The sequence below is a fragment of the Cupriavidus sp. P-10 genome, from assembly GCF_003402535.2.
Lineage (GTDB): Bacteria > Pseudomonadota > Gammaproteobacteria > Burkholderiales > Burkholderiaceae > Cupriavidus.
Genome location: NZ_AP025170.1, coordinates 1,808,318 through 1,863,882 on the forward strand (window position 1 = coordinate 1,808,318; position 55,565 = coordinate 1,863,882).

Below are 55,565 nucleotides of genomic sequence, written 5' to 3' on the forward strand. Positions count from 1 at the left end.
CGAGTGGCGCAAGGTGTCGGCCAGCCTCACGCTGCAGTATGACAAGGTGCTGTACCTGCTCGAGGACCGGCCCGAGCACCGGCGCCTGGTCCACCGCTACCTCGAGGTCGCCGAGTATCCGGACGGGCGGATCGAGCTGTGGGCCGACGGCGCGTCCCTGCCCTACACCACCTTTGACAAGCTCGCCGAGGTCGACCAGGGCGCGATCGTCGAGAACAAGCGGCTCGGGCACGTGCTGGCCATTGCCGCGCAGGTGCAGGCGCGGCGCGACAGCCGGCAAACCATCGGGCCGTCGCGCACGCTGGCCGGCGAGCCGCCGCGCCCACACCGGCCGGCGCCCAACACCAAGCGGCAGCGGCTGATCAACCGGCTCGATCTGGAGCGCGCGATGGCGGCGCCGCCGCGCAATGAGAAGGCGGACATTTTAACTTTGCCCACCGTGAATCCATTGCCCCACCCTGGGCTAAATTCTGTCACGTCAGGCCAGCACCACCGCCCCACCACCACCCCGCAAAAGACGCCAACCCCGCACAAAAAGCACGCTCGCTCCGACATTTGAATTCAGCGGAAGGGACGACCTTTCAAAACCGGCTGGACAAAAAAAATCGAATTTTGGGCGGCCCAGAATTATTCCAGCGGCGAAATCGTCGTGCTGCCCGCCGCGCCCGCGTCCGACGAATCGGCGTCGATCCAGACCCGCGTAGCCCCGCCCACGCGCGACAGGCGCATCTGGTAGGTGTAGCGCTCCGGGTGATACAAGCCCACCAGGTATTGCACACGCCGGCCTTGCCGATCCGTGGCGATGCGCGAAACGCGCAACAGCGGCACGCCGGGACTAAGGCGCAGGATGCGGGCAACCTGAAGGTCCGCCACGGCAGCCCCAAGGGTCTGGTCGGCGGAAACGACATGCACGCCGTGCTGTTCCAGCGCCACCAGCATCGGCGTGTCCTGCAACGTATGCCGGTCGAGCGCGGTGGCCAGGTCGTCGGGCACGAAGACCTCGGTATAGGCGATCGGCTGCGCCTTGAACTTGCGCACGCGCACCACCTTGAGCACCGCGGCGCCGGGCGGCAGGTCCAGCGCCGTGCTGACCGCTGGCGGAGCCGGCATGCGCTTCCATTCCAGGACCGTGACGCGCGTTCGCTTGCTGACGCTGACGATGTTGTCCAGCAACCCGCCGCGCACCGCCGTGGCGGTGACTGCCGCATGCCGGAAGGTCGGCACGGTGCCCTTTCCGCGCAGACGCGCGACCATCCCCTCCTCTTCCAGCCGCGCCAGTGCCGAGCGCACGGTGACGCGTGCCACGCCGAATTCTTCGGCGAGCTGGCGCTCGCCGGGCAGCGGCATCCCGGTCTCGTAGTAGCCGCCGCGGATACGGTCGCGCAGGATCAGCCGGACTTGCTGGAAGCGGGGAAGATCGGGATTGGCATCCAAAGACATGGGCAACAGGCTGACGGGCGTACCGTGGCATTGCCGCCACGGTACGCCCGTCGCGCCGCCTGGACAAGCGCTGCTGCCCTATTCGTAGCGCTTGCCCAGCGCCAGCATTTCAGGCGTGCCGATCGTCTCGTTGAGCGCCTGGAACGAGAGCATCCGGTCCAGGTACGGCGTGGTGGTCTGGTGCGCGCCCAGGCTCTGCAGGTAGTCGCGCAGCGCAAAGGCCAGCGCCCGCACGGTACCGCCGGGGAAAATCACGACGCGAAAGCCGATCTGTTCCAGTTCCGGCGCGGGCAGCACTGGCGTCTTGCCGCCTTCGACCATATTGGCCAGCAGCGGCGCGCGTGCCCCGAGCCTGGCGATGGCTGCCGACATGTCTTCGCGGCTGCGCAGCGCTTCCACGAACAGCAGGTCGGCACCGGCCTCGGCATAGCGCTCGGCGCGTTCCAGTGCCGCTTCCATGCCCTCCACCGCCACCGCATCGGTGCGGGCAATGATCAGCGTGCCCGCATCGCGGCGCGCATCGCAGGCGGCGCGGATCTTGCCCGCCATCTCGGCGGCCGGGATCACCGACTTGCCGTCGAGATGCCCGCAGCGCTTGGGCATTGCCTGGTCTTCCAGCTGGATCGCCGATGCGCCGGCACGCTCGAGCACGCGGACGGTCTGCACTACGTTAAGTGCATTGCCGAAGCCGGTGTCGGCATCGACGATCAGCGGCAGCGCCACGCGCTCGCGGATATTGCGGGTGACCGAGGCCACGTCGTCGAGCGACAGGAAGCCGATATCCGGCCGGCCGAATCGCGTATAGGCGATGCTGGCGCCGGACAGGTAGGCGGCCTGGAAGCCGGCCTGTTCGACCAGCAGCGCGGAAAATGCATCGTAGACACCCGGTGCGGTGACGATGCCGGGTTGTTGCAGGCGTTGCTTCAGTGTCATGCTGGAATCCCGGTCACGGAGAGTTGGCCCGCCGCAATCTTGCGTGCGAGGTGTGGCACGAGGCCGCCGTCGTGGATCATGTCCACCAGGTGCGGCGGAATCGGTTCGCATTGTAGCGGCGTGACGCCTTCGACAAAGACCTGCGCACGCGCAAGATCGCAACCGGCGCGCTGGCCCGCCGCGATCCGGGGCAGCGCCGGGCAGGTGAACAGCGGCAGGCCCAGGTTGAAGCCGTTGCGATAGAACAGGCCGGCGAACGACGGCGCGACCACGGCTGCTATGCCAAGGTGGCGCAGCACTTCCACCGCCTGTTCGCGGGACGATCCCGCGCCGAAATTGCGCCCGCCGAACACGATGTCTCCGGGCCGCACCGCGCCGGCAAACTCGGGATCGACATGCTCCATGCAATGGCGCGCGAGTTCTTCGATGCCGTACTTCATGTAGGCGCCGGGCGCGAGCAAGTCCGTATTGATATCGTCGCCGAACACCCAGGCGCGACCGGTGAAAGGACCAATGTCTGGCGTCATCGTTTTGTTCACGACAGCATCTCCCGTGGATCGGCGATTCGGCCCGCGATCGCCGACGCGGCTACCGTGTACGGCGAACCGAGATATACCTGCGACGATGCGGCGCCCATGCGCCCCTTGAAATTGCGTGCGGTGGCGCTGATCACCACGGTGTCCTCGCCAAAGCGGTGCTCGCCGTAGCCGGCGCACGCGCCGCACGCGTTCGGCAGCAGTTCGGCACCGGCAGCCACCAGCGCGCCCAGCGTACCCTCCCGCTCGGCCTGCGCCTGGTCGGCGGCGCTGGCCGGTGCCACCAGCAGCCGGATATTGCGCGCCACGCGCTGCCCGCGCAGCACCTGCGCCGCCATGCGCAGGTCGTCGAGCTTGGCGCCGGTGCAGGCGCCGATATACGCGATGTCGATTGCCACATTGCCAAGGCTGTCGACATCGCCCGCATCCGCCGGGGTATGCGGCCGCGAAACCTGCGGCGCCAGCGACGCGGCGTCGAAGTCGTGGGTAGCCAGGCAGGCGGCGCCGGCATCCGACTGCCAGCGGTCGACGTCGATGTCCGAAGCCTCCACGCCGGCGCCGAGCAGCCAGTCACGCGTGACCGCGTCGGGCGCCACCAGGCCGGCTTGGGCGCCGAGCTCGGCGGTCATGTTCGACAGCGTCATCCGCTCCTGCATCGACAACGCCGACACGGCCGCGCCGGCATATTCGACCGCCTGGTACTGGCCGCCGTCCATCCCGAACTGCGTGCACATGCGCAGCATCATGTCCTTAGCGGACACGCCGGCGCGCAGTTGGCCATGCCATTGCATGCGGATGGTCTGCGGCACGCGTACCCAGATCTCCCCGGTCACCAGCACGCCAAGCATCTCCGTCGCGCCGATGCCGAACATGTAGGCGCCGAAAGCACCGCCGGTCGACGAGTGGCTGTCGCCGCCGACCGCCATCATGCCGGGACGCAGGTAGCCCTTCTGCGGCACCACCACATGGCAGATGCCCTCCATGTCGTGGAAACGCGCCACGCCCTCCTCCCTGACCCAGTCGCGTGCGATCTGCACGATCCTGCGGCTGTCGGCGTCATGGGCGGGCACGTAGTGGTCGGTGACCACCACCACCCTGGACGGGTCCCAGACCCGGGCGCCGATTTTCTCCAGCAGCGGCTTCACGCGGCGCGGGCCGCCCGAGTCATGCATCATGGCCAGGTCGACGCGGCAGGTGACGATTTCTCCTGGCGTGACATGCGCGCGGCCGGCCGCGCGGGCCAGCAGTTTCTGGGCGAGCGTCTGGGGCATGGCCTGCGGCGCTGCCTGTGCGGACACCTGCGCCATCATTCCACCCGCGTGCCGGATGCCTGGATCACCTTGGCCCAGTGCTGGATATCACCGCGGACAAACTGCGCGAACGCCTGCGGCGTCATGCTGACCGCGCTGGCGGCCTCGGTTTCCATCCGCTGCTGGTACGCGGGATCCTCCACCGCGAGCTTCACCGCCCGATACAGCTGGTCGGTGGTTGCCTGCGGCAGCTTTGCCGGCCCGAACAACCCGAACCACGCCGATGACTCGAAGCCCTTCACGGTACTGCCGATGGTGGGCACGCCCTGGAACTGCGCCAGCGGCTGCTTGCTGCTGACGCCCAGGATCTTGAGCGCGCCGGACTTCGCATGCGGCAGCACGTTGACGGTACTGGCGAACATCAGGTCCACGGTGCCGGCCAGCAAGTCGGTCAGTGCGGGATTGGTGCCCTTGTAGGGAATGTTCAGGATATCGGTGCCGGTCTGCAGCTTGAACTGCTCGCTCGCCAGGTGCAGCGACGATCCTTGCGCGCCGATGGCAAAGCTCAGCTTGCCAGGATTGCGCTTCGCATAATCGATCAGGCCGGCGGTATTGTTGAACGGCGCGTTCTTGCGCGCCACCAGCACGCTCGGCACGCGCGCGACCATCGATATCGGCGTGAAGTCCTTGACCGCGTCGAACGGCAGGTTCTTGTAGAGCGAGGCGTTGATGGTATGGCCGGTAAAGCTCATCAGCAGCGTGGTGCCGTCCGGCGTGCTGCGCGCAACGTATTGCGCGGCGATATTGCCGCCGGCGCCGGGCTTGTTGTCCACCACTACGCTGCGCCGCAGCGTCTCGCCCATCGAACGGGCGATCAGGCGCGCCAGTGCGTCGGTGGTGCCGCCGGCCGGGCTGCCCACCACGATCGTGATCGGCTTGTCGGTTGCGGCCTGCACTGCCGGGGCCATCGAGGCCAGGGCGGCCAGCGCGGCACTGGCCAGGAACTGTCTTCTGCTGAAAGGCATGTCGGTCTCCACCACTGTTCTGGCTACTTCGGGTGAAGTGGACTCTATGCCCGGGGCCAAGCGCGTTCAATGGAACCGGGTGGTCCTATCTACGGGACCACCTGTGGACCTCGGTCAGATTACAGGTGTTGGCCTGTTTTCTTGCTGTACAGGTTTTATCCTGTATTCTTCAGATACAGGCCATAGCTTGTAAAACACTAAAACAGGTTATATCCTGTACATTGTCAGCAACCCATGGCCAGCCATCCCGGGCCGGCACGCGGCACCATGCAATATCCCATCCATACCCTCAGCCAGTTGCGCCCGATCCTGCAGGGCTTCAGGAAGTCCAGGGGCCTGACGCAGGCAAATATGGCGGCTTACCTGGGCGTCAGGCAACAGACCTACGCCGAACTGGAAGCCAATCCCGCCGCGGCCAGCGTCGAGCGGCTGTTCAAGGCGCTGCGCGTGCTCGGCGTGGATATGGTGCTCTTCCCTGCCCCTGATACCCATGCGCAGCCGGAGCCTGCGCAAGAGACAAGTCCCGCCGCCCTGCCGACAGGCAAGGTTGCTCGCAAGGCAGCGCCGGCAGACAAGCCGAAAAAGCCCGCCGGGGCCAAGGCAAGCCGTCCCGTCCGCACGACCACCGAACCACAGCGGGAGGACTGGTAGCCATGGCACGCGGCACGCAGGGGAAGCGGCTTGATCTGTGGATGAACGGGTTGCCGGTGGGCCACTGGGAAACCACGCCCGCCGGCGACCGGCTGGCCTATCGCGAAGACTGGATTGCCGACCCGCAAGGCCGGCCGTTGTCGTTGTCATTGCCCTTCACGCCGGGCAACCAGCCACACCGTGGACCGGTGGTCGCCAATTATTTCGACAACCTGCTGCCTGACAGCGATGCCATCAGGCGGCGCATCGCTGCCCGGTACCAGACCGGCGGGATCGACGCCTTCGCGCTGCTGGCCACGGTCGGCCGCGACTGCGCCGGCGCCATCCAGATGTTGCCACCGGGAGAAACGCCGACGGCGTTGAACCGCATCCAGGGGCGGCCGCTGTCGGATCCCGAGATTGCCACCCTGCTGCACGAGGCCACGACCGAGCCCGTGCTCGGGCTGCGCGAGCCCATCGACGACCTGCGCCTGTCCATCGCCGGCGCGCAGGAAAAGACCGCGTTGCTGTCCTGGGGCGGGCAATGGCTGTTGCCGCAAGGCAGTACGCCTACCACGCATATCTTCAAGCTGCCAATGGGGCTGGTCGGCAATATGCGCGCCGACATGCGGACCTCGGTGGAAAACGAATGGCTCTGCGCCAGGATCGTCGCCGCCTTTGGCCTGCCGGTCGCCGCCTGCGAGATTGCACGCTTCGGGGAAATCAAGGCCCTGGTAGTCGAACGCTTCGACCGCAGGCCTTCTGCAGACGGTTCCTGGCTGCTGCGCCTGCCGCAGGAGGACATGTGCCAGGCCACCGGGACCTCGGCATTCCAGAAGTACGAATCGGACGGCGGGCCTGGCATCCAGCAGATCGCCGACATCCTGTCGGGCTCACGCTCGGCGCTGTCCGATCGCCGCAACTTCTTCCTCACGCAGATCGTCTTCTGGCTGCTCGCGGCCACGGATGGCCATGGCAAGAACTTCAGCCTCAGCCATCTGCCGGGCAGCCGGTATGAAGCCACGCCGCTGTACGACATCCTGTCGGCGCATCCGATCATCGGCAAAGGCAAGAACCAGCTGGCGCCGCAACGGGCACGGCTGGCGATGGCGCTGCACGGCAAGAATTCGCACTACGCCATCCAGGAGATCCAGCGGCGGCACTGGTTTGCCCAGGGACAGCGCATCGGGTTCTCGCCCGATGACGTCGGATCGATGCTCGACCAGGTCGTCTCGCAGACCAGCCTGGCCATCGATACCGCCGGCTCGGCACTGCCGCCGGAATTTCCCATGGACCTGGCCAACGCCATCTTCGATGGCATGCGCCGGCAGCAGCGGCGCCTCGCCGCCTGAGGCTAGCGCCGGCCCTTGGACTGGTTCAGCGCCACGGCGGCGCGGATCAGTGTCTTCAACGCCTTTTCGTCGATCTTGTCGCCTTCATGGAAGTCGATGGCGCGGCGGGTGTTGCCCTCCAGGCTGGCGTTGAACAGGCCGGCAGGATCGTCCAGCGCCGCGCCCTTGGCGAAGGTCATCTTCACAGCGTTCTTGTAGGTCTCGCCGGTGCAGAGGATGCCGTCGTGCGACCAGACCGGGACGCCGCGCCATTTCCATTCCTCGACGACTTCCGGATCGGCTTCCCTGACCAGCGTGCGCAGCCGGCCGAGCATCTGGCCGCGCCAGTCGTCCAGCTCCCGGATCCTGGCATCGATCAGCTCCGGAGCCGGAATGCTGTCTTGCTCGCTGTTCTGCTTGCTGTCTTGCGTGTCGCTCTTTTTCATGGCGGTTGCTCCTCAAGCGGATGCCGTGCCGGAGGCACTTGGCTGGCCCTGCATTGTGCCCAAGCCGGCGCTGCATTGCCACCACCGCGCCACCACGGCGTCAACGACGCCCTCACCTTGCCACGCCGCCCAAATCTGCCTCTAATAGTCTGAACAGGCGGGTCGGCATGACCCGGTCCGGTCAGGAGGCGAAATGCGCTGCACGCATTGCGGCTTCGCGAACCTTGCGGGCGCCAACTTCTGCGAGGAGTGCGGGGCGAGGCTTGCCCGCGTTTGTCCGCAATGTGGCGCAGAGGCCACGCCTGCCGCCAAGTTCTGCCGGGCCTGCGGCGTTTCCCTGACTGACACACCCGCGCCGGCACCCGCGCCTCAACTGGCGCCGCAACCAGCCAGGCCACCGGCGACCGCCCCCGTCCACTACACCCCGCCCCATCTCGCCGAACGCATCCTGGCCGAACAGGCAGCCATGGAAGCCCGCGGCGAGGCCGCCGGCGAGCGCAAGACCATCACCGCCCTGTTCGCCGACATGGCCGGCTCGACCGCGCTGACGCAGGACCTGGACCCGGAAGACGCGCGCCGGCTGATCGACCCGGTGGTGACGCTGATGATGGAGGCGGTCCACCACTACGAAGGCTATGTCGCCAAGTTCCTCGGCGACGGCATCCTGGCGCTGTTCGGCGCGCCGATCGCGCACGAGGACCATGCCCTGCGCGCGTTGTACGCGGCGCTGCGGATGCAGGGCGCGATGCATCGCCACAGCGACCGGGTGCGGCTGGAGCAAGGCATCCCGCTGCAGATCCGCATCGGCATCCATACCGGCGAGGTGGTGGTGCGATCGATCCGCAAGGACGACCTGCATACCGACTATGACCCGGTCGGGCACACCATCCACATTGCCTCGCGCATGGAAGGGATTGCCACGCCGGCATCGATCCTGGTCAGCGAATCCACGCACAAGCTCGCCGAAGGCTATTTCGAGTTCACGGCGCTGGGCACCACGCATGTCAAGGGCGTGCGCGAACCGCTGGCGGTATATGAGGTGGTCGGCCTGGGTGCGTTGCGCACGCGCCTGCAGGTGGCGGCGCATCGCGGGCTGGCCCGTTTCGTCGGACGCCAGCAGGAACTGGAAGACTTGCATGAGGCGCTGGAGCATGCCAAGGCGGGCGACGGCCGCATCGTCGCCGTGGTAGGCGAGGCCGGCGTCGGCAAGTCACGGCTGTTCCATGAATTCAAGACCCGCTCGCAACAGGGATGCCTGGCACTGGAGACGTTCTCGGTCTCGCACGGCAAGGCCTTCGCCTACCTGCCGCTGATCGAATTGCTGAAGAACTACTTCCAGATCACCGCGCAGGACGGCGACCGCGCTTGCCGCGAGAAGGTGACGGGCCGGCTGCTGACGCTCGACCGTTCGCTGGAAGACCACCTGCCCTACCTGCTCTACCTGCTGGGCACCACCGAACCGGGTTCGCCGCTGCCGACCATGGATCCGTCGATCCGGCGCCAGCGCACCTTTGACGCGATCGCCCGGCTGCTGGTGCGCGAGAGCGCCAACCAGCCGCTGATGCTGATCTTCGAAGACCTGCAATGGCTTGACGGAGAAACCGAGGCCTTCCTCAACATGATGGTCGACCATGTGCCCGGCGCGCGCATGGTACTGCTGGTCAACTACCGGCCCGAATACACCCATCGCTGGGAAGCCGGCGCACATTACTCGCAGCTGCGGCTGCAGCCGCTGGGCCCGGCCGAGGCGCAGGGCCTGCTGACCGCGCTGCTTGGCGACGACCAGAGCCTGGTGCCGCTGAAGCGGCTGATCCTCGGCAAGACCGAAGGCAACCCGTTCTTCATGGAGGAAGTGGTCCAGACCCTTTCCGAGGAAGGCGCGCTGCTGGGCCAGCCCGGCTGCTACCGCATCGAGCAGGCGCCGGCGCTGCTCCACATCCCGACCACGGTCCAGGGCGTGCTGGCCGCGCGTATCGACCGGCTGCCGCTGGCGCAGAAAGAGCTGCTGCAGACGCTGGCGGTGATCGGCAAGGAATTCCCGCAAAGCCTGGTGCTGCGCGTGGCCGGGCTCGACGACGACAAGCTGCATCCGTTGCTGGCCGACCTGCAGGCCGCCGACTTCATCCACGAACGCCCGGCGTTCCCGGAAGTCGAGTACGCGTTCAAGCACGCGCTGACCCAGGAGGTCGCCGGCAATTCGCTGCTGACCGAACGCCGCAGCGCATTGCATGAATGCACGGCACGGGCAATCGAAGACTTGTTCCAAGGCCGGCTCAAGGACTATTGCAGCGAGCTGGCCCACCATTACAGCCTCAGTGGCAACGTGCCCAAGGCGGTCGAATACCTGCACTGCGCCGGCCAGCAGGCGCTGCAGCGCTCGGCGCAGGCCGAGGCGATCCGGCACCTGAGCACCGCCATCGAGCTGCTCAAGCGCCAGCCCGACACGGCCGAGCGCGCGCGCCAGGAACTGACGCTGCTGCTGACGCTGGGACCGGCGCTGATGGCCGCGCGTGGGCAGGCGTCGCAGGAAGTCGAGGCCAATTACCAGCGCGCGCTGGCGCTGTGCGAGCAGGGACGGCAGACGCCTTATGTCTTTTCCGCGCAGCTCGGCCTGTGGGCCTTCTACCAGTTGCGCGCGCAATACCAGGTGTCGCTGCCGCTGGGCAAGCGGCTGCTCGGCCTGGCGCTGCAGTCGCAGCGGCCCAAGCAGCTGGCCGAAGGCCACCGCGTGCTGGGCGCCACGCTGTTCCGGCTGGGCAAGCTCGACGCCGCGCGCACGCATATGGAGACGGTGCTCGCCCTGCCCCACCCCGATTCGCAGGCCTATGACTTCCTGATGGGCTACGGGCGCGATCCGGTGGTGCACGCGACCAGCACGCTGGGCTGGATCATGTGGTACCTCGGCTTCCCCGACCATTCCCGCGCACTATGCCAGGAAGCGCTGGTGATGGCGCGCACGCGCCCCGACGCCTACAACCTGGCGCTGTGCCTGGTATTTGCCGCGGAAGTGCACCAGTGCCGGCGCGAGGCGCAGCTGGCACGCGAGTATGCCGAGGCCGCGATCGCCATCTCCGGCGAGCAGGGCTTCCCGATCTACCTGGCGTGGGGCACGGTGGTGCAAGGCTGGGCGATGGCCGAACTGGGCGAGGCCGAGGAAGGGATCGCCCGGATCCGCCATGGCCTGGCCGCCTACGAGGGCACCGGCGCAGTGCTTGGCATCCCCAACCTGCTGTCGCTGCTGGCCGATGCCTGCGGCAAGGCCGGGCGGGCGGACGCCGCGCAGGAAGCGCTGGCGCGTGGGCTGGCACTGGCTGAGGAGACCGGCGAGCGGCTCGACGAAGCCACGCTGTGGCGGCTGCGCGGCGACATGCTGTGCCGGCTGCAGCCGTCCGGACACGAGGAAGCAGAAGCCTGCTTCCGGCAGGCGCTCGACATCGCCACCGGGCAAGGTGCGAGGCTGCTGGCGCTGCGCGCCGCGCAAAGCCTGGCCAGGCTGTTGCGCACCCAGCGCAAGGCCGATGTGGCGCGCGAGATGCTGGCCCGGCACCTTGCGCCGCTGACCGAAGGCGGCGACACCGCCGACCAGCAGGAGGCCGCCGCGCTGCTGGCCGCGCTGGGAGGCGAGGTATCCGCCACGCATCCGGCACCATAACCCTTCGCGCCCATGACCCCGCTACAGGCCAGCCAGCTCCAGGACCGCTTCGCAGCCGTGTGGGCGCGCGCTGGGGGCACGCATGCGCGCGACGCCTTTGCCGACCTTGCCGGCCGCTATGGCGAGCCGGGCCGCCATTACCACACGCTCGACCACATCCGCCGCTGCCTGCGCGACCTGGACTGGGCGCGCGACGCCATCGCCCCGGACGATACCGACGCGGTGGAACTGGCGCTTTGGTGCCATGACGTGATCTACGTGCCCGGCGCGACCGACAACGAAGCGCGCAGCGCCGGCTGGATCCTGCAGTGGGGGACCGGCATTGCCGCCGCCAACCGGATCGCCGCACTGGTGCTGGAAACGGTCCACGACGGGATGCCGGCAAGCCCCGCGGGCCGCTTCACCGCCGATATCGACCTGGCGGCGCTCGGCTGCAGCCGGATGCGCTTCCGCCACAATGGCGCCTGCCTGCGCGCCGAGCGCACCGACCTGGACGACCAGGCCTACGATGCCGCCGAGCGCGCCTTCCTGCGTGCCTTGCTGGACAGCCCGCGCATCTACTACACCGAGCTGTTCCACGCGCGCTACGAGGCCCGCGCTCGCAGCAACCTGGCGTGGCGGCTGGCGCAGCCGGGCCCCGCCGGCGTCACAGGAATTCGCCGCTGATGTCGATGCTGGAGCGCTGGCCGATGCTGTCGTAGTGCTGCGCCAGCCAGGCCGTGGCCTGCTCCCTGCCCCGGTCGCGCAGCGCGCACAGGAAGCCCCAGTCGGCGTTGTACTTGGTCGACACGCCGAGCGCCGCCATGGTCTCGTCGGAGCGGATCGAGTGGATCCACATCTCCTTCATCTCGCGACCGTCGACCTTGCCCTGCTGGATCAGCGCGGTGACGAAGGCAATGGCGCGCATCTCGCGCATCAGCGATGAGTTGAAGCTGAGTTCATTGACGCGGTTGAGGATATCCGCCGCCGAGGTGGGCACGCCGTGGCGCACGATCGGGTTGATATGGACGATGACCACGTCGTGGGTCCGGCAGTGGTAGATCAGCGGGAAGATCGCCGGGTTGCCGACATAGCCGCCGTCCCAGTAATACTGGCCATCGATGCACACCGCCTGGAACAGCGTGGGAACGCAGGCCGATGCCAGCACGGCATCGATGCTCAGTTCCTCCGGCGGAAAGATGCGTATGCGGCCGGTCTCGATATTGGTCGCGCACAGGTAGAGCTGGATCGGGCAATGCTGGCGCAGCACGGCGAAGTCCACCTGCGAGCCGAGCACTTCGCGCAGCGGGTTCAGGTTGTTGGGGTTGAACTGGTATGGCGACAGGAGGCGCAGCGCAATGTCGGCCATGGCATACAGCGGGGAATGGTTCAGCCCCAGGGTATGGCCGGTCTTGAACCAGGGCATCCAGCGGAACGGGCTGTAGCGCTGCGCCGAGTGCGAGATCGCCAGCCAGAATGCGTGCAGGGCCTCGCGTGCGCCGGCGCTGCCGCCTTGCAGCAGCCCGTAGGCCAGCACCGCGCCGTTCATGGCGCCGGCGCTGGTGGCGCTGACGCCTTCGATCGCCAGCCTGCCGTCCTCAAGCAAGCGGTCGAGCACGCCCCAGGTGAATGCCCCGTGCATGCCCCCACCCTGCAGGGCAAGCGCCACGGGTTTGGGGTCTGGCTGGTCTGGCTGGTCCGGCTGCATGCGAGGCTCCCTTCCTGGCGCAGCTTGCGTGCGCCAGGCTCCGTGCCGCGGGCGGCTGTCCGTATGCATCCAGTGTAGGGAATAAGCCGTTTGGTAACAGCCTGGCGCGTGGTGCGGCGACCGGACGGATGGCCGGCTTGCCGCTTGCGCCATGCCGGGGCATGCCTCAGCCGCTGGCGACGGCCATCACGACATGCGCCTGCATCGGGCCGGCGACGGGTCCGTCTCCAAATGCCGCCAGGAGCGCCTGTGCGCAAGCGTCAGTCGCCCGCGCCAGCGCATCGGGGCCGCGCCGCTCCAGGTCCGCGCGCAGCGGCGTGCCCTGGCAGTACGCCACTGCCGGGACGCGGGCGGCATCGGCGCGACTGGTGGCGGTGACGGTCTCGAACAGCGGCGGCGCGGTAAAGCCGCCCTGGCGCAAGTCCTGCTCGATCGCCGCCTGGCTGTGATAGCCGTGCGGCGTGCGCGTCATGAAGTCCGGCGGGGCCTCGGGGAACAGGCGGGCCAGCGCCGCCGAGACATCGCGGGCAAAGGCGTTGAACTCGATCCGGTCCCAGACGTTGAACACCAGCGTCCCGCCCGGCACCAGCACGCGGCGCGCTTCGGCGAAGGCCTTGGCCTTGTCGGGGAAGAACATCACGCCGAACTGGCAGGCCACCAGGTCGAAACTGGCATCGCCGAACGGCAGCGCCATGGCGTCGGCCTCGCGCCAGGTCACCGGGCGCTCCGTGCCCTCGGCCTGGGCCCGCGCCAGCATCGGCGCATTGAGGTCAGTGGCAACGATGATCGCGCCGGGCGCGAGCCGGCGCGCCAGCTCGCGCGTGAGCACGCCGGTACCGGCGGCCAGCTCCAGCACCCGGCGCGGTTGCAGCGCTGCGATGCGTTCGGCCAGTTCGGCGGCATAGGGCGCAAAGATCATGGGCACCATCAGCGACGCATACACGTCAGGGATCGCACCCGCGAAAATGTGGTCGGAATCCGGGTGGTCGGCATTCGGCTGGTCGGCATTCGGCAAAACCATGGAAGTCCCCTTGCCCGGCACGCTGGAAGCCGGGATCGCCTCAGTGGGTGTAGGACACCTGGCCGCGAAAGTAAACCAGGCGGGGCTGCGTGGAGCGATGGCGTCAGGGCCGCCCCAGCGCCTGCGCTTCCTTCATCTGCACGTTGGCAAATTCGAGCATGCGCAGCGCTTCGTCGAATACCGGCAGCGCCTGTTCCCGCTCCGGCACGTCAGGCATGCCGGCGCGGTCGGCGGCAACACCACGGATCAGGTCGTCCAGGAACCCGGGCTGGCTGGCCTCGGCGCGCTGCAGCAGCAGGTGCAGCAGGTAGGCGCAGGCGCCGAGGCGCGGATCTTGCATGGCGGTCATGGAACTTTCCCCCTGTAACGTTGGCAAGGCTGCGCGCCGCGCATGGCGCGTCATTGCAAAAAATATAGGGCACGCGGGGGTAAGGCAATGATCCGGATCGGCATCGCGCCTGCAGAAAAAATGTAAGCGGCCTTAGTCGCGGATGCGCGGCATCCAGCCGCTGCCGCGCGTGCGCGGATCCACCGGCAGCTGGCGCTGCAACGCGGCCTTGGACAGCATGTGCGCACTGATCGGCGCGGTCAGGAACAGGAACGCGGTCACCAGCAGCTCATGCACGCTGGCGTCGCCGCGAAAGCTGAAATACGCCACCGACGCCAGCACCACGCCGCCCACGCCCAGCGTGGTCGACTTGGTCGGCCCGTGCAGCCGCATGAAGAAGTCCGGCAGGCGGAACAGCCCGATCGCGCCCACCAGCATGAATACGCTGCCGATCACAAGCAGCGCGCAAACAATGAATTCCGCGACGGGATGCAGCATGGCGGTCTCCTAGTATTCGATGATGTCGCCGCGTTGCAGGTACTTGGACAGCGCTACCGTGCCGACGAAGCCCATCACCGCGATCAGCAGCGCGGCCTCGAAGAACATGGCCGAATCCAGGCTGATGCCCAGCAGCACGATCAACGCGATGGCGTTGATATTGAGCGTGTCCAGCGCCACGATGCGGTCCGGCAGGCTGGGCCCGCGCAGCAGCCGCGCAAAGGTCAGCAGGAAGGCCAGCCCGAGGATGACCAGGCACACCGGTATCACGATGGCAAGCATTGGAAAATCTCCTTCAGCGGGATTTCATAGCGCGACTTGATGCGTTCGACCAGGGCCGCTTCTTCTTCCAGGTCGAGCACGTGGACCAGCAGCGCGCGCCGGTCGTCGCTGAGTTCGGCGCACAGCGTGCCCGGGCTCAGGGAAACGATGCTGATCAGCGCGGTGGTGGCCAGTTCATGCTCCACGTCCAGCGGCACCACGATGAAGGCCGGCCGCAGCCGTGCGGTGCGGCCCAGCACCAGGATGGCCACTTCGATATTGGCCATGACGATATCGATCAGCACATGGATGCTCAGGCGCAGGATCAGGTCGGGACGTGACAGCCGGAATGCGCCCAGCACCAGCCAGCGGTCGGCCAGGCGGCCGATGGCCCAGCCGAGCAATGCGCCCAGCAGCCAGTGGCCGGGGGCGATGCTGTTGGACAGCATCAGCCATATCAGCAACAGGATCAGGCTGAGCCAGGGATGGGGCAGCAGGTGGCGCATCAAGCGGCGCAGCATGGCTACTCCCCTTGCGCGGGCAACACGGCCCGCAGGTAAGCCGCGCGGTCCAGCAACTGCGCGGCGGCGTCCGCCATGTATTCGGTGGCCGGCCGCGCATAGACGGTCAGCGTGACGTTGCCCGCCAGCAGCAGCGCGCAGCAGGCCAGCTTGCGCGGATCCGGCCGCACGCGGGCGCGCGCCGCGGAAGGATGGTCCTCGTCGAGATACTCCGCGCCTTCCGGCACCTGCGCCGCTTCATGCGGCAGGCGCCACAGCAGCCGCGTACCGGTGCGCGACACCGCGATCAACAGCAGCAGGCTCGATCCCAGTACCACCGGCCACAGCGCCGGCATCCATGGCGCGGGGGTCGCGCGCAGGATCATGGCCTTGCCGAGGAAGCCCGACAGCGGCGGCAGGCCCACCGCCGCGAGCACGCCGACCAGGTACAGTACCCCGGCCAGTCGCGAGGCCACCGGCGGCGCGCCGTCGCGCGCGGGATCCGGCTCCAGCGCATCGGCCAGCAGGAACAGGCCCGCTGTGCACAGCGTGGTGCTGGGCAGGTAGTACAGCGCTGCGGCCCAGCCGGCCTGCGTCTGCATCGCCACGCTGGCCGACAGCAGACCCACCGACGCTACCACCAGGTAGCTCGTCATCGCGCGCAGCGTGCGGGCGGCCACCGCGCCGATGCCGCCGATCGCCAGCGTCACCAGCGCCAGCGGAAACACCCAGTCATGCAGGAACGGCCCCAGCAGCCCCTGCGCGCCGCCGAACAGCAACGCGGCACAGCGCAGCATGGCGTAGATGCCGACCTTCGTCATGATGGCGAACAGCGCGGCGACCGGGCCGGTGGCACTGGCATAGGCACGTGGCAGCCAGAAGTACAGCGGGAACAGCGCCGCCTTGAGCGCGAACACCAGCATCAGCATGACGCCGGCGGCCACTGCCAGCGGCAGATCCTGCGCCGGCAGGCCGGCCAGCCGCAAGCCCAGGTGCGCCATGTTGAGCGTGCCGCTGAGCCCGTACAGCACGCCGATCGCCACCAGGAAGAACGACGAGGCCACCAGGTTCAGGATGACGTAGTGGAGCCCGGCGCCGATGCGCGCGCGGCCCGCGCCATGCACCAGCAGCGCGTAGGAGGCGATCAGCAGGATCTCGAAGAAGACGAACAGGTTGAACAGGTCGCCGGCCAGGAACGCGCCGTTCAGGCCCATCAGCTGGAACTGGAACAGCGCGTGGAAATGCCGGCCCTGGCGCGCGGTGCCCTCGCCTGCCGCGGCTAGCGCCGCAATAGCCAGCACCGACGTCAGCACCAGCATCATGGCGCCGGTACGGTCCAGCTGCAGCACGATGCCGAACGGGGCGGCCCAGTTGCCCATCGCATAGACGTCGATGGCGCCCGTGGCCGCATGCTGCATCAGCATGATGGCCACCGGCAGCAGCAACAGCGCGGCTACCGTGCACACGGCACGCTGCGCACGCAAGGCCTGCGCTGGCATCGCTGTCAGCAGCGCGCCGGCGAACATCGGCAGCAGGATGGGAAGCAGTACGGCGTGGTTCATGGCCGCGGCTCCGGCTTGCTCCCTGCATCATCACCATCGGGGTCTGGCGCCGCGGCGTTTTCAGGCTCGCCGGCCGCGTCGACATGATCGCTGCCGGTCAGCCCCAGCGAACGCAGCGCCAGCACCACGGCAAACGCCGTCATGCCGAACGCGATCACGATGGCGGTCAGCACCAGCGCCTGCGGCAGCGGGTCGGCATAGCTGGCGCCGGGCACGATCACCGGCGGCTGGCCGATCGACAGCCGGCCCATGCCGAGCAGGAACAGGCTGACCGCATACGACAGCAGCGTCAGGCCCAGCACCACGGTGAAGACCCGCTCGCGCAGCAGCAGGTAGATGCCGCAGGCGGTCAGGATGCCGATGGTCACGGCGTAGAGGGCGGCCATCAGTCGTCCTCCGTGGCGCGCGCAGGCGGCAGGTTGCGCACGCCCAGGTGCGAGATGATGACCAGCGTGGTCCCGGTCACGGTGCAGAACACACCTACGTCAAAGATCATGGCCGTAGCCAGCTCGATTTCGCCGATGCCCGGCAGGTGGAAATGCCCGAACGCGGTTGTCAGGAAGGGATAGCCGAAGGCCAGGCTGCCGAGACCGGTCAGCCCCGCCAGCAGGATGCCGGCGCCGGCGATGGCGCGATAGTCCGGCGCGATGCGCGATTCGGTCCAGCGCACGCCGTTGGCCACGTACTGCAGCAGCAGCGCCACCGACGTGATCAGCGCCGCGATAAAGCCACCGCCCGGCAGGTTGTGCCCGCGCAGCAGGATAAACACCGCCACCAGCAGCGTGAGCGGCAGCATCAGCCGCGCCAGCATCGACAGCAACAGCGGATGCGCCTGGCTGGTCCACGGCAGCCCGTCAGGCGCGGCCGACGGCGTTGGCAGGCGCATGCCCTTGAGCAGCGCCTGCACCGCCAGGCCGGCGATCAGCAGCACGCAGATCTCGCCCATGGTGTCGAAGCCGCGGAAGTCCACCAGCAGCACGTTGACCACGTTGTGGCCACCGCCGCCCGGCACCGCCTGCTCGACATAGAAGGCCGACACCGGGTCGTACGGACGCGTCATCACCGCATAGGCGGCCACCGCCAGCAGCGTACCGCCGCCCAGCGAGAGCACCACGTCGCGGGTGCGGCGCGCCGGGCCGCCCTGCTCGGCCGTCTCGCGCGGCAGGTAGAACAGCGCCAGCACCAGCAGCACGACCGTCACCACCTCTACCGAAAGCTGCGTCAGCGCCAGGTCCGGTGCCGAGAAACGCAGGAACACCAGCGACACCATCAGGCCGCAGCCGCTGAGCAGCACCAGCGCCGCCAGTCGCTGCCCGCGCGCGACCACCACCGCCAGCGCCAGCACCGCCAGCAGCGCCAGCGCCGCGCTGCCCATCGGGTCGAGCGCGCCGGCCGGGATGGTGCCGGCAAGCGCGTCGAGATCGGCCAGGTACCAGGCCGGCAGCGCCAGCATTGCCAGCAGCATCCAGGCGATATAGCCCGGCAACGAACCGCGCTCCAGCGTGCGCGTGATGGCGGTGGCTACGCCCTCGAGCGCGCGCATGCCGCTCTCGAACGAACGGCGCGCATTCAGGTGCTCGAGCGACTGTTGCCAGCGCCGCAGCGCATCGCGGCGCAGGAAGAACAGCGCCGCGCCGCCCGTCATCGACAGCAGGCTCATCACCAGCGGCAGGTTGACGCCGTGCCACAGGTTCAGGCTGTACGGCGGCAGCGGCGCGCGCAGCGTGGCCAGCGACGCCGCCGCCAGCAGGGTGCCCACCGTGTAAGCGGGCACCAGCCCGACCACCAGGCAGATCACGACCAGGAATTCCACCGGCACCTTCATGAAGCGCGGCGGCTCGTGCGGCGGGTAGTTGGGAATGTCTGGCTGCCTGGCGCCAAAGAACACGCCGTAGATAAAGCGCAGCGAATACGCCATCGTCAGCGCGCCGGCCATCGTCGCCGCCGCCGGGATGACCCAGTTGAATTCGCCCAGCAGGCCCTGCGCCAGGGTCTCGCCAAAGAACATTTCCTTGCTGAGGAAGCCGTTGAACAGCGGCACGCCCGCCATCGACAACGACGCCACGATCGCCAGCACTGCCGTATGCGGCATGTAGCGGGCCAGCCCGTGCAGCCGGTCCAGGTCGCGCGTGCCGGTCTCGTGGTCGATGATGCCTGCGGCCATGAACAGCGACGCCTTGAACACGGCGTGGTTGATGATGTGGAAGATCGCCGCCACCGTGCTGAGCTGGGTATCGAGCCCGAACAGCAGCGTGATCAGCCCCAGGTGGCTGATGGTGGAATACGCCAGCAGCCCCTTGAGGTCGCGCTGCAGCAGCGCCATCGCGGCGCCGAAGATCAGCGTTGCCAGCCCGGTCATGCTGACCAGGTAGAACCAGCCGTTGGTGCCGTCCAGCACCGGGTACAGGCGCGCCAGCAGGAACACGCCGGCCTTGACCATGGTGGCCGAGTGCAGGTACGCGGACACCGGCGTGGGCGCGGCCATCGCCTGCGGCAGCCAGAAGCTGAACGGGAACTGCGCCGACTTGGTAAAGACCGCCAGCAGGATCAGCACCAGCATCGGCATGTAGAGCGGGTGGCGCTGCACGTTGCCGGCCTGCGCCAGCACCGCCGACAGCTCGAAGCTGCCGCAGATATGGCCCAGCAGCAGCACCCCGGCCAGCAGCGCCAGCCCGCCGCCGCCGGTGACGGTCAGTGCCATGCGCGCGCCCTGGCGGGCGTCGCCGCGCCATGACCAGAAGCCGATCAGCAGGAACGACAGGATGCTGGTCAGCTCCCAGAACACCGCCAGCAACAGCAGGTTGCCGGCCAGCACCACGCCCAGCATCGCCGCCATGAACAGGAGCAGCAGGCAGAAGAAGCGCACCGCCGATTCATTGCGCGCGAGGTAGTAGCGCGCATACAGGATCACCAGCAGGCCGACACCGACCACCAGCAGCGCAAACAGGTAGGCCAGCCCGTCCAGGCGCAGCGACAGGTCGAGTCCCAGCGCCGGCAGCCAGCTCACGCGCCAGGCCAACCCATCCCCGGGCTGGTCGAAGACCGCGCCGCGCAGCTGCAGCAGCAACACCAGCCCGACCAGCGGCAGGCCGACGATGATCGGCGCCACCAGCCGCGGCACGCGCATGCCGATCACCCAGGTCAGCGCCGCGGCCAGCAGCGGCAGCGCGATCAGCAGCGGTAGTTCCATGGGCGCCGCCTCAGGCCTGGGCAGGCGCACGCGCCTGCGCGGCGCGCGGATTGACGACGATCACCGGCACCGTGGCTTGCGCCAGTACCGCGGACACCACCGATCCCAGCAGCGCCGACACGAAAGGGCCGCGTCCCTTGGCGCCGAGCACGATGGCATCGGCATCCAGCGTGTCCGCCAGCTGCGCCAGCTCGGCCGCGGGATCGCCATGCAGCCAGTGCCGCACCAGCGGCATGCCGGGCAGCACGGCTTCGGCGGCGGCAAAGGCGCTGTCGGCCTGGCTGCGGTTCTCGGCGTCGAGCGCGGACCGGGACAGGCCGGGGCTGCCGAGCACCGGCGAGACATGGGCAACATGCACGGACAAAGGCTCGGCCAGCAGCGGGCGGCTGGCCAGGCGGCGGGCGGCGGCAACGCTGTCGGGCGATCCGTCCATCGCGAGTACGACGACTGTCATGGGCAAAGTCCAGGCTTAACGATACAGCGGGCAGGCGTGCCCCCTACTTTCCGGATTCTGGGGGTATTGCGCAAGTCATGCATGGCCTGTTAGGGGATGCACGAAAAAATTCATGGTCCTGCATAACATACTGAATACACACGCGCCAGCGCATGCATCGCGGCAACATGGTGGCGCGCGGCAAACGATATATGCCCGCTATCGCCCGCCAACAAATGAATATTGGACGCGGCCGGCCCGGCTGCCTTAGCCTTGGCGCCAGCAACTGAACCCGATGCACCCGGAGACACCCACCATGAGCGACTTCCTCCTCTACGAACAGGACGGCCACATCGTCACGCTGACGATGAACGAGCCCGAGCGCCGCAACCCGCTGACCGGCAATACCGCGGTGGCGGAGTTCCTGGCCGCGATCGAGCGCATCCATGCCGACCGCAGCGTGCGCGCCGTGGTCATCACCGGCGCCGGCACGGCGTTCTCCTCCGGCGGCAATATCAAGGACATGGAACGCCAGGCTTCCGGCCAGGTGCCGGGCATGGAGATCCGGCAGGACTACCGCTGCGGCATCCAGCGGCTGCCGCTGGCACTGTTCAACCTGGAAGTGCCGGTCATTGCCGCCGTCAACGGCGCGGCCATGGGCGCGGGGCTGGACCTGACCTGCATGTGCGATATCCGCATCGCCTCCGAGCGCGCGCAGTTTGCCGAATCGTTCGTCAAGCTGGGCATCATCCCCGGCGACGGCGGCGCATGGCTGCTGCCGCGCGTGATCGGGCTGTCGCGCGCCGCCGAGATGACCTTTACCGGCCAGGCGATCGATGCGAAGACCGCGCTGGAATGGAACCTGGTCTCGCGCGTGGTGGCCCCCGAGGCGCTGCTGCCGACCGCGTACGAGCTGGCCGGTCGCATCGCCGCCAACCCGCCGCACGCGGTGCGCCTGGCCAAGCGGCTGATGCGCGAAGCCATTCACACCCGCCTCGACACGCTGCTGGAACTGTCCGCCGGCTTCCAGGCGCTGTCGCACCAGACCGCCGACCATCGCGAGGCGGTGCAGGCATTCCTGGACAAGCGCACGCCGGTGTTCAGCGGCAACTGACCAAGCGGATCGAGCGGATCGAGCGGATCGAGCGCATGAGCACCCGGCTTCAGGCGGATTGGGTTTCCGCCGCCTTGAGCTGGTTGACCAGCGCCACGTAGTCACGCATGGCCTGATCGCGCGGCAGGCCGCGCCGCGCGGCCCAGGCGTCGAACTTGGCGCGCCCGACCATGTCCATCATGCCCGGACGGTCGCCGCTGACGTCGCCAACGCTGCCTTGCTTGTAGAGCGCATAGAGCGACAGCAAGGTGTCGTTGTCGGGCGCCTGGCGCAGCGTCTTCGACAGCGCCGCCGCGGCCTCGAAGGCCTTTTCGGCGGGGCCTGGCCCCTGCACCGCCGGCGTGCCGCCGAAGTGCGCGTCTTCCAGCGCCACCTCGTCCGGGAACCACCGTCCCTCCAGCAGCCTGCCCTCGCGCAGTGCAAACGCCAGCACCCCCTGCGAAGCCAGCGTGCCACTGCGCAAGGTCGCCGGCACCACCGCCATGCCGGTATTGAGCACCGGCGCGCCGAACGCAGCGAACGACAGCCCCGCATCCGCCCACGCCCGCATCCGCGCGAGGCCGCGGTCGCCTCGATAGACTCCGCTGGTCCGGTTGGCCCCCGGCTGGAACCACGCAAAATCGCCCTTGCCGCGCGCATAGAGCGCGGCCAGATCGCCCTGCTCCAGGTCCGCGCGCGCCGCCGCCAGCAACTCGGCCATCTGCTCCGGCGTCATGCGCGCGCCATCGCGCTCCGCACCCGCCATGCCGAGCGAAGTGCCGACACTGGCCTCGAAGAACTCCAGCACGTTGCGCGCCACCAGCTCGCGGTCATTGTCGACGCAGACCATGTGGTAGCTGTCTTCCAGCACCACCATGCGCGCCTGCCCGGCACGCTTGCCCTGCCCGATCTGCTCGACCAGGTAGTTGGCCGAGCGCAGGCTGGTCAGTTCGTCCAGCCGCGCGTGGACCACCAGCGTGGGACAGGCAATGCGCTGCAGTCCCTTGCGCACGAAGGCGCGCAGCCGGTCGACCTCGCGGATGCAGGCCAGCGGCACCCACTGGTAGTGGAAGTTCTCGCCGCGCGCGAACTTGGCCTTGACGATCTCGCGCAGCTGCTCGTTCTTGATGCCGAACGGCTCTTCCTCTTCCACCTTCATCCGGTTGGGAACGCCTGGAATCTGGTACAGCAGCGGGCGCAGGCCGCGATACCACGGCGTGGCCCAGCCGTCGATATAGACCGGCGGCGCCAGCGCGACCAGCCGGCCCTTGGCGTGCTGCTCGCGCTTGACCGTCTCCACGGCGAGCAGTGCCCCCATGCACATGCCCATCACGTGCAGCGTTTCATGCTGGTCGATGATCTCGCGGTACTTGACGCGCACTGCCTCGAGCCAATCCTCGGCGCGCACGCCGCACAGGTCTTCGGGCCGCGTGCCGTGCCCCGGCAGCGTCAGCGAGTGCGTGACGAAGCCGGCGCGCTTGAGGCGCTTGTGCATCGAGCCCAGGTCATATTGCGTGCCGCCCAGGCCGTGGATCAGGAACACGCCGGGCTCAGACATGCGCCGGCTCCGCGCCAGCGCGGCGCAGCAGCGCGGCGACCTGCTCGACCTGGCCATCGGCACCGCGGATGCCGGCCAGCCGCTCGTGCACCCGCAGGCGGCCGCTGCCCGGCAGCGTCACGGCGTATTCCTGCACGCTGTCGGGCGCATCGCCGCGCGCCACGGCGGACCAGGTGGCCTGCACCAGCCCGCGGTCGGCGGCATCGATATGGTCCAGCCATTCGTCGACGCTGTTGACGTCGCGGATCGTGTCGCCGAGCAGTTCCGCCGCGCCCTCGCTCCATGTAGCGCGGCCGGTGACCGCGTCATACTCGACGCTGGCCACGCCCACCGCCTGCAGCGTGCGCGCATAGCGCAGGCGCCAGGCCCGCGCTTCCTCCAGCGCGGTGCGGCGGCCCTCCGACAAGGCGCGGCCGAGCAGCATCACCAGCGCCCAGACAATGACAAAGCCTTGCACCTCGACCACGGCCTCGCCCGGAAAACCTTCGATGACGTTGAACGGGCCGGCGCCGGCCGCGGTGCGGTGGATGATCAGCAGGCAGCCCAGCAGCGTGGCAACCGCGCCGCCACGCGGCCCCCACAGCAGCGCGGTGGCCAGCAGCAGCGGCATCGGCACATAGGCCAGCGTCGGCGCTAGGCCGCCGAAGCGCTGCGCGGCGTTGTCCGAGAACACCGCCAGCACCGCCACGATAAAGATCACGAAGGCCAGCCCGCCGGCGGCGAACTGCTGCATCGGCATGCCGCCCGAGCGCCGCACGCGGAAGCCGCGGAACGCCACCGCCAGCGGCCCCACCAGCAGCAGCCCGGCAGCGGTGGAGAAGGCCCAGGCGCGCCATTCGACCGGCAGGTCCAGTCCCGGCCGCTGCCAGCGCCAGAGTTCGACCGCCAGCGATGCGCCCAGTGCCGCGCCGACCAGGGCGCCCGCGATCAGCAGGGTGGCGCCCGGCGGGCTTTGCGGGTCGCGGCGGCCGTAGGTGGCAATCCAGCCGGCGGTGCCCAGGCTGATGACCTCGATCAGGCCGAACGCCACGGCACCGCGCAGCGGCAGGCCGTGGGTGGCCATGCCCCACCCTGCCAGCGCCAGCCCCGCGCCGGCCAGCACCGCCGGCCACGACCAGCGCGCGCACACCAGCAGCGCGGCAAACGTGACGCCGCTGCCAAGCCAGACCGGCACTGCTTCGGTCGACGCATGCGCCAGCGAGCGCGACACCACGCCGGCGACAAGTACCAGCACGGCGACGATTGCCGCCAGGCGGATCTGTTGCATTGGCCTACCCCCAAGAAAGCTGTTCCTGGCGTGTTCCCGACGTCCTGTTTGTGACTCAGGATAGCCGCCAGCCTGCTGGTGGGGCAAGGTACGTCACTCGACCAGGCAGGCCCCCCGGCGGCGTCAGCCGGACACCCCCAGTGCGCCTTCCACGTTGCGCACCAGGCTGACCAGCCGCGGGCCGATGTCTTCTTCGATCTGCTTGCTCTGCGGGCTGAACACCGGCACCGACGCGGCAAAGATCCACGCTTCGCCGTCGCGCCGCGCGCGCATCGGCACGGCAACCGATTCGACCTCGCGATGCAGGTCGCGATGGCCACGGCAGAAGCCGTGCTCCTGCAGGTCGCGCGTGGCGTCGGCCAGGCGCTGCTGCAGCCAGTCGGCGCGCGTCGGGTCGGCCGCGCGCAGTTGGGCGAGCCAGGCCTCGCGCTCGGCCTCCGGCATCCGCAGCAGGTAGCCGCGGCCGGACCCCGTGCGGGAGATCGATACCCGGGTGCCGACCTCGGGCCGGAACACATGGCTGCCCACGCCCTGGGCGATTTCGACATAGGTCAGCGCGTTGCCGTTGCCGACGATCAGCTCGACCTGCCCGGCGATATGGTCGGCCAGTTCCTGCATGGCCGGCCGCGCCAGCTGGCGCACCGTCATCCGCGCCAGTGCCGGCGCCGCCAGGTTCACCAGCCCGATCCCCGGCACATAGCGCGACAGGCGCTCCGAATAGTGCAGCAGGCCCAACTCGCACAAGGTGTCGAGCAAGCGGAACAGCGTCGGTTTGGCCAGCCCGGTGCGCTCCATCAGCTCGCGGCTGCTCAGCTCCTGCACCGTCGGCGAGAAGCAGTTGAGGATCGAAACGCCCCGGGCCAGCGCGCTGACCAGGCGCGCCTCGCCGTCGGCATCGGCAGGCGGCGGGGTCAGGGAGGGGTGTGCTGAATTCGTCATACAAGGGCCTTCGTCTGGATTTTTTTGATACCAGCGTCTCAAAACCCGGATGTTGCCCTTCGTTGATTCCGAAGTCAAACGTGGGATTTTGAGTTTACAGAGTGAAATTCCAACGCGAGAATCCCAATTCATCGTATTGGACGATCACTTTTTGAAACTGACGTCTCAATATCCCGAATCAACGATTCATCCACGACTTGCAACCGCTCTGCATCAGGAGACACCCCATGCAACAAGCCGTCATCGTCGACGCCATTCGCAGCCCGATGGGCCGCTCCAAGCCGGGATCGGCCTTTACCGAGCTGCATGCCACCGAGCTGCTGGCGCAGGTGCTCAAGGGCCTGGTCGAACGCAACAAGCTCGACCCCGGCCTGGTCGACGACGTCATCACCGGTTGCGTGACGCAGGCCGGCGAGCAGTCCGCCGGCCCGGGCCGCGTGGCCTGGCTGGCCGCCGGCTTCCCTGACCATGTGCCCGCCACCACCATCGACCGCAAGTGCGGCTCGAGCCAGCAGGCCGTGCACTTTGCCGCACAGGGCATCATGGCCGGTGCCTATGACATCGTCATCGCCTGCGGCATCGAGTCGATGAGCCGCGTGCCGATGGGCTCGGCCCGCATCGGCCAGAACCCGTACGGCCCGTCGATGGAAGCGCGCTACGCGCCGGGGCTGGTGTCGCAGGGCGTGGCGGCCGAACTGGTGGCGGCCAGGTACGAACTGTCGCGCCAGGACATGGACAGCTACTCGGCCCGTTCGCACGAACTGGCCGCCGCTGCGCGCGAAAGCGGTGCCTTCCGCCGCGAGATCCTGCCGATCAGCACGCCCAATGGCGTGGTGGAGCATGACGAAACGATCCGCCCCGGCACCTCGGTGGAAAAGCTGGGCACGCTGCAGGCCTCGTTCCGCAACGATGAGCTGAGCGGGCGGTTCCCGCAGATCGGCTGGAATGTCACCGCCGGCAACGCCTCGCAGATCAGTGACGGCGCCTCGGCCATGCTGCTGATGAGCGAATCCATGGCGCAACGCCTGGGCCTGAAGCCCCGCGCGCGCTTTGTCGCCTTCGATGTCTGCGGCGACGATCCGGTGATGATGCTGACCGCCCCGATCGCGGCCAGCCAGCGCGCCATCAAGAAGAGCGGTCTGCAGCTGGACCAGATCGACCACTACGAAATCAACGAAGCCTTCGCCTGCGTGCCGCTGGCCTGGCAGAAGGCGCTGGGCGCCGATCCGGCGCGCCTGAACCCGCGGGGCGGCGCGATCGCGCTGGGCCACCCGCTGGGTGCGTCGGGCGTGCGCCTGATGACCACCATGCTGCATGCGCTGGAAGACAGCGGCCAGCGCTACGGCCTGCAGTCGATGTGCGAGGCCGGCGGCATGGCCAACGCCACCATCATCGAGCGCCTGTAAGACGCCTGCAAACAACCCTGCCGTTCCCGCCAACGCGGGAACGCAGCGAATCTTTTCTTCTAGGAGACACCCATGAAACTCGAAAACATGTCCGCCGTCGTCACCGGCGGTGCTTCCGGCCTGGGCCTGGCCTGCACGCGCCGCCTGGTGGAGCGCGGCGTCGGCGTGGTCATCGCCGACCTGAATGAAGAACGCGGCAACGCCGTGGTGGACGAGTTCGGCGGCAAGGTCCGCTTCGTCAAGGCCGACGTCACCGACACCGACCAGATGAACGCCGTCTACGACGCCGCCGAGGCCATCGCCCCGCTGCGCGCGCTGATCCACTGCGCCGGGCTGGGCGCGCCGGTGCGCGTGGTCGAGAAGGACGGCTCGCCGGGCTCGCTGGAGAAGTACGAGTCGGTGGTGCGCATCAACCTGATCGGCACCTTCAACGCGCTGCGCCTGGGTGCCGCGCGCATGGCAAAGAATGAAATGGTCGACGGCGAGCGCGGCGCCTGCGTGCTGACGGCCTCGGTGGCCGCCTACGAAGGCCAGATCGGCCAGATCCCGTACAGCTCGGCCAAGGCCGGCATCGTCGGCATGACGCTGGTGGCCGCTCGTGACCTGGCGCAGCGCGCCATCCGCGTGTGCACCATCGCCCCGGGCCTGTTCGACACGCCGCTGCTGGCCAGGCTGCCGGAGAACGTGCGCACCTCGCTGGGCGCCATGGTGCCGCACCCGGCACGCCTGGGCGCGCCGGACGAGTACGCCTCGACTGCGCTGCACATCCTGGAGAACCCGATGCTCAACGGCGAGACCATCCGCCTGGACGGCGCCATCCGCATGGCCCCGCGCTGAGCCGCCCTCGATCAACCTCCAGCACTCCCCAATGGCCTTCTTTACCAGGACATCTGCATGAGCGACACGCTGCAACTAGAGACCCGCGGCAATACGCTGCTGATCACCATGAACCGGCCCCAGGCGCGCAACGCCATGGACTTCGAGACCGCGACCGCGCTGGCCGCGGCCATCGACCAGCTGGAAAGCCGTGACGACCTCGCGGTCGCCATCCTGACCGGCGCCGGTGGCACCTTCTGCTCCGGCATGGACCTGAAGGGCTTCCTGGAGGGCAAGCGCCCCAGCCTCCCCGGCCGTGGCTTCGGCGGGCTGACCGAGAAGCTGCCGCGCAAGGTGCTGATCGCCGCGGTGGAAGGCTATGCGCTGGCAGGCGGCTTCGAACTGGCGCTGGCCTGCGACCTGATCGTCTCGTCGAAGGCGGCCAGGTTCGGCCTTCCGGAAGTCAAGCGCGGGCTGGTCGCCGGTGCCGGCGGCCTGATGCGCCTGCCGCGCCGCGTGCCGTACCACATCGCCATGGAATACGCGCTGACCGGCAATATGCTGGGTGCCGAGCAGGCCCATGCCTACGGCCTGATCAACCGCCTGACCGAACCGGGCGAAGCGCTGCAGGGCGCGCTGGCGCTGGCCGGGGAAATCGTCGCCAACGGCCCGCTGGCGGTGGCGGTGAGCAAGCAGATCGTGGCCGAATCGGCGGACTGGAGCAACGAGGAGATGTTCGAGCGTCAGCGACCGTTGCTGGCGCCGGTGTTCACCTCGGCCGATGCGCGCGAAGGCGCCGCGGCATTTGCGGAGAAGCGCAAGCCCGTGTGGACCGGCAAGTAATGCCGTAGTCGCGCTTTTTTGCCTGGACGGCCGGCCGCAAGCCGGCCGTTTGCACATGGCACCGCAGCACAGACATCACAACATGGAGGAGACCCATGAACACCACGCTGCCGCAATCGCTGTGCCCTTCGCCTTCCCGATCGTATTCCCGTTGCGCCAGCCTGCTGGCCGTCACCGCCATCACCACGCTGCCGACGTTCGCACACGCCGCGCCCGCATGGCCCGACAAGCCGATCACCATCATCGTCCCCGGCGCGCCCGGCGGCACCACCGACATCCCCACCCGCCTGGTCGCGCAGAAGCTGTCGGCCATTCTCGGCCAGCCCGTGGTGGTCGACAACAAGCCCGGCAGCGGTGGCATCATCGGCACGCAGGCCCTGCTGCGCGCCGCGCCTGACGGCTACACGCTGGTGGTCGGCAACACCGGCTCGCATGCCATCAACTACAGCGCCTACAGGCAGCTGGCCTACCATCCGCAGGACTTCATGCCGCTGACCGACATGATTTCCTTTCCCAACGTGCTGGTGGTCAACGCACAGGCACCCGTGCGCAACGTGGCCGAGTTGGTGGCCCAGCTCAAGCAATCGCCGGGCAAGTATTCGTATGCCTCGGCGGGCATCGGCCAGACCACGCACCTGACCGCCGAGCTGTTCCGGCTGCGCACCGCCACCGAGGTGCTGCACGTGCCGTACAAGGGCTCGACGCCGGCCACCACCTCGGTGCTGGCCGGTGAAACCAGCTTCATGTTCGACAACCTGACGCAGGCGCTGCCACATATCCGCGCAGGCAAGCTGCGCGCGCTCGCCGTGACCAGTGCCGAGCGTCTGCCGTCATTGCCGGACGTGCCGACCATGGAGCAGGCTGGCGTGAAGGATTTCGTTGTGATGGGATGGCTCGGGGTGTTCGCCCCCGCGAAAACGCCGCCCGCAGTCGCCGCCATCCTGCAGGATGCGCTGTCCCGGGCCATGCGCGATCCCGACGTGGTGGCGAAATTCCGCGACATGGGCGGCATCCCCGGCGGCGAACCGCAGCCCCGCTTCGCCGCGCTGGTCAACGGCGACATCAAGCGCTGGGGCGAGACGATCCGAGCGTCCAGGGTCAGCCTGGACTAGCGCCGCGCCGGCCCGCCTTCGGCAAAGCGGAAGGCGGCCCGGCCCAAAGCCAAATTGACACGGTGCCGGCTGCGGCTTAGGCTCGGCCTACCCTGCGGTATATTCAGCGCGTGCTTAACACGCCAGGCGCCGCCGCGGGCACATAACGACAACGACATCCCGCGAGACGAACACCGTGCCTACCCCCAACGCGCCTTCCCGCCTGGAAAGCCTGCGCCCCGCCCTGCCGATCCTGCTCGGTGCCTCGCTGATGCTCAGTCTCGCCATGGGCCTGCGCCAGAGCCTGGGCATCTTCATGCCGCCGCTGACGCGTGACATCGGCATCTCGGTTTCCGATTTCACCGTGGCCATCGCCGTGCAGAACCTAGTCTGGGGCCTGCTGCAGCCGCTTGCGGGCGCGTGGGCAACGCGGATCGGCTTCCGGCCGCTGATGCTGGCCGGCTCGCTGTCGTATGTGGCCGGGCTGGTGCTGCTGGCGACCGCGCAAGGGATGATCGGCGTCACACTCGGCGCAGGCGTGGCGATCGGCGCTTCCATGGCCTGCACCGGCAGCGCGCTGGCCATGGCGGTGGCGGCACGGCCAGTGCCTGCAGCGCTGCGCAGTACGGTGCTTGGGCTGGTGTCGGGGGCCGGCTCGCTCGGGGCGCTGCTGGCGGCGCCGATCGGGCAGATGGTGACGCAGACCTATGGCTGGCGCGCCGGGCTGGCCGCGTTCGTGCTGCTGGCGCTGGTGATGCTGCCGGCGGCGTGGATGGCCGGGCGCGTGGACAAGCTGCCGCTGCCTACGTTCTCCGGCGCCGACCAGAACAATGCGCGGCAGGCGCTGGGCACGGCGCTGCGGCACGCGCCGTTCATCGTCATGGCGCTGGCGTATTTCGTCTGCGGCATGCAACTGGTCTTCCTGACCACGCACCTGCCGTCGTACCTGGATATCTGCGGCATGGACCCGATGCTCAGCGCGCAGGCGCTGGGCGTGATCGGCGGCTTCAATGTGCTTGGCAGCATCTTCTTCGGCTGGGCCGGCGGGCGCTTCAACAAGCTGATGCTGCTCGGCGGCATCTATACCGTGCGCTCGCTGGCGCTGACCTGGTATTTCTCGTCGGCGCCCACGCCGGGCAGCACGCTGGTGTTCGCTGCGGTGATGGGCTTCCTGTGGCTGGGCGTGGCGCCGCTGGTCTCGGGCTGGATCGCCGAAACCTTCGGCCTGCGCTGGCAGGCCATGCTGGGCGGCGTGGCCTTCTTCAGCCACCAGATCGGCAGCTTTACCGGTGCCTTTGGCGGCGGCGTGGTCTATGACGCGCTGGGGTCGTACACCGTCGCCTGGCAGGCCGGCGTGGCAATGGGGCTGGCGGCTGGACTCGCGCAGATCGCGTTCGCGGTGGCAACGCAGCGCCGGCCGCCGCTGATGGCGACGTCCTGACGGCATCGCGCCGTGTCAGAATCCGGGGTTCCTTCCGGGAACCCCTTTTTCATTTCCGCTGCTGCCAACCTTGGATCTCTTCCGCATCGCCCTGCTGTTTGCCGTGACCGCGCTGGCCGAAATCATCGGCTGCTACCTTCCCTGGCTGGTGCTGCGCCAGGGCAAGAGCGCGCTGTTGCTGCTGCCCGCCGCCGTCTCGCTGGGCCTGTTCGCCTGGCTGCTGACGCTGCATCCCGCCGCCGCCGGGCGCACCTACGCCGCTTACGGCGGCATGTACATCGCGGTGGCGCTGCTGTGGCTGCGCTTCGTCGATGGCCTGGCGCTGACGCGCTGGGATGTGGCCGGCGCTGCCATCGCACTGGCCGGCATGGCCGTGATCGCACTGCAGCCTGCGGCGCAATGATGCCGCGCCTTCAGTGCCAGGCGCTGCCGACCTGGATGTAGAACGCGTTCTGTCCCTTGCTGTGGGCCACGTCGATGCCCATCGACAGGCCCAGCTTGCGCGCGATCATGTAGCGGAAGCCGGCTCCCACGCTGTACACGTTGGCCGCGTCGGAGAAGTCATGCCAGCGCCCATATGCCTTGCCCGCGCCGGTGAAGCCCAGCACTGCCCAGCGCGGCGTGACGTCCCAGCGTAGCTCCACCTCCGCCATGACCGCGTTGCGGTCCTGGTAGCGCCCTTTCTGCACGCCGCGCAGGTCGATGTAGGGCTGGGCGTAGAACGGCACGTCGCCGCTGGAAAAGCGCGTATCGCCCCGCAGCCCCAGGATCAGCGTGCGCGCCAGCGGCAGCCAGGTGAACGCGCGCGCGTTGTACATGTTGAAGGACTGCGTACTGCCAAAGCCGCTGCGCGCGAACTGCGCTTCCAGCTCGGCGTAGATGCCGCGGTTCGGGTAGAAGATGTTGTCGCGCGAGTCGTAGTCGATTACCAGCCCGGCCTTGCCGATGCGCTGGTCGCTCTCCGCGCTGCCCAGCTCGGCGGCATTGCCGAATCTGAAGCTGGTTTGAGAATCGAAATACATGTAGCGCGGGCCGATGTACCAGCGCGTGTCGGCAAGCCGGACCAGCAACTGCTGCACCAGGAAAAAGCCCTGCAGCTGGTAGGCGCGCGGCTGGTTCTGCAGCCCGTAGTAATCCAGATTGGCATTGACCTTGGCCACCGCGCCCAGGTAGCGGTAGCGATCGCCGTCCCAGGTGTGGAAATGCGCCAGCCCAGCGCCCCAGGTGCCGTTCTCCGTGTAGACGCCACCGACGCCGGTGATATTGGGCGGCGCCGGCCCCTTGCCGCTGGCGCGCGCGCTGGCCGCGGCTTCGGGCATCGGCTCCGACAGGAACAGCAACCCCAGGCCCGCGCCATAGCCCACGGCCGGCTCGGTGATGATGGTCGGCACCGGCAGAGCGCCCTTGTGGTGGAGCATGAAATCGCTCAGGTCGAGCTTGCCGTCTTCCGGATCGAAGAACGACAGTTTCCTGGGCGCGGCGGCGTCAGGCGACGGCTCGGCCTGTGCGAGCGCCGCCGGGCACCATGGCAGAACCATCGCGGCGATGACGCCGGCGCATGCCGTGCGTGTGCTGGGCCCTGCCATCAGTGCGGCGTAGCGACGGCGAACGAGACGTGAACTTGCATGGCTTCGGTCATTGTGTTCCATGGATACAGGCCCGCTGCCTGGCCGTTCTGGCTGAATTTAGCGGCATCGGAGCATCCATGGCGCATGGCCGCGCCATGAAGATTTTTTGGTGGCGTATTAAGCAGATTGGCGGCTGGCGTATCGAGGCGGGATCACGTACCAATGCGGTCTTCACCCCGAACGGGGGATGTGCTGGCAATGCCGGCCAATTAGGATAAATACCGAGCGGTCCTCTAGCGGATCCTCAGGCCTTTGCGGCCCGCGTTCGCGCGGGCCTTTTTCTTGCGGCCGGCAGCCGCGCGCGGCGCGGGCAGGTAAGAATCGCCCGCTGTTGTAAATCTGCCCCGGCGCTACTAGCCCTCAGCGCACGTGACGGCGCCAATGCCAGAGCGCCAGGCCGACCAGCCCCGCCGCCACTGCCGCACCGGCAATCTGGATCTGGCGCATCCGTTCCGGCGAACTCCAGCCACCCTCGACCTCCATATGCCCCAGCGAGGCATGGAACAGGTTGCCATCGGAGACCGGTATCTCGTGGGCGCCGCTGAAATGCCGATGCAGGATACGTCCGTACGCCTGCTGCAGCAGGCCTGGCGCCAGCAGGTTGGCCACGCGCGCCAGCCTTGCGACGACGCCTACCGTCACCGCTTGCGAGGTTGGCGCCGCCGCCGCGCGCAGCACGGCACGCGCGACCGCGCTGGCGTCGACCAGCGGCCGCGGCGGACGCAGTACCTTCCCGGTGTAGTTGGCACTGTGGCGCATGCCGGGCGTGTCGGCGGTGGCCGGGAAGATGTCGCAGATGCGGATCTGCGGATAGTCGACCAGCTCGGCGCGCAACGCCTCCGAAAAGCCGCGCAGCCCGAACTTGCTTGCTGTATACGACACGCCATAAGGCGACGGTGCCCACGCCCCCAGCGACACGATGTTGACCAGCACGCCCTTTCGCGCCGCCTTGAAGAAGGGCAGCACCGCATGCGCGCCGTGCAGGTAGCCCAGCAGGTTGATGCGGACTACCTGCTCGTGCGCGGCCACCGGCGTCTCGTCGAACAGGCCCACCGCGCCGACACCGGCATTGTTGACCCAGACATCGATGCCGCCATCGCCGAACTCCGCCGCGCGCTCGGCCAACCGGTGCATCGCCGCCGGCTGCGTGACATCGCCCGGCACGGCCAGCGCCCGTGCGCCCAGCTCGCGGCAGGCCGCGGCGGCGCGTGCCAGCGGCGCCTCGCCGCGCGCGCACAGCACCACGCGCGCCTGGGCGCGCGCGAAGGCCAGCGCGGTGGCCAGCCCGATGCCGCTCGAAGCGCCGGTGATGACAACGGTAAGGGGTCGGGTCGGGGGCATGGCGGACCTCTTCTGGAGTTAACGGCGTATTCCCCCCGGAGCAGCAGGTTCCGTTCCAGCGCCGGGTAGCTGGAATGCAACTTGCCTGTCAGGCAGGCAAGCGGCCGGCGCAGCGGTATGCCGCACCGGTCCCCTGGAACCTGCACAAGGAGCCCGCCATGACCTCGACCGAACAGGAAATCCTGGTGTGCGGCCCGGAAAACGGCCGCTGGCACCTGGAAATGCGCATAGGCAACGGTGCACCGGAGCGGCTCGACGGTGAATTCGATTCGCCCGACATGGCCATCGCCGGCGCCCAGCAGGTCTATCCGTCGATCCCGCTCCGCGTGACCGATATCTCCGGCGCGCCGGTACCCTCGGCCCCCGCGCATGAAGGATCGCTGACCGACTACCACTATGGCGGCCACAGCGTGACCCAGGACGAAAAGCTGACTGGGCGCGCGCATCCGTCCAGCGACACCTCGCAGCCGCCGCCGGGCCCGCATCCCTACCAGGCCACCGATCTTGGCAACCTGCCGGCGGGCACGCCGCGCCACGGCATGTATGGGGTCGCGTCCACACCGGAGGAGGCCGAGGCGGCCGACCGCAAGGACGAGGCGGCGCGGCGCCACACCGGCTCGCGCGACGCCGAAGACTAGGCCGGGCGGCGCCACGGCGGGCGGCAGCACGTACAATCCCGGTTTTACCCTTCGCCCCGCCGCCTTGCTGCCATGACCACCCTCGGAACGCCCCTTTCCCCCTCTGCTACCAAAGTGATGCTGCTCGGCTCCGGCGAGCTGGGCAAGGAAGTGCTGATCGCGCTGCAGCGCCTGGGCGTTGAGACCATCGCCGTCGACCGCTATGACAACGCGCCGGGCCAGCAGGTGGCCCACCACGCGCGCACCATCGCCATGAGCGACCCGGAACAGCTCAAGGCACTGATCGAGGCCGAGAAGCCCCACCTGGTGGTGCCCGAGATCGAAGCCATCGCCACTCCCATGCTGGAAACCCTGGAAGCCGCCGGCACCGTGCGCGTGATTCCCACCGCCCGCGCCGCGCGCCTGACCATGGACCGCGAAGGCATCCGCCGCCTGGCCGCCGAGTCGCTCGGCCTGCCCACCAGCCCGTACAAGTTCTGCGACTCCCTCGACGAACTGCAGGCCGCCATCGACGGCGGCATCGGCTATCCGTGCGTGGTCAAGCCGGTGATGAGCAGCTCTGGCAAGGGCCAGAGCAAGATCGACGGCCCCGAAGGCGTGCAGGCCGCCTGGGACTACGCCATGGCCGGCGGCCGCGTCAGCCACGGCCGCATCATCGTGGAAGGCTTTATCGACTTCGACTACGAGATCACGCTGCTGACCGTGCGCGCCATGGGCGCCAGCGGCCAGGTCGAGACGCAGTTCTGCGCGCCGATCGGCCACGTGCAGGTGAGCGGCGACTATGTCGAAAGCTGGCAGCCGCAGCCGATGCACCCGGCCGCGCTGCAGCAGGCCCAGCAGATCGCGCAGGCCGTCACCGCCGACCTGGGCGGCATGGGCCTCTTCGGCGTGGAACTGTTCGTCAAGGGCGAGCAGGTCTGGTTCAGCGAAGTCAGCCCGCGCCCGCACGACACTGGCATGGTGACCATGGCCACGCAGCACCAGAACGAATTCGAGCTGCATGCGCGCGCCATCCTCGGCCTGCCGGTCGACACCTCGCTGCGCAGCCCCGGCGCCAGCGCGGTGATCTACGGCGGCGTGGACGCGCAGGGCGTGGTGTTCGACGGTGTCGACCAGGCGCTGAGCGTGCCGCAGACCGAGGTGCGGCTGTTCGGCAAGCCCGAGAGCTTCACCAAGCGCCGCATGGGCGTGGCGCTGGCCTATGCGGAGGACGTCGACACCGCCCGCACCCGCGCCAAGGAAGCCGCCAGCCGCGTGCGTCCGCGCGCGGTGGGCTGATAGCTGAAGGAGCGGAAGGCCTCAGAGTACGTGGCTGCCCGCCGTGGCGTGGCCGGGCGGGTGCGGTGCGGCAACCTGCGCGGCGGCCTGCGCAGCGGCCAGCACCGGCGCCATGCGCACGCCGCTGAGGTCGGCTCCGGACGGGGCCTGGTACAGCCGCAGGCCCAGTTCGGGCAGGATCGCCAGCAGGTGGTCGAACACGTCGCCCTGGATGCGCTCGTAGTCCATCCACGCGGTCAGCGCGGTAAAGCAATAGATCTCCACCGGGATGCCCTGCGAATCGGGCTCCATCATGCGCACGTTGAGCAGCAGGTCGTGGTGGATCTCGGGATGCGCCTTCAGGTAGGCAATGCCATACGCGCGGAAGGTGCCGATATTGGTCAGCCGCCGCCGGTTCACTGGGTCATTGCCCGCGGCGATCAGCAGCCGGTTGGCCTCGTCGACCTTGGCCTGCTTCTCCGCCAGGTAGTTGTGCAGCAACTGGTAGCGCATCAGCGCATGCACCTCGTCGTCTTCCAGGAAGCGCACGCTGCTGGCGTCGATGCGCAACGTCCGCTTGATCCGGCGCGCGCCTGACTCGAACATCTGCCGGTAATTGCGGTAGCTCTCCGAGAACAGCTTGTAGGTCGGCACCGTGGTCACGGTGTTGTCCCAGTTCTGCACCTTGACCGTATGCAGCGCGATGTCCTTGACGTAGCCATCGGCATTGCATTGCGGCATCTCGATCCAGTCGCCGATGCGCAGCATGTCGTTCGAGGTCAGCTGCGTGCTGGCCACCAGCGACAGCAGCGTGTCCTTGAACACCAGCAGCAGCACCGCCGACAACGCGCCCAGGCCCGACAGCATCCACAGCGGCGAGCGGTTGATCAGGATCGACAGCACCAGCACCGCGCACACCAGCCCCAGCCCGAGCCGCCCCACCTGGATATAGCCCTTGATCGAGCGCGTCTGCGCGCGCCGGCTGCTGGCATAAACATCCTGCCACGCGCCCAGCACCCCGCCCAGCATCAGGAAGAAGCAGATCCACAGGCTGGAATGGGCCAGGCGCTCCACCAGCAGCGCGTAGCGGCCCATGTGCGGCACCTCGCCGATGCCGGCGGTGATCACGGCGAAGCCCACCGCGTAGCCGAAGCGCCGGTACGCGCGATGGCGCGTCAGCGCCTTGCTCCAGGGCGCCTTGCCCCAGACCGTCAGCACGCGATGGGCGATGCGCGACATCACATGGCCGAACAGCCATTGCGCGAGCGCGGCGATCAGCACCAGCACCACCACGTACAGCGTGATCTGCGCCCAGGGATGGGCCGGAATACGTTGCTGGAACAGCTCCAGCAGGGCATCGAAACTCATAAGGGGGCGACGTCAAGCCAGTGATTCGGCCAGATAGTGTACAAAACGTGCACGCCCCTCTCGTAAAACTGCGATCTCTGACTCGTGTGTGTTGGCCCTTCCCTCGCTCAGGCAGGCAGCAGCTTCAGCCCTCCGATCCCGACAAAAATCAGCGCGATCAGCGCCAGCCGCATCGGTGCCGCGCTCTCCCCAAGGAACAGGATCCCGATCACGGTGACGCCGATCGCCCCGATCCCGGTCCATACCGCGTACGCCGTCCCGACTGGCAGGTGCCGCAAGGCCGCACTGAGCAGGAAGATGCTGGCCAATGCGGCCCCGATCCCCAGCACCGTCGGCCCCGGCCGCGTCCAGCCATCCGTGTATTTCAGCGCAAGCGCCATCACGATCTCGATCAGCCCCGCCAGCACCAGCAGCATCCACGCCATTGCTTCTTCCTTTTCTGGTTTGCGCCCCGACCACCATTGCCGGGCTTGCCAGGCCAATGTAGGCTGTGCGAATCAGCACGGAAACTGGCAATTTTTGCAAAGGGGCTATGCAAACATGCAGGACGCAGACTGGGATGACCTGAAGCACTTCCTTGCCGTCAGCCAGTCCGGCTCACTGGCGGGCGCCGCGCGGACGCTGCACGTCAACCACTCCACCGTGCTGCGCCGGCTCGCCCGGCTGGAAGAGGTGCTGGGTACCCTGCTCTTCGAGCGCCATCCGACAGGCTACGCCCTTACGGCAGCGGGCGAAGCGCTGTCACAGCGGCTTGCCGGCGTGGGCGAACAGATCAATACCGCGCAACGGCAGTTGTCTGGCCTGGACAGCCAGCTGAGCGGACCGCTGCGGGTCACCACCACCGACACGCTGCTGACCGGACTGCTGATGCCGCTGTTCGCCGAATTTCGCGCGATGCATCCGCGGATCCAGTTGCAGATTGTGGTCAACAACAGTTTCCTGAGCCTGAGCCGGCGCGAGGCGGATGTGGCGATACGGCCGGCCAGTGCGCCGCCGGAATACCTGGTGGGGCGACAGGTCGGGATGCTGGAAACGGCGCCGTACGCATCGCATGATTACCTGGCGCGGACCGGCAAGAACCCGGCCCGTGGAACCACAGCGCCGGTCTGGGCCGACCACGACTGGGTGGTCCCGGACGACGCGCTTGCGCATCTCGCGCAGGCTCGCTGGGTGGCCGAGCACGTGCCGCCGGCGCAACGGCTGGTGAGCGTCGACAGCCTGGTGGCCATGGTCGATGCCGTCAGGCATGGCATGGGTGTCGGCATGCTGTTGTGCCTGCTGGCCGAGCACGACGCCAGGCTGGTCCGGCTCGCCCCGCCCGACCCTGCGCTCGGCACGCCGCTGTGGATCCTGACCCATCCCGATCTTCGCCATAGCGCGCGGGTCCGTGCGTTCAACGATTTTCTTTACGCGCAGCTCGGCGCATCGCCGTGGTTGAAGCCGGCGCCGGCACTATGACGCGTTGGTGGTCGTGTACATCGCCATCAATTGCTCGTCCGTATAACCCCAGTCGGCGGCATTCTCGAATGCCACCACCGTCTCCTCGCTATGCCGCAGGTCGACCAGCTCCGTCGGCACCGGGCGCGACTGCGGCACGGAATAGAACACCATCACCAGCGGCCGCAGCGGGTCCGTTTCGTTCTGCCCGCATACCACCGCCAGGCGGTTGGAACGCAGCCGCAGCACGGTGCCCAGCGGGTAGATGCCGACGGTGCGGGTGAAGGCCTTGAACACCCGCCGGTCAAACAGCGTGTCGACGCGCACGGCCATGTATTCCATGGCGCGCGCCGGCGACCATTGCTGGTGGCCGGGGCGATCTGAAGTCAAGGCATCGTAGGCATCGCAGATCGCCGCAATCCTGGCGTGGATGCTGAGCTCGCGGCCGACCAGGCCGAAGGGGTAGCCGCGCCCGTCCACGCGCTCGTGGTGGTGGACGCAGACATCGAGCGGAATGTTGGAAACCAGCCGCGCCTCGTTGAGGATGCGGTAGCCCGCCGACGGATGGCGGCGGTAGCGTTCTTCTTCGTCGGGCGTGCGTGCGGAGGCCTTGTGCTGCAAGGACTCGGGCAGCGTCAGCTTGCCGATGTCGTGCACCAGGCCGGCGAGGCCGAGTTCGCGCACCTCATCGTCCGGCAGGCTCAGCGTGCGCCCGACGGCGATCATCAGCGCGCAGACGGCAAAGGCATGCAGGTAGTTGTAGTCGTCGCGCGCCTTGAGCCGCGCCAGCGCCAGCAGCGCCTGCCCGTGGCGCGACAGCGAGCGCGAGGCGGCATCGACCAGCGGCAGCGCGCGCTCGACCTCCAGCGCGCGGCCCATGCGGATGTCGGCGAACATCGAACCGATCACGGCCTTGCCGGACTGCAGCAACTCGCGCGCGCGGCCGAGCTCGGCTTCGAGCGAAGCGACTGGCTGCGAGGCCGCAGGCTCCCACGCCTGCGGCGCGGGTTCCTCGACGGGCGCCGGCTGCGCCTCGGCCACGGCTGCTGCCGGCAGGTTGCGGCCCTTGAGGATATCGATCCAGACCTCGCGCACGCCCGCGGACTGGATCTGCCGGACCTGGTCCTCGTGGCTGACCAGAAACTTCGCCCGCCAGAACGGGTGGTTGATCCACGGCCCGCCCAGCCTGGCGACAAACATCCCGACCTGCAATTGTTCCGACCCGATCCGTCTCAGCATGAGATGTCCCCCGGACGTTGGTTTTCTCGTTGTCGAGATGGCTATCGGCATGCTGGCGCCAGACTTGAGGCCTGGTTTTTCCTGCCGGAACCGGGCCGGCCGGCCTTGTCAAGGGGCGGCCAAATGCCCGGACGGCGCCGTCAGGCATTCCAGGCGACCCCGGTGCCGGCGCTACAATGGCGCGCCCAGTGCTCACAGACGCCAGCCAGTCGCCCCCGTTCAACCATGTCCGGAACGTACACGCTAGTCGGCATCGCCCGTGCCAAGTCCCATCGCCGCGAGGCGCTGGTGTCCCAGCTCACCACCCTGCAAACGCGCGGGCTGAAGGAGCCCGGCTGCCTGGACTACCACGTCGGGCAGGACGCCGAGGATGCGCGGGTCTTTGTGATCTACATGGTCTGGGACTCGAAAGGCGCGCTGGAATCCCACCTGAACCGGCCGTACATGCGCGATTTCCACGCGTCGCGGCAGGAATTCGTCGAGGGCGACTTCAGCTTCCGCTGGCTGAACGCGGCCTGACGCCGCCTCGCCGCCTCCTGCGTCCCAACCGCCTCCTTACGCGCCAAGGGCGCCAGGCGTCAGGCGTCAGGCACGCCACTTCCACGCCGCCCGTCCGGCCGCCTCCCCCGCTTGTCATTCCCGCCGCCCCGGTCTATCAATCAGATTGACCCTCATCTAGGGCCGCCGCGGCCCGGCAGGAGTGCATCATGGACGTCAGGGACGGATTTGCCGGCACCATTGGCCACACCCCGCTGATCCGGCTGGCGGGGCTGAGCGCCGAGACCGGCTGCGATATCTACGGCAAGGCCGAATTCCTGAACCCGGGCGGCTCGGTCAAGGACCGCGCCGCGCTCTACATCATCCGCGACGCCGAGCGCCGCGGGCTGCTGAAGCCCGGCGGCACCGTGATCGAAGGCACGGCAGGCAATACCGGCATCGGGCTGGCGCACCTGTGCGCGGCGCGCGGCTACCGCTGCATCGTGGTGATCCCGGACACGCAGTCGCCGGAGAAGATGGAGCGGCTGCGCATGCTGGGCGCCGAGGTGCGGCCGGTTCCCGCCAAGCCCTATGCGGATCCGGGCAACTACCAGAAGATCGCCGGCAGGCTGGCCGAGGAAACCGACAATGCGATCTGGGCGAACCAGTTCGACAACCTCGCAAACCGGCAGGCCCACTACGAAACCACCGGCCCCGAGATCTGGCACGCCACGGCTGGCCGCATCGATGCCTTCACTTGCTCCACCGGTACCGGCGGGTCGCTGGCGGGGATTGCGCGCTGCCTGAAGGAGCACAAGGCGGCCGTGCGCATCGTGCTGGCCGACCCGCATGGCAGCGGACTGTACCACTACGTGAAGCACCGCGAGGTGAAGGCCGAGGGCAGCTCGATCACCGAGGGCATTGGCTCCAGCCGCGTCACCGCCAACCTGCAGGACACGCCGATCGACGATGCGGTGCGGATCGACGACCAGACCTGCGTCGACATGGTCTACCGGATGCTGCGCGAGGAAGGGCTGTTCCTGGGGGGCTCTTCAGGAATCAATGTTGGCGCCGCCGTCGCGCTGGCGCGCGAGATGGGGCCGGGCCATACCATCGTGACGCTGCTGTGCGATCGCGGCGACCTGTACATGGGCCGGCTGTTCAACGAGGCGTGGCTGGCCGGCAAGGGCTTGCAGCCGATTCCGTTCCGGCGCGTCGGGCCCGGAGTGTAGGCACGACCAGCGGCTACGCCGCCTTCAGCCGCCGCCACAGCGTGGTCGGGCTGATGCCCAGGACATGGCACGCGGCGGTCCGGTCGCCGCCGCATTCGGCCAGCACGCGCCGGATATGCTCGACTTCGCTGGATTGCTTGACGCGCGCCAGCGAATGGCCGGGCTTGCCGGCCTGCGCGTTGCGTGCCGCGGCTGCCGTGGGTTGGGCCGGCGCTTCCGCCATGACCATGGCACCGTCGCCACCGAACAGCTCCGGCACGGCAGCCTGCAGCTCGCGCAGCAGCGCATCGGGTTCCAGCTTGCGGCCGGCCACCAGCACCGCGATGCGCTCGGTGACATTTTCCAGTTCGCGGATATTGCCCGGCCACGCATAGCGCGCCAGCCGCGAGCGCGCCACCGCCGGCAGGCGCTGCGGGCGCTCGGTGCCCAGGCGTTCCTGCGCGCGGCGATACAGCAGTTCGGCGAGTTCGGCCAGGTCTTCGGCGCGCTCGCGCAGCGGCGGCATTTCTATGCGCAGGATATTGAGGCGGTAGTACAAGTCCTGGCGGAAACTGGCGTCGCGCACCATCGCGGTCAGGTCGCGGTGGGTGGCGGCGATCACGCGCACGTTGACTGGCACGGCATCGAGGCCGCCGATCGGCAGTACCTGTTTTTCCTGCAGCACGCGCAGCAGGCGGGTCTGCAGCGTGGGCGGCATGTCACCCACTTCATCGAGGAACAGCGTGCCGTTGTGCGCCGACTCGAACAGGCCGGCCTTGCCGCCGCGGCGCGCGCCGGTGAAGGCACCCTCTTCGTAGCCGAACAGCTCGCTCTCCAGCAACGCTTCCGGAAATGCGGCACAGTTGACCGCCACGAACGGGAACGCGCGGCGCGGGCTGGCGTCGTGCATGCCCTGCGCCAGGACTTCCTTGCCGGTGCCGCTCTCGCCGCCGATCAGCACGGTGGAATCGACCACGGCGTAGCGCCGCGCCAGCGTGCGCAATTCGGTCATCACCTCGGAGGTGCCGGCCAGGTCGTCGAGGCTGTAGCGCACGCCCGCGGGCCGGGCCCGGCTGCGCGAGCGCAGGTTGCGGTCGACGCGCTGGATCGCGCTGGCGTCCTGGATGGTGAGCACGGCGCCGAGGGTGCCGGCTTCGCTGGCGATCGGGATGCGGTTGACCACGACCATCTTGTCGCCGAGCTTGTGGATCGCTTCCAGTTCCTTGTCGCCGCTTTGCATCACGCCTTCGAGCGACAGGTTGGGCGCCAGCGTCTGCAGCTTGCGGCCCACCGCGGCCGCGACCGAGGTGCCGAGAAATCGCTCCATGGCAGGATTGAACGACTGGATCCGCCCTTCCGCGTCGACGGCGGCCACGCCCTCGTTCAAATGCGCCAGGATGGTGTTGACATAGTCGCGCCGGGTGGATTCAATGCGGCGCAGCCGTGCGGCCTCGATCGCGTCTTCCAGCGCCATGCGCACCGAATTGCCGGAATACAGGAACACGCCGGTCAGCCCGTAGCGGTCGGCCAGGTCCGTGACCAGCCCGGGGCCGACCACGACCTGGATGCCTTCCTGCTTGAGCGCCTTGACCCGGGCCACGGCATCGTCCTCGGTCAGGTAGGTATAGGCCGGGATCGCCAGCGAGAACGCGCGCACGAATTCATCGACCTCGGCATAAGTGGAGGCATGCGTGACCAGCGCCACCTTGGGCGAGATGCGGCGCGCGGTGGCGAGTGCGCTCATGACGTCGAAGCCAGTCACCTTGACCAATACGACCGGCACGTCCACGTGCTGCCGCAGGTAGGCGCCATTGGAGCCGCCGGCGACCACCACATCGAGCCGGCCTTCGCGCACTTCACGCGATACCGCGCTGGCCGCGGCCTCGAAGCCCTTGCCGACGATGCGGAATTCCGCGCGCGCGGCATAGGACGGAATCAGGTCGGCAAAGGCACGCGCAAGGCGGCTGATACCGATGGCCCAGATGCGCGGACGGGCAGGCGTGGAGGGGGGAGGACTCATGGTGCGGTGCGGCGTGGGGAGCGGGTGAAACCCTGTCGGAACAGGCGTACAGTGCTGGCACATTGTCCGTCATGCCAGGCCCGATTTCAACTTTGAATTCACGCTTTGCGAATGTGAAATGCAAATGTGCTGAAATGATGACATCCGGCCTTGGCGTGAATTACCCCTGCTGCCCGCCAGCCCAGTCCTGACAAGGTTTTCCGGGATTTCGCCGACGCTCGCGCAAGGGCTGGCACGGGCCTTGCGCTTATGGCTCCGTCTTGTTCACCTCAACGCAAACGCCGCAAACGCCATGACCTACTCTGATTCCGACCTCGCGCGCTCCGCTGGCGCCCGTTTCCGCCAGGCGCTTGCCGATGAGCATCCGCTTCAGGTGGTCGGCACCATCAACGCCAACCACGCCCTGCTGGCCAAGCGTGCCGGCTACCGGGCCATCTACCTGTCCGGCGGCGGTGTCGCGGCCGGCTCGCTGGGCCTGCCCGATCTGGGCATCTCCAGCCTGGACGACGTCCTGACCGACGTCCGCCGCATCACCGACGTGTGCGACACGCCGCTGCTGGTGGACGTCGACACCGGCTTCGGCGCTTCGGCCTTCAACGTGGCCCGCACCACCAAGTCGCTGATCAAGTTCGGCGCCGCGGCCATGCATATCGAGGACCAGGTCGGCGCCAAGCGCTGCGGCCACCGTCCCAACAAGGAAATCGTCACCCAGGGTGAAATGGTCGACCGCATCAAGGCCGCCGTCGACGCCCGTACCGACGAGAACTTCGTCATCATGGCCCGCACCGACGCGCTGGCCGTGGAAGGCCTGGACAGCGCCATCGAGCGCGCCGTGGCGTGCGCGGAAGCCGGCGCCGACGCCATCTTCCCGGAAGCCATGACCGACCTCGCCATGTATCGCAAGTTCGTTGACGCGGTGAAGGTGCCGGTGCTGGCCAACATCACCGAGTTCGGCGCCACGCCGCTGTTCACCACCGAAGAACTGGGCGGTGCCGGCGTGTCGATGGTGCTGTACCCGCTGTCGGCCTTCCGCGCCATGAACAAGGCCGCCGAGAATGTCTACTCGGCCATCCGCCGCGACGGCACGCAGAAGAACGTGGTCGATACCATGCAGACCCGCTCGGAGCTCTACGAGAGCATCGGCTACCATGACTTCGAGCAGAAGCTCGATGCCCTGTTCGCACAAGGCAAGGGCAAGTAAGACACCATAGAGGCAGGCGCGGCCGGGCCGGGGCATATCCCCTCCCGGCCGTTCGCCTGACAAAGACAGGCAACACCAGGCATCACACCAAGGAGACCCAGATGTCCGAAGCGCAACCGCTCGTCACTCCCAAGCCCAAGAAATCCGTCGCGCTGTCCGGCGTTGCCGCCGGCAATACCGCCCTGTGCACCGTCGGCCGTACCGGCAACGACCTGCACTACCGCGGCTATGACATTCTCGATATCGCCGAAGCCTGCGAGTTCGAGGAAATCGCCCACCTGCTGGTGCACGGCAAGCTGCCGACCAAATCCGAACTGGCCGCCTACAAGGCCAAGCTGAAGTCGCTGCGCGGCCTGCCCGCCAACGTCAAGGCCGCGCTCGAATGGGTTCCGGCCAGCGCCCACCCGATGGACGTGATGCGCACCGGCGTGTCGGTGCTGGGCACCGTGCTGCCGGAGAAGGAAGACCACAACACCCCGGGCGCGCGCGATATCGCCGACCGCCTGATGGCCAGCCTGGGCTCGATGCTGCTGTACTGGTACCACTACAGCCACAATGGCAAGCGTATCGAGGTGGAAACCGACGATGACTCCATCGGCGGCCACTTCCTGCACCTGCTGCATGGCAAGAAGCCGTCGGCGCTGTGGGAAAGCGCCATGAACACGTCGCTCAACCTGTACGCCGAGCACGAGTTCAACGCGTCGACCTTCACCGCCCGCGTGATCGCCGGCACGGGCTCGGACATGTACTCGTCGATCGCCGGCGCGATCGGCGCGCTGCGCGGCCCGAAGCATGGCGGCGCCAATGAAGTGGCCTTCGAGATCCAGAAGCGCTATGACAACGCCGACGAGGCGCAGGCCGACATCACCCGCCGCGTCGAGAACAAGGAAGTCGTGATCGGCTTTGGCCACCCGGTGTACACCATCAGCGACCCGCGCAACCAGGTGATCAAGGAAGTGGCGAAGAAGCTGTCGAAGGATGCCGGCTCGATGAAGATGTTCGACATCGCCGAGCGCCTGGAAACCGTGATGTGGGACATCAAGAAGATGTTCCCGAACCTGGACTGGTTCAGCGCGGTGAGCTACCACATGATGGGCGTGCCGACCGCGATGTTCACGCCGCTGTTCGTGATCGCGCGTACCTCCGGCTGGGCCGCGCACATCATCGAGCAACGCATCGACAACAAGATCATCCGCCCGAGCGCCAACTACACCGGTCCGGAGAACCTGACGTTCGTGCCGATCAAGGATCGCAAGTAAGACCGGCTGCCGGATTGCCCGTCGGGTTGCATTGATCCGAGCCTGCGGGCAAAGGGGTAGTTGGTCGCTGACACGGGGCCACTACCCCTTTTTCATACTTATATAGATTTCCCTACACCATGAATTCTGCAAACCGCAAACCGCTACCGGGCACCAAGCTGGATTACTTCGACGCGCGCGCCGCCGTTGAGGCCATCCAGCCGGGTGCCTACGACAAGCTGCCGTACACGTCGCGCGTGCTGGCAGAAAACCTGGTGCGCCGCTGCGATCCCGCCACGCTGACGGATTCGCTGAAGCAACTGATCGGGCGCAAGCGCGACCTCGACTTCCCGTGGTTCCCCGCGCGCGTGGTGTGCCACGACATCCTGGGCCAGACCGCGCTGGTGGACCTGGCCGGCCTGCGCGACGCCATTGCCGACCAGGGCGGCGACCCCGCCAAAGTCAACCCGGTGGTGCCGGTGCAGTTGATCGTCGACCACTCGCTGGCGGTGGAATGCGGTGGCTTCGACCCGCAGGCGTTCGAGAAGAACCGCGCCATCGAAGACCGCCGCAACGAAGACCGTTTCCATTTCATCGACTGGACCAAGAAGGCGTTCAAGAACGTCGACGTGATCCCGCCGGGCAACGGCATCATGCACCAGATCAACCTGGAGAAGATGTCGCCGGTGATCCACGCCGACAATGGCGTGGCCTATCCCGATACCTGCGTCGGCACCGACAGCCACACTCCGCACGTCGATGCGCTGGGCGTGATCGCCATCGGCGTGGGCGGCCTGGAAGCCGAGAACGTGATGCTCGGCCGCGCCTCGTGGATGCGCCTGCCGGATATCGTCGGCGTCGAGCTGACCGGCAAGCGCCAGCCCGGCATCACCGCCACCGACATCGTGCTGGCCCTGACCGAATTCCTGCGCAAGGAAAAGGTCGTTGGCGCGTACCTGGAGTTCCGCGGTGAAGGCGCGTCGAGCCTGACGCTCGGCGACCGCGCCACCATCTCCAACATGGCGCCGGAATATGGTGCCACCGCGGCGATGTTCTTCATCGACGAGCAGACCATCGAGTACCTGCGCCTGACCGGCCGCACCGACGAGCAGCTCAAGCTGGTCGAAACGTACGCCAAGGCCGCGGGCCTGTGGGCGGATTCGCTGCAGAACGCTGAGTACGAGCGCGTGCTGAAGTTCGACCTGTCGAGCGTGGTGCGCAACATGGCCGGCCCGTCGAACCCGCACAAGCGCCTGCCGACTTCCGCGCTGGCCGAGCGCGGCATCGCCGTGGACCTGGACAAGGCCCGCGCGCAGGAAGCCGAAGGCCTGATGCCGGATGGCGCGGTGATCATCGCCGCCATCACCAGCTGCACCAACACCAGCAACCCGCGCAACGTGATCGCCGCCGCGCTGCTGGCGCGCAACGCCAATGCGCGCGGCCTGGCGCGCAAGCCGTGGGTCAAGTCGTCGCTGGCGCCCGGCTCCAAGGCGGTCGAACTGTACCTGGAAGAAGCGAACCTGCTGCCTGACCTGGAAAAGCTCGGCTTCGGCATCGTCGCCTTTGCCTGCACCACCTGCAACGGCATGTCCGGCGCGCTCGATCCGAAGATCCAGCAGGAAATCATCGACCGCGACCTGTATGCCACCGCCGTGCTGTCGGGCAACCGCAACTTCGACGGCCGTATCCACCCCTACGCCAAGCAGGCCTTCCTGGCCTCGCCGCCGCTGGTGGTCGCCTATGCCATCGCCGGCACCATCCGCTTCGATATCGAGAAGGACGTGCTGGGCACCGACCAGGATGGCAAGCCGGTCTACCTGAAGGACATCTGGCCGACCGACGAAGAGATCGACGCGATCGTCAAGCAGAGCGTGAAGCCCGAGCAGTTCCGCAAGGTCTATGAGCCGATGTTTGCGCTGACCGCGGAAACCGGCGAAAGCGCAGAGCCGCTGTACGACTGGCGCCCGCAGAGCACCTACATCCGCCGCCCGCCGTACTGGGAAGGCGCGCTGGCCGGCGAGCGTACGCTCCAGGGCCTGCGTCCGCTGGCGGTGCTGGGCGACAACATCACCACCGACCACCTGTCGCCGTCGAACGCGATCATGCTCAACAGCGCCGCGGGTGAATACCTGGCCAAGATGGGGCTGCCGGAAGAGGACTTCAACTCGTACGCAACCCACCGCGGCGACCACCTGACCGCGCAGCGCGCCACCTTCGCCAACCCGACGCTGATCAATGAAATGGCCGTGGTCGACGGCCAGGTCAAGAAGGGTTCGCTGGCGCGCATCGAGCCGGAAGGCAAGGTCGTGCGCATGTGGGAAGCGATCGAGACCTACATGGACCGCAAGCAGCCGCTGATCATCATCGCCGGCGCGGACTATGGCCAGGGCTCGTCGCGCGACTGGGCCGCCAAGGGTGTGCGCCTGGCTGGTGTGGAGGTCATCGTCGCCGAGGGCTTCGAGCGCATCCACCGCACCAACCTGATCGGCATGGGCGTGCTGCCGCTGGAGTTCAAGCCGGGCGTGAACCGCCTGACGCTGGGGCTGGATGGCACCGAGACCTATGACGTGATCGGCGAACGCCAGCCGCGTGCGACGCTGACGCTGGTGGTGCAGCGCAAGAATGGCGAGCGGGTGGAAGTGCCGGTGACGTGCCGTCTCGACAGCGATGAGGAAGTGTCGATCTATGAAGCCGGCGGCGTGCTGCAGCGGTTTGCGCAGGACTTCCTGGAGTCGAGCAAGGCGGCGGCGTAAGCTGATGGTTCGCTCCCCTCTCCCGCAAGCGGGAGAGGGGAGAAAACAAGCGCTACGCTTTGCTTCCCCGCATTCAATTCGCAAGCTGTACAAAGGCCCCCGGCCTAACCAGGACTAAAGACTCCCATGGCCCACGTACCCCAGATCAAGATCCCCGCCACCTACATCCGTGGCGGCACCAGCAAGGGCGTGTTCTTCCGCCTGCAAGACCTGCCCGAGCGCGCGCAGGTCCCCGGCCCGGCCCGCGACGCGCTGCTGATGCGCGTGATCGGCAGCCCCGACCCGTACGGCAAGCAGATCGACGGCATGGGCGGTGCCACCTCCAGCACCAGCAAGACCGTGATCGTGTCGAAGAGCACGCGCCCGGACCACGATGTCGACTACCTGTTCGGCCAGGTCTCGATCGACCAGTCGTTCGTGGACTGGAGCGGCAACTGCGGCAACCTGTCGGCCGCGGTCGGCCCGTTCGCCATCAGCGCCGGCCTGGTCGACCCCAGCCGCGTGCCGCAGAACGGCATCGCTATCGTCCGCATCTGGCAGGCCAATATCGGCAAGACCATCATCGGCCACGTGCCCATCACCAACGGCGAAGTCCAGGAAACCGGTGACTTCGAGCTGGACGGCGTGACCTTCCCCGCCGCCGAAGTGCAGCTCGAATTCATGGACCCGGCCGCCGAGGAAGAAGGCGCCGGCGGCGCGATGTTCCCGACCGGCAACGTGGTCGACGACCTGGAAGTGCCGGGCGTCGGCACGCTCAAGGCGACCATGATCAACGCCGGCATCCCGACCATCTTCGTCAATGCCGAAAGCATCGGCTATACCGGCACCGAGCTGCAGGACGCCATCAACAGCGACACCAAGGCGCTGGCGATGTTCGAGACCATCCGCGCCTATGGCGCGCTGCGCATGGGCCTGATCAAGGATGTGGACGAGGCCGCCAAGCGCCAGCACACGCCCAAGGTTGCCTTCGTGGCCAAGCCGGTGGACTACGTTGCATCGAGCGGCAAGAAGGTGGCCGCTGCCGACGTGGACCTGCTGGTGCGCGCGCTCTCCATGGGCAAGCTGCACCACGCGATGATGGGCACGGCTGCCGTTGCCATCGGCACCGCGGCGGCCATCCCCGGCACGCTGGTCAATCTGGCCGCCGGCGGCGGCGAACGCAACGCGGTGCGTTTCGGGCACCCGTCCGGCACGCTGCGCGTGGGCGCCGAGGCGCAGCAGGTCGATGGCGAATGGGCGGTCAGGAAGGCCATCATGAGCCGCAGCGCGCGCGTACTGATGGAAGGCTGGGTACGCGTGCCGGGCGACGCGTTCTGATGCCAGCGTCGTTCCATGGGCACGGCTTGAAACCGTGCCCATGGGCGACCGCTCCGGAATGTATGCGCTTTAGGTTAACGCGCCGGCAACTTCATGCCGAATCGGCATAACCCGCCGAGAATCTCCTCACGTATAGTCACTGCCGCTACCCGCCTGCCGCCCCAGCGCGCGCGGCGGCAAGCCGTTGAAGGAAGACGGACCGCACCGCACCACCCACAAGGTCTGCCGTGCCGTTCCAGTCGTTCCTGTACGTGCCTACACGTCCGTATAACACCGAGGAGAACCATGAAGAACTTTGCCCGCGCCACTACGCTGGCCGCTGCCCTGCTTTCCGCCAGCCTGATCACCGCGGCTGCCCACGCACAGACGGCAACGGTCGCGCCGCCTGCCGCAGCGCCCACGGCGCCTGCCGCGGCCCAGGCGGAAGCCCGCAAGGCCAATATCGTCATCATCGGTACCGGCGGCACCATTGCCGGCGCTGGCGCATCGGCCATCAATACCGCGGCCTACCAGTCCGCCGTGGTGCCGGTCGACAAGATCATCGCCTCGGTCCCGGAAGTTTCCAAGGTCGCCAACGTCAAGGGCGAGCAGATCTTCCAGATCGGCTCGGAAAGCTTCAACAACGAACGCCTGCTGAAGCTGGCCAAGCGCGTGTCGGAACTGCTCAAGCAGCCGGACGTCGACGGCATCGTCATCACTCACGGCACCGACACCATCGAGGAAACCTCGTACTTTCTCAACCTGACGCTGAAGAGCGACAAGCCGGTGGTGGTGGTCGGCTCGATGCGCCCGGGTACGGCGCTGGGCGCGGACGGCGCGCTGAACCTGTATGACGCGGTACTGGTGGCCTCCAATCCGGCATCGAAGGGCAAGGGCACGCTGGTGGTGCTGAACGACGAGATCCACACCGGCCGCGACGTCACCAAGAGCAATACCTTCAAGGCCGAGACCTTCCGCTCGCAGTTCGGTCCGCTGGGCTACGTGGTGGAAGGCCGCTCGCTGTTCTACCGCCTGCCGGCGCGCCCGCACACGCTGCAGACCGAGTGGGATATCGACAAGATCGACAAGCTGCCTGAAGTGGCCGTGGTCTACGCCTATGGCAACGTCAACCCGGCCAGCATCGACGCCGCGGTGAAGAACGGCGCCAAGGCCATCGTCTATGCGGCCACCGGCAACGGCAGTGTCGGCGACTACATGGTCGAGCCGCTCAAGGCAGCGCGCGCCAAGGGTGTTCAGATCGTGCGTGCCTCGCGCACCGGCAGCGGCGTGGTGATCCGCAATGCGGAGCAGCCGGACGACAAGTACGACTGGATCGTCACCGACGACCAGCTGCCGCAGAAGGCGCGCATCCTGATGGCGCTGGCGCTGACCAAGACCAACGACCCGAAGGCGCTGCAGCAGATCTTCTGGAAATATTGATGGTGGCATGGGCGCGTCACTGCTAGACGCGCCCGCCCTCCCCGGCCCCTCCCCCGGCCCCTCTCCCGCTCGCGGCAGTGGGGTGCAAACCGGCGGTTGTCACGACTGACGACGGCCGCCCGGCCTGCTCTGCATCTCTCCCGGCTTCCTCCCGCTCCAGCCATTGCCGCGGCGATTCGCCCAGCCGCGCGCTGAATGCGCGTGACAGTGCCGACGCATTGGCATATCCCAGTTCCAGCGCCACGGACTTCACCGGCCGCCCAAGCCTGAGCTGCGCCTGCGCCAGCGACAGCCGCCAGTCGGTCAGGTAATCAGCCGGAGGCTGGCCCACGATGCGCCGGAATGCGGCGGCAAACGCACTGCGCGACATGCCCGCACGCTCGGCCATGCGCGGCAGGTCCCACGCCGCGCCCGGGTCCTCGTGCAGCGCCACCAGCACGCGCGCCAGGCGCGGGTCCGACAGCCCGGCGATCAGGCCGGCCTGGATGCCGGCCTCCTGGTGATGGTCGATGAGCCAGCGCAACAACTGGATCAGCACGACCTCGAACAGCCGGTCGGCCAGCAAGCGGTGGCCGCAGCGCACCTGCCCAGCCTCGGCGAACAACAGCGCCAGGGCCTGTTCCAGCCCCGCCACGCGCGCCAGCGGCAAGGCGATCAGCGGCGGCAGCGCGCGCACCACCGGATTGCGCGCGCCGCCGTCGAAATCCAGCGCCGCGCAGGTGAAATCCGATCCCTCGTCGGGTGGATTGTGGAACATGTGGTGGATCGGGCGCGGATAGAACAGCAGCGTGGGTTCCTCGAAGCGCAGCGTCCCCGGCAGTCCGGCGCCGGGTGGATGCCGCAGTTCCAGTTCTCCCCGCCGCAGCACATGCAGGAAGCCGCGGCCAGGCTGCGCGGCGAACTGCGTCAGCCCGCACAGCGGACCCTGGTGAAACAGGTGGGCGCGGGCGCGGAAGCGTTCCAGCAGCGCGGACAGGCGGTCGACCGGTGCATTCATGGCAAGCGTGGACGAATTGATATGTATGGAGGACGTTGCGTATCTCATAGTACGCGACGGCCGACCATAATGGGTTTCAAGGCGATCGCAACGCCTGTTCTCTTAAACCCGTACCAAGGAGTCCATCATGTCCCGCGTTCCTCTCGTCACCGCCGCCACCGCCTCGGGCGACGCCAAGACGCTCCTGAGCGAAATCCACGGTGCCTTTGGCGCCACTCCCAGCATGTTCCGCGCCGTTGCCAACTCCCCCGCTGCCCTGCGCAGCATGTGGGGCGCGTTTGGCGCGCTCGGCGGTGGCGTATTGGGGGCGGCCCTCGGCGAAAAGATCGCCGTCGCAGTGGCCGACCGCAACCAGTGCGAGTACTGCCTGGCAGCCCACACCGCGCTCGGCCGCAAGGCCGGCGCGACCGCCCAGGAAATGTCCGAAGCGCAGGCCGGGCGCGCGCAGGACCCGCAGACCGCCGCCGCGCTGTCGTTCGCGCTCAAGCTGGTCAACGACCGCGGCCAGGTCAGCGATGCCGATGTGGCGCAATTGCGCGAAGCCGGTTTCAACGATGAACAGATCGTCGAGATCGTGGCGCACGTGGCGCTGAACCTGTTCACCAATTACGTGAACGTCGCGTTCGCGGTGCCGGTCGATTTCCCGAAGATCAGCCTGCGCGCCGCTGCCTGAGCGGCTTCAGCCTTCGCGGCCTGACACGTCCAACGTTGGGCCGCGCGAAACGCCCGTCATCAACCGGGCTTCGATAAAGATCCGGCTGACCTGCGTTTTCGTTGAATGCGGATCGCGCCAGTGTACTGGCGCGCAAGGGTGTGGAGAAATGCTGATGGCGGTTAATTGCGTTTTAAAGACGGAGCCAGCGCCCCTGCGCTGGTAGCGTCGGCCATGCGCAGCATGGCCCATATCGAGCACGTCGCGTGGCAGCGAGGACCGGGCGGTCACCGCTGCCACGCGGGCCGCAAATGCATCGGCCATGAATTCACCTACACGGGGACAGGCCCCTATTCCCATGCCAGGGCACGAATGCTATCGTGCAGCGGCTTGCCGGTACCAAGGCACCCCACAGCCCCCCACAGCACCCCGCATGCCGGCAAGGCGTCTACAGGATTGCGTACCACCGATATGTCGAGACAGATTCCCCCACTCAACCCGCTCAGGGCGTTCGAAGTGGCTGCCCGGCATCTGAGCTTCACGCGGGCCGCGGAGGAATTGTTCGTCACGCCCTCGGCGGTCAGCCACCAGATCAAGGCACTGGAAGAAAGCCTGGGCGTGCAGCTGTTTATCCGCGAGGCAAAGGCCCTGGTCCTGACACCGGCCGGCACCGCCTACCTGCCCAGCGTGCAATTGGCCTTCAAGCAGCTCGCCGATGCCACGCACCGCCTGCACAGCAAGGACCGCCCCGCGCTGAAGGTCAACATGCCGCCCACCTTCGCGGTCAAATGGCTGATCCCGCGCATGGACCGCTTCATGAAGGCGCACCCGGATATCGACCTGAAAGTGTCCACCTCGAACCATCGCATCGACTTCGAGCGCGACGATTTCGACATGGCGATCCGCTATGGCCGCGGCGATTACCCCGGCCTGCACTGCGAGCTGTGCATGGCGGTCGAAGTCATCCCCGTGTGCAGCCCGGCGCTGCTGCAAGGTTCCCTGCCGCTCGAAACGCCGTCCGACCTGAAGCACCATACGCTGCTGCACGACGACAGCACGTATACGGACGTGAGCAACCCCGACTGGGCAATGTGGCTTGAGCACGCCGGCGTGACCGATGTCGACGCCAGCCGCGGGCCGTCGTTCTGGCCGAGCCACCTGGTCATCAACGCCGCGCTCAATGGCCTGGGCGTGGCGCTGGTCAAGAAGAACTGGATCGAGCAGGACCTGGCCGAAGGCCGGCTGGTGCGACTGTTCGAATCGATCCGGCTGCCGGTCGAATTCTCTTACTTCGTGGTGTTCCCGAAGGAGCGGCTGGAGGATCGCCGCATCCGCAGCTTCACTGACTGGATCCGCGCGGAGGTGTCGGCGGACCAGCAGCAGCCGGCCCCCGTCTGAGCGCAGCTTGCGGGGCGCGTCCCGCGAGCTGCCGTGCCTGCCGCACCGGACAGGCAAAATAGCGCGGCTTCAGGCCGCGGCAGGCATCGATGCCGTCTTCTTCTGCACGCGTGCGCGCAAGCGCCCGACATCGACAACGAAGCGGCGATGCGTGCCGCTGCAAACCCGCTCCACCGCATCGTCGGCAGTCACGCTGAACGTGACACTGCGGCCATCGATGACCGTGATCTCGGCGTAGATACGCACCTCGCCGCCCAGCGGCGTGGCACCAGTGTGTTGCACCGAGACCTCCGCCCCCACCGAGCTTTCGCCGTCATCGAGAAAGCCTTGCAGGAAGTCGAGGCAAGTCTGCTCGATATCGCGTACCAGCTCTGGCGTGGCGTAGATGCGCAGGCTCTCGCCAAGAAAATCGATGGTGCGCTGGCGGTCGACCGTCAGCGTGCGCGCGCAAGTAGCGCCCGGTTGCAATCCGTTTTTCATCAGGGGTTCCTTTCTGGTCTGGGGACGAGGCCGCCCGGCCCGCCACGGCGCGAGCCGGGCGGGTGGCAGATCCTTGCAATGCGCTGCTACAGGCGATAGAAGCGCGCGGCGTTGTCATGCCACAGCGCGCGCTGCTGTTCGGGCGAATAGACGGCGATGGCGGCGCGGAAGCCTGCCACGATGGTGTCGTAGCTCGCCACCAGGCTGTCCACCGGGTAGTTGCTGGCGAACATGCAGCGCTCCGCGCCGAAGATGGCGATGGCGTCGCGGATCACGGGCATGTTGCCGGCCTGCGTCCACGGCTTCCCCGGCAATCC

54 protein-coding genes (2 of these 54 running past the window's edge) are annotated in these 55,565 nt (G+C 67.8%); 25 read left to right on the forward strand and 29 right to left on the reverse strand.

Annotation, left to right across the window (positions count from 1 at the left end):
• Positions 1–559: the 3' portion of an ISNCY family transposase gene (locus CTP10_RS08295; protein WP_271815661.1), read on the forward strand. 968 nt of this gene lie to the left of the window's left edge; only the last 559 of its 1,527 coding nucleotides appear in the window; its start codon lies beyond the left edge, outside the window; the stop codon is at positions 557–559.
• A 68-nt stretch (positions 560–627) separates the two neighbouring features.
• Here the strand turns inward: CTP10_RS08295 and CTP10_RS08300 are convergent, their stop codons facing one another.
• From CTP10_RS08300 to CTP10_RS08320, 5 genes are all read right to left on the reverse strand, one after another.
• Positions 628–1,440: a GntR family transcriptional regulator gene (locus CTP10_RS08300; protein ID WP_116320746.1), complete on the reverse strand. Its 813-nt coding sequence runs from the start codon at positions 1,438–1,440 to the stop codon at positions 628–630.
• A gap of 78 nt (positions 1,441–1,518) precedes the next feature.
• Positions 1,519–2,373 (reverse strand): isocitrate lyase/PEP mutase family protein, encoded by an 855-nt coding sequence (locus tag CTP10_RS08305; protein ID WP_116320745.1) that lies wholly within the window; start codon positions 2,371–2,373, stop codon positions 1,519–1,521.
• Entirely contained in the window at positions 2,370–2,900 is a 531-nt protein-coding gene (locus tag CTP10_RS08310) for a LeuD/DmdB family oxidoreductase small subunit (RefSeq protein WP_199414620.1), read from the reverse strand. Before CTP10_RS08310 ends, CTP10_RS08305 begins: the two co-directional genes overlap by 4 nt.
• 8 nt (positions 2,901–2,908) lie before the next feature.
• A complete protein-coding gene (locus tag CTP10_RS08315) occupies positions 2,909–4,180 on the reverse strand; it encodes a 3-isopropylmalate dehydratase large subunit (RefSeq protein WP_233528190.1) in 1,272 nt (423 codons plus the stop codon).
• 35 nt (positions 4,181–4,215) lie between these two features.
• The gene (locus CTP10_RS08320) at positions 4,216–5,184 is read right to left on the reverse strand and encodes a tripartite tricarboxylate transporter substrate binding protein (protein ID WP_116320742.1); all 969 of its coding nucleotides are present in this window, start codon (positions 5,182–5,184) and stop codon (positions 4,216–4,218) included.
• A 234-nt stretch (positions 5,185–5,418) separates the two neighbouring features.
• Here CTP10_RS08320 and CTP10_RS08325 point away from each other — a divergent pair, with 234 nt between their 5' ends.
• Complete coding sequence (locus tag CTP10_RS08325) at positions 5,419–5,835, forward strand: helix-turn-helix domain-containing protein (RefSeq protein WP_233528189.1); 417 nt, start codon at positions 5,419–5,421, stop codon at positions 5,833–5,835.
• A 2-nt stretch (positions 5,836–5,837) separates the two neighbouring features.
• Positions 5,838–7,166, forward strand: a complete 1,329-nt coding sequence (locus tag CTP10_RS08330; RefSeq protein ID WP_116320741.1) for a type II toxin-antitoxin system HipA family toxin — start codon at positions 5,838–5,840, stop codon at positions 7,164–7,166.
• A gap of 2 nt (positions 7,167–7,168) precedes the next feature.
• Here the strand turns inward: CTP10_RS08330 and CTP10_RS08335 are convergent, their stop codons facing one another.
• On the reverse strand, positions 7,169–7,591 hold the full coding sequence (locus tag CTP10_RS08335) for a DUF1801 domain-containing protein (RefSeq protein WP_116320740.1): 423 nt from the start codon (positions 7,589–7,591) through the stop codon (positions 7,169–7,171).
• 193 nt (positions 7,592–7,784) lie between these two features.
• Between CTP10_RS08335 and CTP10_RS08340 the strand changes: the two genes are divergently transcribed.
• Together CTP10_RS08340 and CTP10_RS08345 are read left to right on the forward strand one after the other, a co-directional pair.
• Positions 7,785–11,243: an adenylate/guanylate cyclase domain-containing protein gene (locus tag CTP10_RS08340; protein ID WP_116320739.1), complete on the forward strand. Its 3,459-nt coding sequence runs from the start codon at positions 7,785–7,787 to the stop codon at positions 11,241–11,243.
• Positions 11,244–11,255: 12 nt separating this feature from the next.
• Positions 11,256–11,909, forward strand: coding sequence for an HD domain-containing protein (locus CTP10_RS08345; protein WP_116320738.1), 654 nt, complete (start codon positions 11,256–11,258; stop codon positions 11,907–11,909).
• Here the strand turns inward: CTP10_RS08345 and CTP10_RS08350 are convergent.
• The 10 genes from CTP10_RS08350 to CTP10_RS08395 form a co-directional block, all read right to left on the reverse strand.
• Positions 11,890–12,930 carry a patatin-like phospholipase family protein gene (locus tag CTP10_RS08350; RefSeq protein ID WP_116320737.1) on the reverse strand — a complete coding sequence of 347 codons (1,041 nt, stop codon included), beginning with the start codon at positions 12,928–12,930 and terminating at the stop codon, positions 11,890–11,892. The two genes, CTP10_RS08345 and CTP10_RS08350, sit on opposite strands and share 20 nt — an antisense overlap.
• Before the next feature lie 166 nt (positions 12,931–13,096).
• Positions 13,097–13,951, reverse strand: a complete 855-nt coding sequence (locus CTP10_RS08355) for a class I SAM-dependent methyltransferase (protein ID WP_116320736.1) — start codon at positions 13,949–13,951, stop codon at positions 13,097–13,099.
• Positions 13,952–14,054: 103 nt separating this feature from the next.
• A complete protein-coding gene (locus tag CTP10_RS08360; RefSeq protein WP_116320735.1) occupies positions 14,055–14,300 on the reverse strand; it encodes a hypothetical protein in 246 nt (81 codons plus the stop codon).
• Between the two features lie 132 nt (positions 14,301–14,432).
• Positions 14,433–14,777 carry a Na+/H+ antiporter subunit G gene (locus CTP10_RS08365; protein WP_116320734.1) on the reverse strand — a complete coding sequence of 115 codons (345 nt, stop codon included), beginning with the start codon at positions 14,775–14,777 and terminating at the stop codon, positions 14,433–14,435.
• 9 nt (positions 14,778–14,786) lie between these two features.
• On the reverse strand, positions 14,787–15,059 hold the full coding sequence (locus CTP10_RS08370) for a K+/H+ antiporter subunit F (RefSeq protein WP_116320733.1): 273 nt from the start codon (positions 15,057–15,059) through the stop codon (positions 14,787–14,789).
• Positions 15,044–15,547 carry a Na+/H+ antiporter subunit E gene (locus tag CTP10_RS08375; RefSeq protein ID WP_116320754.1) on the reverse strand — a complete coding sequence of 168 codons (504 nt, stop codon included), beginning with the start codon at positions 15,545–15,547 and terminating at the stop codon, positions 15,044–15,046. The genes CTP10_RS08370 and CTP10_RS08375 overlap by 16 nt, the downstream gene beginning before the upstream one ends.
• Positions 15,548–15,561: 14 nt before the next feature.
• A complete protein-coding gene (locus tag CTP10_RS08380) occupies positions 15,562–17,100 on the reverse strand; it encodes a monovalent cation/H+ antiporter subunit D (RefSeq protein WP_116320732.1) in 1,539 nt (512 codons plus the stop codon).
• Positions 17,097–17,486, reverse strand: a complete 390-nt coding sequence (locus CTP10_RS08385) for a Na+/H+ antiporter subunit C (RefSeq protein ID WP_116320731.1) — start codon at positions 17,484–17,486, stop codon at positions 17,097–17,099. The genes CTP10_RS08380 and CTP10_RS08385 overlap by 4 nt, the downstream gene beginning before the upstream one ends.
• On the reverse strand, positions 17,486–20,290 hold the full coding sequence (locus tag CTP10_RS08390; RefSeq protein ID WP_116320730.1) for a monovalent cation/H+ antiporter subunit A: 2,805 nt from the start codon (positions 20,288–20,290) through the stop codon (positions 17,486–17,488). The genes CTP10_RS08385 and CTP10_RS08390 overlap by 1 nt, the downstream gene beginning before the upstream one ends.
• A gap of 10 nt (positions 20,291–20,300) precedes the next feature.
• Entirely contained in the window at positions 20,301–20,744 is a 444-nt protein-coding gene (locus CTP10_RS08395; RefSeq protein WP_116320729.1) for a universal stress protein, read from the reverse strand.
• A gap of 295 nt (positions 20,745–21,039) precedes the next feature.
• On the opposite strand from CTP10_RS08395, the gene CTP10_RS08400 reads away from it, so the two are divergent.
• Entirely contained in the window at positions 21,040–21,837 is a 798-nt protein-coding gene (locus CTP10_RS08400) for a crotonase/enoyl-CoA hydratase family protein (protein WP_116320728.1), read from the forward strand.
• 49 nt (positions 21,838–21,886) lie between these two features.
• Here CTP10_RS08400 and CTP10_RS08405 read toward each other — a convergent pair whose 3' ends face one another.
• The 3 genes from CTP10_RS08405 to CTP10_RS08415 all read right to left on the reverse strand — a co-directional run bounded on the left by CTP10_RS08405 (position 21,887) and on the right by CTP10_RS08415 (position 25,580).
• Positions 21,887–23,374 carry an acyl-CoA-binding protein gene (locus tag CTP10_RS08405; RefSeq protein ID WP_116320727.1) on the reverse strand — a complete coding sequence of 496 codons (1,488 nt, stop codon included), beginning with the start codon at positions 23,372–23,374 and terminating at the stop codon, positions 21,887–21,889.
• Positions 23,367–24,641, reverse strand: a complete 1,275-nt coding sequence (locus CTP10_RS08410; RefSeq protein WP_116320726.1) for an MASE1 domain-containing protein — start codon at positions 24,639–24,641, stop codon at positions 23,367–23,369. The genes CTP10_RS08405 and CTP10_RS08410 overlap by 8 nt, the downstream gene beginning before the upstream one ends.
• A gap of 123 nt (positions 24,642–24,764) precedes the next feature.
• A complete protein-coding gene (locus tag CTP10_RS08415; RefSeq protein WP_116320725.1) occupies positions 24,765–25,580 on the reverse strand; it encodes an IclR family transcriptional regulator in 816 nt (271 codons plus the stop codon).
• A 227-nt stretch (positions 25,581–25,807) separates the two neighbouring features.
• Between CTP10_RS08415 and CTP10_RS08420 the strand changes: the two genes are divergently transcribed.
• From CTP10_RS08420 to CTP10_RS08445, 6 genes are all read left to right on the forward strand, one after another.
• Entirely contained in the window at positions 25,808–26,986 is a 1,179-nt protein-coding gene (locus CTP10_RS08420; RefSeq protein WP_116320724.1) for a thiolase family protein, read from the forward strand.
• Positions 26,987–27,058: 72 nt separating this feature from the next.
• A complete protein-coding gene (locus tag CTP10_RS08425; RefSeq protein ID WP_116320723.1) occupies positions 27,059–27,823 on the forward strand; it encodes an SDR family NAD(P)-dependent oxidoreductase in 765 nt (254 codons plus the stop codon).
• A gap of 57 nt (positions 27,824–27,880) precedes the next feature.
• Positions 27,881–28,645: a crotonase/enoyl-CoA hydratase family protein gene (locus tag CTP10_RS08430; RefSeq protein ID WP_116320722.1), complete on the forward strand. Its 765-nt coding sequence runs from the start codon at positions 27,881–27,883 to the stop codon at positions 28,643–28,645.
• A 95-nt stretch (positions 28,646–28,740) separates the two neighbouring features.
• Positions 28,741–29,757, forward strand: a complete 1,017-nt coding sequence (locus tag CTP10_RS08435) for a Bug family tripartite tricarboxylate transporter substrate binding protein (protein WP_116320721.1) — start codon at positions 28,741–28,743, stop codon at positions 29,755–29,757.
• Between the two features lie 175 nt (positions 29,758–29,932).
• Positions 29,933–31,177: an MFS transporter gene (locus CTP10_RS08440; protein ID WP_116320720.1), complete on the forward strand. Its 1,245-nt coding sequence runs from the start codon at positions 29,933–29,935 to the stop codon at positions 31,175–31,177.
• Between the two features lie 70 nt (positions 31,178–31,247).
• A complete protein-coding gene (locus CTP10_RS08445) occupies positions 31,248–31,580 on the forward strand; it encodes a YnfA family protein (RefSeq protein WP_116320719.1) in 333 nt (110 codons plus the stop codon).
• A 10-nt stretch (positions 31,581–31,590) separates the two neighbouring features.
• On the opposite strand, the gene CTP10_RS08450 is transcribed toward CTP10_RS08445, so the two are convergent.
• Positions 31,591–32,763, reverse strand: a complete 1,173-nt coding sequence (locus CTP10_RS08450) for a BamA/TamA family outer membrane protein (RefSeq protein WP_116320718.1) — start codon at positions 32,761–32,763, stop codon at positions 31,591–31,593.
• A gap of 29 nt (positions 32,764–32,792) precedes the next feature.
• On the opposite strand from CTP10_RS08450, the gene CTP10_RS08455 reads away from it, so the two are divergent.
• A complete protein-coding gene (locus CTP10_RS08455) occupies positions 32,793–33,023 on the forward strand; it encodes a hypothetical protein (RefSeq protein ID WP_147316219.1) in 231 nt (76 codons plus the stop codon).
• Positions 33,024–33,165: 142 nt separating this feature from the next.
• On the opposite strand, the gene CTP10_RS08460 is transcribed toward CTP10_RS08455, so the two are convergent.
• The gene (locus CTP10_RS08460; protein ID WP_116320717.1) at positions 33,166–34,146 is read right to left on the reverse strand and encodes an SDR family oxidoreductase; all 981 of its coding nucleotides are present in this window, start codon (positions 34,144–34,146) and stop codon (positions 33,166–33,168) included.
• 158 nt (positions 34,147–34,304) lie between these two features.
• Here CTP10_RS08460 and CTP10_RS08465 point away from each other — a divergent pair, with 158 nt between their 5' ends.
• The gene (locus CTP10_RS08465) at positions 34,305–34,784 is read left to right on the forward strand and encodes a hypothetical protein (protein ID WP_116320753.1); all 480 of its coding nucleotides are present in this window, start codon (positions 34,305–34,307) and stop codon (positions 34,782–34,784) included.
• A 72-nt stretch (positions 34,785–34,856) separates the two neighbouring features.
• Positions 34,857–36,062, forward strand: coding sequence for a formate-dependent phosphoribosylglycinamide formyltransferase (purT, locus tag CTP10_RS08470; protein ID WP_116320716.1), 1,206 nt, complete (start codon positions 34,857–34,859; stop codon positions 36,060–36,062).
• 21 nt (positions 36,063–36,083) lie between these two features.
• Here the strand turns inward: purT and CTP10_RS08475 are convergent, their stop codons facing one another.
• Both CTP10_RS08475 and CTP10_RS08480 read right to left on the reverse strand, forming a co-directional pair.
• Positions 36,084–37,409, reverse strand: a complete 1,326-nt coding sequence (locus tag CTP10_RS08475; protein ID WP_116320715.1) for a mechanosensitive ion channel family protein — start codon at positions 37,407–37,409, stop codon at positions 36,084–36,086.
• Positions 37,410–37,516: 107 nt separating this feature from the next.
• Positions 37,517–37,834, reverse strand: a complete 318-nt coding sequence (locus CTP10_RS08480; RefSeq protein ID WP_029045934.1) for a DMT family transporter — start codon at positions 37,832–37,834, stop codon at positions 37,517–37,519.
• A gap of 115 nt (positions 37,835–37,949) precedes the next feature.
• Here CTP10_RS08480 and CTP10_RS08485 point away from each other — a divergent pair, with 115 nt between their 5' ends.
• Positions 37,950–38,867 carry a LysR family transcriptional regulator gene (locus CTP10_RS08485; protein WP_116320714.1) on the forward strand — a complete coding sequence of 306 codons (918 nt, stop codon included), beginning with the start codon at positions 37,950–37,952 and terminating at the stop codon, positions 38,865–38,867.
• On the opposite strand, the gene CTP10_RS08490 is transcribed toward CTP10_RS08485, so the two are convergent.
• Entirely contained in the window at positions 38,862–40,085 is a 1,224-nt protein-coding gene (locus tag CTP10_RS08490) for an HD-GYP domain-containing protein (protein ID WP_116320713.1), read from the reverse strand. The two genes, CTP10_RS08485 and CTP10_RS08490, sit on opposite strands and share 6 nt — an antisense overlap.
• A gap of 225 nt (positions 40,086–40,310) precedes the next feature.
• On the opposite strand from CTP10_RS08490, the gene CTP10_RS08495 reads away from it, so the two are divergent.
• A complete protein-coding gene (locus CTP10_RS08495; protein ID WP_029045932.1) occupies positions 40,311–40,604 on the forward strand; it encodes a putative quinol monooxygenase in 294 nt (97 codons plus the stop codon).
• 188 nt (positions 40,605–40,792) lie between these two features.
• Positions 40,793–41,794 (forward strand): cysteine synthase A, encoded by a 1,002-nt coding sequence (locus tag CTP10_RS08500; RefSeq protein WP_116320712.1) that lies wholly within the window; start codon positions 40,793–40,795, stop codon positions 41,792–41,794.
• 13 nt (positions 41,795–41,807) lie between these two features.
• Here the strand turns inward: CTP10_RS08500 and prpR are convergent, their stop codons facing one another.
• Complete coding sequence (gene prpR, locus CTP10_RS08505) at positions 41,808–43,793, reverse strand: propionate catabolism operon regulatory protein PrpR (RefSeq protein WP_116320711.1); 1,986 nt, start codon at positions 43,791–43,793, stop codon at positions 41,808–41,810.
• 292 nt (positions 43,794–44,085) lie between these two features.
• On the opposite strand from prpR, the gene prpB reads away from it, so the two are divergent.
• The 5 genes from prpB (at position 44,086) to CTP10_RS08530 (ending at position 51,721) form a co-directional block, all read left to right on the forward strand.
• The gene (prpB, locus tag CTP10_RS08510) at positions 44,086–44,994 is read left to right on the forward strand and encodes a methylisocitrate lyase (RefSeq protein ID WP_116320710.1); all 909 of its coding nucleotides are present in this window, start codon (positions 44,086–44,088) and stop codon (positions 44,992–44,994) included.
• A 101-nt stretch (positions 44,995–45,095) separates the two neighbouring features.
• Positions 45,096–46,253 carry a bifunctional 2-methylcitrate synthase/citrate synthase gene (gene prpC, locus CTP10_RS08515; protein ID WP_116320709.1) on the forward strand — a complete coding sequence of 386 codons (1,158 nt, stop codon included), beginning with the start codon at positions 45,096–45,098 and terminating at the stop codon, positions 46,251–46,253.
• 119 nt (positions 46,254–46,372) lie between these two features.
• Positions 46,373–48,985 carry a Fe/S-dependent 2-methylisocitrate dehydratase AcnD gene (gene acnD, locus CTP10_RS08520; RefSeq protein ID WP_116320708.1) on the forward strand — a complete coding sequence of 871 codons (2,613 nt, stop codon included), beginning with the start codon at positions 46,373–46,375 and terminating at the stop codon, positions 48,983–48,985.
• Between the two features lie 126 nt (positions 48,986–49,111).
• On the forward strand, positions 49,112–50,302 hold the full coding sequence (gene prpF / locus CTP10_RS08525) for a 2-methylaconitate cis-trans isomerase PrpF (protein WP_116320707.1): 1,191 nt from the start codon (positions 49,112–49,114) through the stop codon (positions 50,300–50,302).
• Positions 50,303–50,587: 285 nt separating this feature from the next.
• On the forward strand, positions 50,588–51,721 hold the full coding sequence (locus CTP10_RS08530; protein ID WP_116320706.1) for an asparaginase: 1,134 nt from the start codon (positions 50,588–50,590) through the stop codon (positions 51,719–51,721).
• Between the two features lie 22 nt (positions 51,722–51,743).
• On the opposite strand, the gene CTP10_RS08535 is transcribed toward CTP10_RS08530, so the two are convergent.
• Complete coding sequence (locus CTP10_RS08535) at positions 51,744–52,718, reverse strand: AraC family transcriptional regulator (RefSeq protein WP_116320705.1); 975 nt, start codon at positions 52,716–52,718, stop codon at positions 51,744–51,746.
• A gap of 127 nt (positions 52,719–52,845) precedes the next feature.
• On the opposite strand from CTP10_RS08535, the gene CTP10_RS08540 reads away from it, so the two are divergent.
• The gene (locus tag CTP10_RS08540) at positions 52,846–53,391 is read left to right on the forward strand and encodes a carboxymuconolactone decarboxylase family protein (RefSeq protein WP_116320704.1); all 546 of its coding nucleotides are present in this window, start codon (positions 52,846–52,848) and stop codon (positions 53,389–53,391) included.
• Positions 53,392–53,397: 6 nt separating this feature from the next.
• Here CTP10_RS08540 and CTP10_RS08545 read toward each other — a convergent pair whose 3' ends face one another.
• A complete protein-coding gene (locus CTP10_RS08545; RefSeq protein WP_147316218.1) occupies positions 53,398–53,694 on the reverse strand; it encodes a hypothetical protein in 297 nt (98 codons plus the stop codon).
• 147 nt (positions 53,695–53,841) lie between these two features.
• On the opposite strand from CTP10_RS08545, the gene CTP10_RS08550 reads away from it, so the two are divergent.
• Positions 53,842–54,768 (forward strand): transcriptional regulator GcvA, encoded by a 927-nt coding sequence (locus tag CTP10_RS08550; protein WP_116320703.1) that lies wholly within the window; start codon positions 53,842–53,844, stop codon positions 54,766–54,768.
• Between the two features lie 69 nt (positions 54,769–54,837).
• Here the strand turns inward: CTP10_RS08550 and CTP10_RS08555 are convergent, their stop codons facing one another.
• Together CTP10_RS08555 and CTP10_RS08560 are read right to left on the reverse strand one after the other, a co-directional pair.
• Entirely contained in the window at positions 54,838–55,248 is a 411-nt protein-coding gene (locus CTP10_RS08555) for a thioesterase family protein (RefSeq protein WP_116320702.1), read from the reverse strand.
• A gap of 86 nt (positions 55,249–55,334) precedes the next feature.
• Positions 55,335–55,565, reverse strand: the final stretch of a protein-coding gene (locus CTP10_RS08560) for an amidohydrolase family protein (protein WP_116320701.1). The gene runs 696 nt beyond the window's last position; only the last 231 of its 927 coding nucleotides appear in the window; its start codon lies beyond the right edge, outside the window — the gene reads right to left on this strand; the stop codon is at positions 55,335–55,337.

What these genes read in the sequence shown, in the direction of transcription:
- CTP10_RS08380 (WP_116320732.1), bottom strand. Translation starts at nt 17,100, where the DNA reads ATGAACCACGCCGTACTGCTTCCCATCCTGCTGCCGATGTTCGCCGGC.
- CTP10_RS08410 (WP_116320726.1), bottom strand. Translation starts at nt 24,641, where the DNA reads ATGCAACAGATCCGCCTGGCGGCAATCGTCGCCGTGCTGGTACTTGTC.
- prpF (WP_116320707.1), top strand. Translation starts at nt 49,112, where the DNA reads ATGGCCCACGTACCCCAGATCAAGATCCCCGCCACCTACATCCGTGGC.
- CTP10_RS08310 (WP_199414620.1), bottom strand. Translation starts at nt 2,900, where the DNA reads ATGACGCCAGACATTGGTCCTTTCACCGGTCGCGCCTGGGTGTTCGGC.
- CTP10_RS08400 (WP_116320728.1), top strand. Translation starts at nt 21,040, where the DNA reads ATGAGCGACTTCCTCCTCTACGAACAGGACGGCCACATCGTCACGCTG.
- CTP10_RS08300 (WP_116320746.1), bottom strand. Translation starts at nt 1,440, where the DNA reads ATGTCTTTGGATGCCAATCCCGATCTTCCCCGCTTCCAGCAAGTCCGG.
- CTP10_RS08495 (WP_029045932.1), top strand. Translation starts at nt 40,311, where the DNA reads ATGTCCGGAACGTACACGCTAGTCGGCATCGCCCGTGCCAAGTCCCAT.
- CTP10_RS08395 (WP_116320729.1), bottom strand. Translation starts at nt 20,744, where the DNA reads ATGACAGTCGTCGTACTCGCGATGGACGGATCGCCCGACAGCGTTGCC.
- CTP10_RS08360 (WP_116320735.1), bottom strand. Translation starts at nt 14,300, where the DNA reads ATGACCGCCATGCAAGATCCGCGCCTCGGCGCCTGCGCCTACCTGCTG.
- CTP10_RS08405 (WP_116320727.1), bottom strand. Translation starts at nt 23,374, where the DNA reads ATGTCTGAGCCCGGCGTGTTCCTGATCCACGGCCTGGGCGGCACGCAA.
- CTP10_RS08345 (WP_116320738.1), top strand. Translation starts at nt 11,256, where the DNA reads ATGACCCCGCTACAGGCCAGCCAGCTCCAGGACCGCTTCGCAGCCGTG.
- CTP10_RS08340 (WP_116320739.1), top strand. Translation starts at nt 7,785, where the DNA reads ATGCGCTGCACGCATTGCGGCTTCGCGAACCTTGCGGGCGCCAACTTC.
- CTP10_RS08485 (WP_116320714.1), top strand. Translation starts at nt 37,950, where the DNA reads ATGCAGGACGCAGACTGGGATGACCTGAAGCACTTCCTTGCCGTCAGC.
- CTP10_RS08550 (WP_116320703.1), top strand. Translation starts at nt 53,842, where the DNA reads ATGTCGAGACAGATTCCCCCACTCAACCCGCTCAGGGCGTTCGAAGTG.
- CTP10_RS08350 (WP_116320737.1), bottom strand. Translation starts at nt 12,930, where the DNA reads ATGCAGCCGGACCAGCCAGACCAGCCAGACCCCAAACCCGTGGCGCTT.
- CTP10_RS08480 (WP_029045934.1), bottom strand. Translation starts at nt 37,834, where the DNA reads ATGGCGTGGATGCTGCTGGTGCTGGCGGGGCTGATCGAGATCGTGATG.
- CTP10_RS08305 (WP_116320745.1), bottom strand. Translation starts at nt 2,373, where the DNA reads ATGACACTGAAGCAACGCCTGCAACAACCCGGCATCGTCACCGCACCG.
- CTP10_RS08320 (WP_116320742.1), bottom strand. Translation starts at nt 5,184, where the DNA reads ATGCCTTTCAGCAGAAGACAGTTCCTGGCCAGTGCCGCGCTGGCCGCC.
- CTP10_RS08325 (WP_233528189.1), top strand. Translation starts at nt 5,419, where the DNA reads ATGGCCAGCCATCCCGGGCCGGCACGCGGCACCATGCAATATCCCATC.
- CTP10_RS08425 (WP_116320723.1), top strand. Translation starts at nt 27,059, where the DNA reads ATGAAACTCGAAAACATGTCCGCCGTCGTCACCGGCGGTGCTTCCGGC.
- CTP10_RS08315 (WP_233528190.1), bottom strand. Translation starts at nt 4,180, where the DNA reads ATGCCCCAGACGCTCGCCCAGAAACTGCTGGCCCGCGCGGCCGGCCGC.
- CTP10_RS08370 (WP_116320733.1), bottom strand. Translation starts at nt 15,059, where the DNA reads ATGCTTGCCATCGTGATACCGGTGTGCCTGGTCATCCTCGGGCTGGCC.
- CTP10_RS08430 (WP_116320722.1), top strand. Translation starts at nt 27,881, where the DNA reads ATGAGCGACACGCTGCAACTAGAGACCCGCGGCAATACGCTGCTGATC.
- CTP10_RS08545 (WP_147316218.1), bottom strand. Translation starts at nt 53,694, where the DNA reads ATGGCCGATGCATTTGCGGCCCGCGTGGCAGCGGTGACCGCCCGGTCC.
- CTP10_RS08475 (WP_116320715.1), bottom strand. Translation starts at nt 37,409, where the DNA reads ATGAGTTTCGATGCCCTGCTGGAGCTGTTCCAGCAACGTATTCCGGCC.
- CTP10_RS08420 (WP_116320724.1), top strand. Translation starts at nt 25,808, where the DNA reads ATGCAACAAGCCGTCATCGTCGACGCCATTCGCAGCCCGATGGGCCGC.
- CTP10_RS08435 (WP_116320721.1), top strand. Translation starts at nt 28,741, where the DNA reads ATGAACACCACGCTGCCGCAATCGCTGTGCCCTTCGCCTTCCCGATCG.
- purT (WP_116320716.1), top strand. Translation starts at nt 34,857, where the DNA reads ATGACCACCCTCGGAACGCCCCTTTCCCCCTCTGCTACCAAAGTGATG.
- CTP10_RS08330 (WP_116320741.1), top strand. Translation starts at nt 5,838, where the DNA reads ATGGCACGCGGCACGCAGGGGAAGCGGCTTGATCTGTGGATGAACGGG.
- CTP10_RS08390 (WP_116320730.1), bottom strand. Translation starts at nt 20,290, where the DNA reads ATGGAACTACCGCTGCTGATCGCGCTGCCGCTGCTGGCCGCGGCGCTG.
- CTP10_RS08490 (WP_116320713.1), bottom strand. Translation starts at nt 40,085, where the DNA reads ATGCTGAGACGGATCGGGTCGGAACAATTGCAGGTCGGGATGTTTGTC.
- CTP10_RS08335 (WP_116320740.1), bottom strand. Translation starts at nt 7,591, where the DNA reads ATGAAAAAGAGCGACACGCAAGACAGCAAGCAGAACAGCGAGCAAGAC.
- prpR (WP_116320711.1), bottom strand. Translation starts at nt 43,793, where the DNA reads ATGAGTCCTCCCCCCTCCACGCCTGCCCGTCCGCGCATCTGGGCCATC.
- CTP10_RS08555 (WP_116320702.1), bottom strand. Translation starts at nt 55,248, where the DNA reads ATGAAAAACGGATTGCAACCGGGCGCTACTTGCGCGCGCACGCTGACG.
- CTP10_RS08535 (WP_116320705.1), bottom strand. Translation starts at nt 52,718, where the DNA reads ATGAATGCACCGGTCGACCGCCTGTCCGCGCTGCTGGAACGCTTCCGC.
- acnD (WP_116320708.1), top strand. Translation starts at nt 46,373, where the DNA reads ATGAATTCTGCAAACCGCAAACCGCTACCGGGCACCAAGCTGGATTAC.
- prpB (WP_116320710.1), top strand. Translation starts at nt 44,086, where the DNA reads ATGACCTACTCTGATTCCGACCTCGCGCGCTCCGCTGGCGCCCGTTTC.
- CTP10_RS08385 (WP_116320731.1), bottom strand. Translation starts at nt 17,486, where the DNA reads ATGGCCGCCCTCTACGCCGTGACCATCGGCATCCTGACCGCCTGCGGC.
- CTP10_RS08450 (WP_116320718.1), bottom strand. Translation starts at nt 32,763, where the DNA reads ATGGCAGGGCCCAGCACACGCACGGCATGCGCCGGCGTCATCGCCGCG.
- CTP10_RS08540 (WP_116320704.1), top strand. Translation starts at nt 52,846, where the DNA reads ATGTCCCGCGTTCCTCTCGTCACCGCCGCCACCGCCTCGGGCGACGCC.
- CTP10_RS08500 (WP_116320712.1), top strand. Translation starts at nt 40,793, where the DNA reads ATGGACGTCAGGGACGGATTTGCCGGCACCATTGGCCACACCCCGCTG.
- CTP10_RS08365 (WP_116320734.1), bottom strand. Translation starts at nt 14,777, where the DNA reads ATGCTGCATCCCGTCGCGGAATTCATTGTTTGCGCGCTGCTTGTGATC.
- CTP10_RS08460 (WP_116320717.1), bottom strand. Translation starts at nt 34,146, where the DNA reads ATGCCCCCGACCCGACCCCTTACCGTTGTCATCACCGGCGCTTCGAGC.
- CTP10_RS08530 (WP_116320706.1), top strand. Translation starts at nt 50,588, where the DNA reads ATGAAGAACTTTGCCCGCGCCACTACGCTGGCCGCTGCCCTGCTTTCC.
- CTP10_RS08355 (WP_116320736.1), bottom strand. Translation starts at nt 13,951, where the DNA reads ATGGTTTTGCCGAATGCCGACCAGCCGAATGCCGACCACCCGGATTCC.
- CTP10_RS08415 (WP_116320725.1), bottom strand. Translation starts at nt 25,580, where the DNA reads ATGACGAATTCAGCACACCCCTCCCTGACCCCGCCGCCTGCCGATGCC.
- CTP10_RS08465 (WP_116320753.1), top strand. Translation starts at nt 34,305, where the DNA reads ATGACCTCGACCGAACAGGAAATCCTGGTGTGCGGCCCGGAAAACGGC.
- prpC (WP_116320709.1), top strand. Translation starts at nt 45,096, where the DNA reads ATGTCCGAAGCGCAACCGCTCGTCACTCCCAAGCCCAAGAAATCCGTC.